Annotated in this window: 32 protein-coding genes; 14 read left to right on the top strand and 18 right to left on the bottom strand. The window is 45.8% G+C overall.

From position 1 onward, the window contains the following. Window positions 1-11: 11 nt before the first annotated feature. Together QUA80_RS12470 and QUA80_RS12465 are read right to left on the bottom strand one after the other, a co-directional pair. Entirely contained in the window at window positions 12-4,190 is a 4,179-nt protein-coding gene (locus QUA80_RS12470; protein WP_333424852.1) for a hypothetical protein, read from the bottom strand. A gap of 231 nt (window positions 4,191-4,421) precedes the next feature. Continuing rightward, window positions 4,422-4,604, bottom strand: a complete 183-nt coding sequence (locus tag QUA80_RS12465; RefSeq protein ID WP_015178025.1) for a DUF2281 domain-containing protein — start codon at window positions 4,602-4,604, stop codon at window positions 4,422-4,424. 150 nt (window positions 4,605-4,754) lie between these two features. On the opposite strand from QUA80_RS12465, the gene QUA80_RS12460 reads away from it, so the two are divergent. The 4 genes from QUA80_RS12460 to QUA80_RS12450 are packed head-to-tail and all read left to right on the top strand — an operon-like array spanning window position 4,755 to window position 5,604. After that, on the top strand, window positions 4,755-5,012 hold the full coding sequence (locus QUA80_RS12460; RefSeq protein ID WP_015178024.1) for an antitoxin ParD protein: 258 nt from the start codon (window positions 4,755-4,757) through the stop codon (window positions 5,010-5,012). Beyond that, a complete protein-coding gene (locus QUA80_RS12455; protein WP_015178023.1) occupies window positions 5,012-5,335 on the top strand; it encodes a type II toxin-antitoxin system RelE/ParE family toxin in 324 nt (107 codons plus the stop codon). Before QUA80_RS12460 ends, QUA80_RS12455 begins: the two co-directional genes overlap by 1 nt. A gap of 38 nt (window positions 5,336-5,373) precedes the next feature. After that, window positions 5,374-5,469, top strand: coding sequence for a MarR family transcriptional regulator (locus tag QUA80_RS33775; RefSeq protein WP_071884039.1), 96 nt, complete (start codon window positions 5,374-5,376; stop codon window positions 5,467-5,469). Then, window positions 5,470-5,604, top strand: a complete 135-nt coding sequence (locus QUA80_RS12450) for a hypothetical protein (RefSeq protein WP_263053543.1) — start codon at window positions 5,470-5,472, stop codon at window positions 5,602-5,604. A 142-nt stretch (window positions 5,605-5,746) separates the two neighbouring features. Here QUA80_RS12450 and QUA80_RS12445 read toward each other — a convergent pair whose 3' ends face one another. Next, window positions 5,747-7,129: a UDP-N-acetylmuramoyl-tripeptide--D-alanyl-D-alanine ligase gene (locus QUA80_RS12445; protein ID WP_333424848.1), complete on the bottom strand. Its 1,383-nt coding sequence runs from the start codon at window positions 7,127-7,129 to the stop codon at window positions 5,747-5,749. 412 nt (window positions 7,130-7,541) lie between these two features. On the opposite strand from QUA80_RS12445, the gene QUA80_RS12440 reads away from it, so the two are divergent. Then, entirely contained in the window at window positions 7,542-8,825 is a 1,284-nt protein-coding gene (locus QUA80_RS12440; RefSeq protein WP_333424846.1) for a hypothetical protein, read from the top strand. Window positions 8,826-9,111: 286 nt separating this feature from the next. Further along, complete coding sequence (locus tag QUA80_RS12435) at window positions 9,112-9,438, top strand: RNA recognition motif domain-containing protein (RefSeq protein ID WP_015178020.1); 327 nt, start codon at window positions 9,112-9,114, stop codon at window positions 9,436-9,438. A gap of 241 nt (window positions 9,439-9,679) precedes the next feature. Here the strand turns inward: QUA80_RS12435 and clpS are convergent, their stop codons facing one another. Next, window positions 9,680-9,961, bottom strand: a complete 282-nt coding sequence (gene clpS / locus QUA80_RS12430) for an ATP-dependent Clp protease adapter ClpS (RefSeq protein ID WP_333424843.1) — start codon at window positions 9,959-9,961, stop codon at window positions 9,680-9,682. A 287-nt stretch (window positions 9,962-10,248) separates the two neighbouring features. On the opposite strand from clpS, the gene QUA80_RS12425 reads away from it, so the two are divergent. Beyond that, the gene (locus QUA80_RS12425; RefSeq protein WP_333424841.1) at window positions 10,249-10,845 is read left to right on the top strand and encodes a DUF3172 domain-containing protein; all 597 of its coding nucleotides are present in this window, start codon (window positions 10,249-10,251) and stop codon (window positions 10,843-10,845) included. A gap of 188 nt (window positions 10,846-11,033) precedes the next feature. On the opposite strand, the gene QUA80_RS12420 is transcribed toward QUA80_RS12425, so the two are convergent. Then, on the bottom strand, window positions 11,034-11,846 hold the full coding sequence (locus QUA80_RS12420; protein WP_333424839.1) for an AMIN domain-containing protein: 813 nt from the start codon (window positions 11,844-11,846) through the stop codon (window positions 11,034-11,036). Window positions 11,847-11,936: 90 nt separating this feature from the next. Between QUA80_RS12420 and QUA80_RS12415 the strand changes: the two genes are divergently transcribed. Then, entirely contained in the window at window positions 11,937-12,494 is a 558-nt protein-coding gene (locus QUA80_RS12415; protein ID WP_333424837.1) for an NUDIX hydrolase, read from the top strand. A 391-nt stretch (window positions 12,495-12,885) separates the two neighbouring features. Here QUA80_RS12415 and QUA80_RS12410 read toward each other — a convergent pair whose 3' ends face one another. Next, entirely contained in the window at window positions 12,886-20,151 is a 7,266-nt protein-coding gene (locus QUA80_RS12410; RefSeq protein WP_333424836.1) for a DUF4347 domain-containing protein, read from the bottom strand. A gap of 507 nt (window positions 20,152-20,658) precedes the next feature. Between QUA80_RS12410 and QUA80_RS12405 the strand changes: the two genes are divergently transcribed. Continuing rightward, on the top strand, window positions 20,659-20,802 hold the full coding sequence (locus QUA80_RS12405; RefSeq protein WP_333424834.1) for a hypothetical protein: 144 nt from the start codon (window positions 20,659-20,661) through the stop codon (window positions 20,800-20,802). A gap of 651 nt (window positions 20,803-21,453) precedes the next feature. On the opposite strand, the gene QUA80_RS12400 is transcribed toward QUA80_RS12405, so the two are convergent. Together QUA80_RS12400 and ppsA are read right to left on the bottom strand one after the other, a co-directional pair. Then, window positions 21,454-21,774 (bottom strand): DUF6464 family protein, encoded by a 321-nt coding sequence (locus QUA80_RS12400; RefSeq protein WP_333424832.1) that lies wholly within the window; start codon window positions 21,772-21,774, stop codon window positions 21,454-21,456. Between the two features lie 448 nt (window positions 21,775-22,222). Continuing rightward, window positions 22,223-24,700, bottom strand: coding sequence for a phosphoenolpyruvate synthase (ppsA, locus tag QUA80_RS12395; RefSeq protein ID WP_333424830.1), 2,478 nt, complete (start codon window positions 24,698-24,700; stop codon window positions 22,223-22,225). A 262-nt stretch (window positions 24,701-24,962) separates the two neighbouring features. On the opposite strand from ppsA, the gene QUA80_RS12390 reads away from it, so the two are divergent. The 5 genes from QUA80_RS12390 to QUA80_RS12370 all read left to right on the top strand — a co-directional run bounded on the left by QUA80_RS12390 (window position 24,963) and on the right by QUA80_RS12370 (window position 42,842). After that, window positions 24,963-25,157 (top strand): hypothetical protein, encoded by a 195-nt coding sequence (locus tag QUA80_RS12390; RefSeq protein WP_333424828.1) that lies wholly within the window; start codon window positions 24,963-24,965, stop codon window positions 25,155-25,157. Window positions 25,158-25,459: 302 nt separating this feature from the next. Further along, window positions 25,460-31,954 carry a PAS domain S-box protein gene (locus tag QUA80_RS12385; protein ID WP_333424826.1) on the top strand — a complete coding sequence of 2,165 codons (6,495 nt, stop codon included), beginning with the start codon at window positions 25,460-25,462 and terminating at the stop codon, window positions 31,952-31,954. Window positions 31,955-32,203: 249 nt separating this feature from the next. Beyond that, window positions 32,204-33,424 (top strand): hybrid sensor histidine kinase/response regulator, encoded by a 1,221-nt coding sequence (locus tag QUA80_RS12380; protein ID WP_333424824.1) that lies wholly within the window; start codon window positions 32,204-32,206, stop codon window positions 33,422-33,424. Window positions 33,425-33,990: 566 nt separating this feature from the next. Then, window positions 33,991-39,012, top strand: a complete 5,022-nt coding sequence (locus tag QUA80_RS12375) for a PAS domain S-box protein (protein ID WP_333424822.1) — start codon at window positions 33,991-33,993, stop codon at window positions 39,010-39,012. Between the two features lie 530 nt (window positions 39,013-39,542). After that, window positions 39,543-42,842: a PAS domain S-box protein gene (locus QUA80_RS12370; RefSeq protein ID WP_333424821.1), complete on the top strand. Its 3,300-nt coding sequence runs from the start codon at window positions 39,543-39,545 to the stop codon at window positions 42,840-42,842. Window positions 42,843-42,936: 94 nt separating this feature from the next. Here the strand turns inward: QUA80_RS12370 and QUA80_RS12365 are convergent, their stop codons facing one another. The 10 genes from QUA80_RS12365 to QUA80_RS12320 all read right to left on the bottom strand — a co-directional run bounded on the left by QUA80_RS12365 (window position 42,937) and on the right by QUA80_RS12320 (window position 56,513). Further along, entirely contained in the window at window positions 42,937-44,601 is a 1,665-nt protein-coding gene (locus tag QUA80_RS12365) for a diguanylate cyclase domain-containing protein (protein ID WP_333424819.1), read from the bottom strand. Between the two features lie 129 nt (window positions 44,602-44,730). Next, the gene (locus QUA80_RS12360) at window positions 44,731-45,183 is read right to left on the bottom strand and encodes a response regulator (protein WP_333424817.1); all 453 of its coding nucleotides are present in this window, start codon (window positions 45,181-45,183) and stop codon (window positions 44,731-44,733) included. Next, window positions 45,180-45,350: a hypothetical protein gene (locus QUA80_RS12355; protein WP_333424815.1), complete on the bottom strand. Its 171-nt coding sequence runs from the start codon at window positions 45,348-45,350 to the stop codon at window positions 45,180-45,182. Before QUA80_RS12355 ends, QUA80_RS12360 begins: the two co-directional genes overlap by 4 nt. 417 nt (window positions 45,351-45,767) lie before the next feature. Continuing rightward, window positions 45,768-47,675: a PAS domain S-box protein gene (locus QUA80_RS12350; protein WP_333424813.1), complete on the bottom strand. Its 1,908-nt coding sequence runs from the start codon at window positions 47,673-47,675 to the stop codon at window positions 45,768-45,770. Further along, window positions 47,676-49,616: a response regulator gene (locus QUA80_RS12345; RefSeq protein WP_333424811.1), complete on the bottom strand. Its 1,941-nt coding sequence runs from the start codon at window positions 49,614-49,616 to the stop codon at window positions 47,676-47,678. A 77-nt stretch (window positions 49,617-49,693) separates the two neighbouring features. Further along, window positions 49,694-49,846 carry a hypothetical protein gene (locus tag QUA80_RS12340; protein ID WP_333424809.1) on the bottom strand — a complete coding sequence of 51 codons (153 nt, stop codon included), beginning with the start codon at window positions 49,844-49,846 and terminating at the stop codon, window positions 49,694-49,696. 36 nt (window positions 49,847-49,882) lie between these two features. Next, a complete protein-coding gene (locus tag QUA80_RS12335) occupies window positions 49,883-53,041 on the bottom strand; it encodes a PAS domain S-box protein (RefSeq protein ID WP_333424807.1) in 3,159 nt (1,052 codons plus the stop codon). Next, window positions 53,038-53,436, bottom strand: a complete 399-nt coding sequence (locus tag QUA80_RS12330; RefSeq protein WP_333235853.1) for a response regulator — start codon at window positions 53,434-53,436, stop codon at window positions 53,038-53,040. Before QUA80_RS12330 ends, QUA80_RS12335 begins: the two co-directional genes overlap by 4 nt. Before the next feature lie 68 nt (window positions 53,437-53,504). Further along, complete coding sequence (locus QUA80_RS12325) at window positions 53,505-56,039, bottom strand: CBS domain-containing protein (RefSeq protein ID WP_333424805.1); 2,535 nt, start codon at window positions 56,037-56,039, stop codon at window positions 53,505-53,507. 300 nt (window positions 56,040-56,339) lie between these two features. Continuing rightward, window positions 56,340-56,513: an ATP-binding protein gene (locus tag QUA80_RS12320; protein WP_333424803.1), complete on the bottom strand. Its 174-nt coding sequence runs from the start codon at window positions 56,511-56,513 to the stop codon at window positions 56,340-56,342. Between the last annotated feature and the right edge of the window lie 1,158 nt (window positions 56,514-57,671).

Genomic DNA, 57,671 nt, shown 5'->3' with positions numbered 1-57,671 from the left:
TACTTTCATCTTTAGAGTTTTATGATGATTTTATCTGATAGACCTTGAATATTGAGTTCAAGGCTGGGAGAAGCATCACTGTAGAAGACTTCACAGATGTAACCACTTTCAGGAACCTTAAAAAGTAATCTGTTGCTGCCCGATACTTCCACATCTTCAACCTTACCTTTGATGGTGCATTTCCCAGAATCCAAAGTTACTTGCAATATCTTGGATGTATCATCAGTAATAGTTAGCTGCTTAATCGTCTTGATTCTCATCAATTTAAGACGACCTATGTCACGCTGTTCGACGCCATTGCCTAAAGTTTTCCAATCAGCTTCTCTCTTGACTTCCGTGTTTGATGGCTCTGCTAGTGGAACAGTAAGCTCTGGAAGGTTAGAGACTGAATCTAGATTTATGCTCCATTTACGAGCATTCTCATCAAGTTCGTCCTGTCTTTGCTTAAATTTGCCACCATCTGTGTTTCGCTCGTAGTCTACCTGCTTTTTCTTAGTGGCAATCCAACGCTCTCGTGCAAAATTTCGTAGCTTAGAGTTGGAATCATCAAAAAATTTCTCATAAAATTCTAAGCATGGCACAAACTCACCAATTCTCTCCATTGCAGCACCAACTTCTTGTACAGTTATATGGTGCTGCCAATCGGAAAAACCTCGAACTGAAGTTATAAAGTTCTGATAACGTTGGCGTTCTGATCGAGCAGTATCTGGTGTAAGATCTGAGTAAGCAATTCCACGCACAACATTAAACTTCAAACTTTTTGCTTCATTGGGATGAGGATGCTTAGCTATTGCTTCTATGGCTTTGCTCCACAATTTTCGCTGAATTAAGTAGTCAACTAGCTCTTGATGCCGATTCAGGTTTTGAAGCGCTGGTAAAACATAGTCTAACCATTGATATTTATCTGGTTTTCTTTCTCTTTCCCACTCCTGAAAAATCCGCTGATTTTCTCCTTCTTTTTGCAGGTATTGTAAGCCTTCGGGAAAACCTTCGACTTCAGCTTTAGCTAAGTTATACTCGCGCTTTGGGGGAACTTCACACTGATCCCAGCAGCGCACAGCACCTTTATAATCTTTGGCTTGGTAGAAAGAACTTCCCGCCACTTTTATTGTTTGGTTATAACCAGCTTGTTGCAAGTCTTGTAATAGATTTCCAAATCGTTGCCATTGCTCACAGGTGAGACTCTGTTCGTTCATCAATTTTATATCATCAATTTGGCTGGCATATTGCTCGATCGCTGCTTGCCAGGGTTTGCTCGAACGAAAGTTTTTCAGTGAGTTGTTCTCATTGCGTTTTTCAAGGAACTCGGTGAATTTATTGAGAACATCGAAAGATTTCGGATCTTCCTCCATCATGAATGCCACTAAAGAAAGCTCTACTGGTTTCTGATTGGGGTTTTTTTCACACCATTGCTTCAATTCTTTCCAACAAGCTCCCTCCCAGAAGCACTTCCAAGCCTCTTCCTTCTTACCTCGATTCAAGAAAAGTTGACCAGCCTCACTAAAATGATTATCGAATTTGAGCGCCCAAGCTTCGCAGAGGTCAACTTCTTTTGTATCTCCTAACACAGAGTAATACGCTTTTGCATTTCTGAGTAACTCTGGGTTTTCCTCTGCCAATCCTTGCTTCTTCATCTGCTTTGCTTGGAGTTCTCGGTTGTCTTGATCCAGCACTTCTAGACTTTGCCCTGTGCTGATAGTTCCGAGTAAATCTGTCCAATCGTGGCGTTTATCAGCTTCCAACCGCTCAAGGAATCCATCGATCCGATCGTCACTAGCCTGCTGCCACAGCAATTCATCTCCTTCTTTTGAGTCAATGACAACCAAATCAGACATCGCTCGGCTAGCCGCAACGTAAAGCTTGTTAAAGTAGTATTCTAACTCTACTGAATCTCTTTGACTATTAGCGTCAAAGTTCCATACAAAGTTCGCATTGTTTTCTTGAGCCAACTCATGCCCAAATTTGTATAGGATGACCAGCGGGAACTCCAGGCCCTTTGCTTTGATGGCACTGTATACGTTCTCTGGCGTTTTTCCCTCGTTGGCTTGTGGAAATAATTCCAAAAGAATTTCATCACTTTTGATATAGTCAATTTCCCCGCCAGCTTCACAGGGTAGGATAAAAATCGGCTTATTGTCGATATGGCTTTTTAAATCGTCTAACGAGAGATTCTGACCAAAAATAAACTTTTGCGGTTTAGAAAAACTGTCTTTTTTTTGCCACGGAGTTTGTGGCTTAATGTCAGGTAGCTCGAAACGAACACAGCGCCACAATTGGATTAAATTGGTCACTTTAACGATAGATGAGCTAGAGCGATAATTAACTTGTAGCTCCTTAAAATTCATCTTTAGATTAAGTTTACTTGCTGGATCGAGCCTCATTACAACTTCGTTGTAAAACAATGCCCCGACGCTATCCCAACGAAATCCAGTAGGGTTTAAGGTTTGAAAAGGATCGCCAGCAAAGGTAAAGGGTAGGACAGAAACATAGTTAAATCCAAAATCATATTTAGAAAAAACAGAAAGCTTGACGATGAGTTGCAGTTCTAGTCTCGTAAAATCTTGAGATTCATCGCAAAAAATTGCAGTGTATTCAGAAGAGAAATATTTCCGTTCGAGAACTATTCTAATTAAGTCTTGATCGTCCCAGTAGCCCTTATCTTCAATTAGCCTTTCATACCATTTCCAAACCGTTTCATAAATTCCTTTGAATGTATCTTCTGGAATCTTGCGTTGTTCCTCGCGCGGTAATTCCTTATAATCGTCTTCGTTTATATATCCATCAAGAGAGTAGCCTTTAATCAAAGTTCTAATAATGTACCAGCATCGCCCTGCTGAGTAGCGTTTATTTCTTGCTTCTGGCAGTGGAGAATCTTTATAAAGCTGTCGAAACTGGTTATAAGAAATGTATTTTTCTGGTTTAAATCTGTCGTATTCTGTAGATGGTAAAAAATTTAATAAAAATTTCTGGAATGGTTGAAAAAAGGGTTCTACATCTGGTATTTCTGCTTCTGGCTTTCCTCTCTCTAATAAAAATTTATGATGAGATTTTAAAAGGCTTTGCACTGAATCTTTAGCTACCTTGAGCAAACTCTCGCTGTAAGTTAGAAAAAGAGGGTGTGGCTTTTCATAAAAATCATATCCTCCTGCTTGACAAGAGTTCCAGTGGCGATCGCAGTAATCAGCAAAAAGGTGGAATAACATTGTAGATTTACCACTCCCAGCTCGTCCATTGATAAACATCGGTAGGGAGGGTTTTTGTGGAGTTGAAATAGATTCTAAAATTTGTTCTTCTTCCACTGAGAGAGCTAGATTTGATTCGTCATCTTTTTCAATAGCTAGCCAACTTTCAAAATCTAATAGTAGGTATGCTGGATAAGAACGTCGTGCTAGGCAAGTTAGCTCATCCATACTCAATTGAGCCGGAAGATTATTAACATTTTCACCAAAGTCGGGAAGATCGATCGCCTCTACTACTTCTCTTATAGGGTCATCCGATGGTTTTTCAAGAAAAGGAGCAAGCAAAAATAAAATTTTTCTAGAGGACGTATCTTCAGTAGCAATAGTTTCGATCCTACTAAACAAAATCGATAACCCTTCCCTGTTGCTATATAACTTTACACGAGAGCAACTTGTGCTTTCATCTTCCACATCATTTTGACTAATAATCTCGAGAATAATATTTTTGAAAGTTTCCCGTCGGTCTTTGATTTTCTCTTGTCCGCACTTTTTCAACCATTGTCCGCTTTCGTAAATCACCAAGTCTTGAGAGTCTTTACTCCAGCTAGGTAGCTCTAGCCAGACTAACAGATCGTTTGGAAGAGGCTCGCGTTTGTTTGGCTGTTGACAAACCGATTCTTTTTGTTTATTTAGCCATTCCTTAATCTCATCATCATTCAGTAATGGCTCTAACTTGTCTTGACCAAATTTTTGACGTTTATTTTTGTCTGTAAATTCTTCATACTCTTGACTTTTTCGCTCCAGAATATTTAGTAAGCAGAGAATCTTCTCATTATCTACCTCTTCGATCTTTGCTAATAACCTGTATTTCCCTATTCTTCGCTTCCAGTAAGGATAAATTGGATCGAAGAGATCTAACACTTCGGAGTTATCATAAAGTTCAGTGATTTTAGGTTTAATATAATACTTTTCAGCGTTATCCTGGCACTGCTGTGTAATATAGATATACATAAGCTTTGGGAAAGTTCTTTGGTAAGTATTCAGGTAGTAGCTGACAAAATACCTATACGGCGAATCAAAGACAACTCGTAAGTTCCGCATAGCTAGTAGACATCCCCGAAAGAATACCTTCAACCCTTGCCCTGTCTGGGCTGAGAGCGAATTTCCGGAGATATCTAGTAACTATATCACATTTGCAGTATGATACCAAAGTCTGTGCAGAGGCTTTTCCTAGTTGCGCGATTACTTTGGGATTACCCTGCAACACCAGAGAAACACGATCTGTGTCGAAAATCCACGAACAACATAAGCATCCAACACTTCGTTGCGGCTGACTAAAACTAAGAATTCTATATAGTGCAGCACTTCCTGTTTCAGAGAATCTGGCAACTTGACTAGACTTTCTAGGATGGTGGTTTCTACCATTAGATAACCTCTCGATCCATAAACTTATGATAACAATTGCCAGTTAAGCTGCTCGATCGCATTGGGGACACCAGGAAGAGTCTAAAAATCACAATTGTAATTTTTTACATTTTAGGATATCTTAGAAAGGTACTCCGTCAATGTGGCGTTATGAGCAGGATAACGATCGATGTAACAGACGAACAGCACCAGCAAATTAAGGCAATGGCGGCTGTGCTGGGCAAATCTATTAAAGAGTTTGTACTCGAAAGGCTGTTTCCTTCTAACGATCGAGAGGAAGAACAGGCTTGGCAGGAACTCAAAGAACTGCTGAGGGAGCGCATAGCGGAAGCCGAACGCGGCGAAGTATCGGCTAAGACATTCAGCCAGGTTTTGGAAGAGAAGCTGGCGGCGATGGGAAAAGTGTAATGCCATCCTACGAACTCACCTCCTACGCAGAAGAGGATTTAGCAGATATTATCGAGTACACCGTTAACAATTACGGCATAGCCCAGGCGCGAGATTACGTTGCTGCGCTGGAAACCTGTGCTGAAAACCTTGCGGGTAGCCAGGGCTTCTATCGGGATCTGAAAAACATTCATCCCCGTTTGCGCGTAACCCGATGTCAGCACCATTATATTTTTGGCATCATGAGATCGGGAAGTCTGATGGTGGTTGTTGCTATTTATCACGAGCGGATGGATGTGCTGCAACGCCTGAGAACGCGCTTGAAAAACCCACAAGAAGGATAGCTGCGATCGCCCTTTAAAGAAAATCGAATTTCACTACAATAAATCCCGATCGCCTGGAAAAAGCCGGACTGCTATATCGAGAACCCTGTCCGAGCGATCGGCGGGGCACCTATGCCGTGCTGACTGAGGCATGATTGGCAATCCAACAGCAAATGTGGACGGTTTATGCTGAGGGAATTGCAGAATACTTTGGCTGTCACCTGGACGATCGAGAACTTCAGGTGATGCAGCGAGTGCTGAAGCGAATGCTTGCCGGAGTAAGTCGGTAAGGGCGAGAGTGGCGATCGAAGTAGCTGCGGAAGCAGAGCAAGTTGCTAGTATATCAATTAAGATCGATCGCCCCTATTTCTCCTCAGTCCGTGCAGGCGGACTTTGTTTGACAAGAAGCGATTTCAATCGCCGAGTTTCTGTCTATTCCCCCGCCAAATCAGCTCTAAATTTCTCAACAACTCGATTCAACTCAACCGAATGAGAAGCCTTAAATAAAATCAGATCGCCCGGTCCGACAAACTCCATTAAATGCCTTGCTAAATCTTCGTGGGAATTCTCCCTCGCAATATCTTCTACCTCCACAAGAGGCAAACCCGCCGCACCCGCAGCCATCGCCGCCGCTTCCTCAAAATCAGCAAAAACAAACAAAGCATCCAGATGCAAATCTCGCGCCGCCCTTCCCACTTGTCGGTGAAATTCGATCGCCCTGTCGCCCAATTCCTTCATCGTCCCCAACACCGCAATCCGGCGCTTTCCAGGAGTATCTGCTAACAGTCTCAGGGCCGCCAACATCGACTCCAAACCAGCATTGTAAGTCTCATCCAAAATTACAATATCCTGCGGCAAATCGTAGCGGCGCGCCCGTCCATCCGGTAACTGCACAGACAAACCTTGCTTTAAAACTTCCCAATCAATACCTAAAACTTTTCCTACCGCCAAAGCTGCCAAATAATTTACAGCATTGTGCCGTCCCGGCAGCGGCAGCGGCAATTCTACACCTTCTACTAACATGGTATCATGGTTAAGCAATTGTCCGCACAAATCCCCGCCTTCTAAACCGTAAGTTAAAGTTTTTCCCTGCCAAACTTTGGCCGCAGTTGCGATTAATCTGTCACAATCATGATTGAGAATAGCAACGCTATCAGCAGGCATTTCGGCTAACAGTTCGCACTTTGCTCGGGCGATCGCCTCTTCCGAACCCAATCGCCCGATATGCGCCGTTCCTACATTAGTAATTACCGCCACAGTAGGACGCGCCATTTGCGACAGCAGCGCAATTTCGCCACTGCCGCGCATTCCCATTTCAATCACAGCATAATTGTGTGCCGGCGAAAGCTCCAACAGAGTTTTTGGTACGCCAATTTCATTGTTGTAGTTATATTGAGTTTTAAGAACATTTCCCTTCGTTGACAAAACCGCCGCAATTAACTCTTTAACAGTAGTTTTACCTACAGAACCAGTAACAGCAACTATAGGTATACTGAATTGGTCGCGCCACCAACGGGCGATCGACTGATAAGCTTTTAAAGTATCGTCAACGCGCAACAGCGGAAAATTAGGCAATTCCTCTTGCCAATGTCGATCGACAATCGCTGCAATCGCACCCAAATCCCGAGCTTTTGCCACAAATTGATGGCCGTCAAAATTGCCTCCCCGCAGCGCCAAAAATACTTCGCCCCCCTCAAGAGTGCGCGTATCTGTGGCAATACCTGTCCCTAAAGCTGTCAAAACGCCTTCAGAGACAGCAGGCAAAGGTACAGTTAAAATTTCAGCAAGTTGGGCGATACTTACGCTACAAACCATAACCAGCACTCACATTTCAAATAATTATTTTCACAGCTAATTCTACCTCGCCAGACCTCACATTTAACTGATTGGGGGCTGCCGACCAGGATAGACCTTAACAATCCTAATATTAAATCGTCAGCCAACTAAGAAATCCTCCCGTACCCATCCACAATCTTTACGAATACTTTACAAAGTCTGAGGTGATTTTAGGCCTTGCTAATTAGCAACAATTCATGTCATGCTGGTGTTGGTAAATAGTTTAACTAAGCAAAAAATATCGATCGGCTTAAGCTGCGAGCAGCTTCTATCCCTAAGCCTCATCCGGCGAAAAACTCGCTTGACGACTCAATTGTTGCCCTTGAACTGCCAATTCATTAAGCTAATAGCGTTGAAAGCTCCTGCCCCAGCCTCGGAGGGTTAATCCACAGTGAACGACTACAACAGACAAAGCCACGAAGAAGAAGAACAGTTACTTTACAACCACTGGCTGGAGTTGGTACAAGTAGAGCCGCCGGCCGAACTCATCAGCCGTTTTCGCACTTTGTTTATCCAGGGCACCGGATATCCCGATCGCTCCGTCGCCGACGCACTCGAAAAAATAGCAGCCTCAAAACACGCCGAACAAGAATTCAAGTACATCCTCAACCGCTGCTGCCACATCCTGATCAACCGCTGGCAAACATACCCCAGCAAGCAAGCAGCCATCCCTGAATTGATCGCTCTGTTTGAAGAAGCCCCGAAAATATTATTTGGATACAGCCGATCGCGCGCGACTCCTTCCATCCCCAAATTAGTAAATCAATTTACCGAAAGCGAACAGTACCTCACCCTCCAACGCTTAGCCAAAGTCATCACTCACAGCAATGAAGACAGCAGCAACAGCAAAACCCCCGCTAGCCTTGCCCTGGGAAACTTAATTCCTCGCTATCCTTACCTCTACAAACACTGCCTCCTCAGTGACGACAGCACCTACGAACAGCAGAAAATCATTAAAAAAATCCAAGCTCAAAAGCAGCAGCAATTTGAAGTCAACCTCTCGCAATACGTCGCTCATCAAGTGAGGAAAGCCCAAATAGCACGTCGGGAAACATCAATTTCTTTTGGCAGAAATATACAGCCTATAAAAAACCCGACGCTGTTGAGCGACCCGGAACTATTCTTTGCCCTCAAGCAATTTGTGGGAAAAGTAGAAGGAGCCGATACCTACAGACAGCTAGCGAGCCGGTTCAGGACGAATGCCAGCACAACTCAGTCCTACGGCTCCTTTAAAGACGACTTGTACGAATACCTGATTTCTTCTGTCAGCGACGACCGCTACGGAAAACGTCTATTTAATGAAAAATTGTATAAGCAACTACAAAATACCCTTCCTCACAGCGAGGGTCAGAAGTTTAACGAATTTTTAATGATCAGAACTTGCAGCCAGTTATTGAACTTTCTAGTAGTAGAGAGTCCTGTGCGGCCCAACCACTTTGTTTTCATCGACCTGATCTCAAACCTCGGCCCCACTCAAACCACAGGTTTGCTGCTGAAGATCGTACTAATTTGCGGCAAAGTCAAGCCATACCTAGAAAAGCGGTTAGCAATTTTGTTCGGTCACTACGAATTCAGTACCCGAGAAGGCGTGGTTTGGTTAGTCAAAGCCCTGGAAAACCTGAATCTAGCTTTGAGTACCAATTTTGGCAAGGTAGACGTATCTTTCCTGCGGTGAGAGTCGGCACCACAACTTTCCGCGCTTCCACCTTGCCAAAACATCAAATCGAGGTACCAGCTTTCTGAATACCCCAAAAGTTTTAAGTTTAATTTGAACTACCTAATTCACTCCTGAAACCTACTCAAAACACGCTATTCTATGTTAAAGTACCAAGTGTGAATCAGATTCGGTTGCAGGCTTTGTTCATTGCTACAGAATTGTCTAAAAACTTGCCCTTCTGTATCGGCAGGGGACTCTCCGAAACTGAAATCTTCGCACTGTCTAAATTTTGGAGTTATTCCTCATGTCGATATACGTCGGTAACTTATCCTACCAAGTTACCCAAGAAGACATCACCACCGTCTTCGCCGAATACGGAACTGTTAAGCGAGTACATCTACCTACCGACAGAGAAACCAGTCGCCCCCGCGGCTTCGGTTTTGTAGAAATGTCAACAGATGCAGAAGAAGATGCAGCCATTAGTGCTCTCGACGGAGCAGAGTGGATGGGTCGCGATCTCAAAGTTAACAAAGCTAAGCCCCGCGAAGATGAAGGCGGCCGGGGCGGCAACCGGGGCGGCGGCCCTGGAAAATTTGGTCGCGCAGGAGGAGGCGGAGGAGGACGTTATTAATTTGCTCATTAATTTCATCGGATAAAGATTTGAGATTGGAGAGTTGAAATTGGCGCGAGAGCTCACCTAGCTCCGAACAACTTCCTGCTGTTCCGAAAAACCTATCCTCTTCAAGTTTCCATCTCTACCGCAGTAAATATAACAAAAAGCCAAGGGCCTAACCCTTGGCTTTTTTAGATCGGGGTATGAGCTATTTCACTCAGAAACGCGCTGGGCGAATCCCTTGCAGTACCATCAGGTTCTAATCATCAGGTTCGATGCTGCTGCTCAATCCATGATTGTTGAGCGTTTCAGAGTAAAACTCAGCGTGTTCGAGAGCGCAAACAATCACCAGTCCCAACCCGTTAGTGTGGGCTTCCATCATAATATTCACAGCCTGTGGCTGAGTCAGACTCGGTACCGTAGCCATCAAAGTCTGCACCACGTACTCCATAGGATTGAAATCATCATTGTGCAGCAGCACGCGGTAGCGCGGTGCAAGCTTGCGGACTGTGGAAGGCTTTTGAATAATTTCGACAGACACTAATCTATACCTCCTGACTTGTAAAATGTTAAAATTTGTCAACAATCTTGAGCCGGATTCCTCGGCTGTGCAAGAGTATGTCACTTTCAGTTATTTTATTGAAATCTGAAAATTCATACAAGGCAGCCCCTTGCTCGATCGCGAGCTGTGAACCCCACACCAAAGCCAGAGGAGCTGTCCTGGGCCTGTAGCAACAACCTTCCTAGCGCCATAATATTAGAAAGGCCAGATCTGTTAAAAATAACAAACTACTACCTGTTGAGTCTCCAGAACTGACGGAACCTTATATGAAACGCAAACCTAAATCCTACAACGACGATAGATTCAGCGGCGACCCATCCTGGGGAGATGAAGACTCCGGCTTATTTGGCGCACCGTCGCGCCGCCAACCTCAGTCTGGCAAACCCTCTTTCCTGAATTCCGCCACCCTTGGGATTTTAACAGCCGTCTTTATTCTGGGAATTGGGATAGGCATTGCTTTTAGCTCCACCGCTACCATTAGCCCAGAAAACGTAGCATCCCGCGAATTTATCGATCGCAGCGCCCCGAACCCAGAACTTTGCGTGCAGTTTGGAGCAAGCGCCATGGTGACAGACATGCGGCTCTACGTCACCCTCAACCCCTTCAACGTCTACATCTCGCAGCCGAGCATGCGTCCCGGATGCGTCCTGCGAACCAATAACTGGGCAATTCTGGAACAAAGAAAACTCATCAGCCAAAACCAAGTGCGTGAGTGCAAAAATCGCATGAACACCTTTGGCTTCACCGGCCCCCTGGAAGCTCAACCCGAAATTAACTGTATCTACCAAAACGACGGGGCTAAAAACCTGTTCCTCAACCAACCGGGTGCGATAGCTCCAACCACTGAAGGTCAAAGTTTCTAAATCGCCGATATAGCGGTTTTAAGTTAGGTGAAGTACAGATATGTGGTGGGGAGTTAGGCCAAGCCTAAGTCCCTACTTTATTTCATAAGCTGTCGGGCATCTTGCGCTGTATTTTTCGGGCTGGCGGGAGGCCCAACCCCTACTCGCAGAATTTCATTAAACTTGACTGTAGCCTGCTAACGGGCATTTTATCGTCCCCGAGGAAGTGGTTCACCAAAAATAAGCATCCGCTGTTGGGGTGCAGCAGTCGCCGTTCTTGGAGGAGCTAGGCCGGGTACAGCAGCAGCTTGTACCCCACGGCGTTCGTTAAGGGGAAAATTGACTACAGGCAGTGTTATCGGCCGGATTTGGTCGTTTGGAGTTGGCTGCTGCCAAGAATTTGTAGCGGGATTCGGGGAAGTAGGAGGCTCAGCTCGATCGACCTCTGTGGCAGCAGTTGAGTTGGGATCTCTCGGCGGCTGGTTTTGCGGTACTTGTATTGCAGGCTGGGGTTGAGTTTCCCGAGTTTCCATACTCGAAGTAGGTTCGATCGAAGGACGCAACACCCAGCGATTTTCTACTCCGATTCTTTGGAATTGAACTTGCCCTGCCCTGAAAGCTGCTCCCGGAGCCAAATTCACCAGAATTCTCGCCGTTCCCGGTTGAAGTTGACTCACCCCCACAGAACGCACTGTGCCTTGCGGGTATAGCTGAGTTGCATCTACTCCGATCTCAGTATTGGGCAAATTCACAGCAATCTGAGACGGGTTGAGTACAGAATATGTGGGAGTTGTTCCCTCTGGGAGAGTAATTTCTAACTGATTCGTCGCCGGATCGAACTGCCAACTTGTGACTGTAGAAGCATTTGCTGGTGGCTGTGCTGCCGACACTGCTGCAACTGCGGCGGCGACTGCTAGACTCAAACTCAGCGACTCGATCGCAAACAATCCGGGTGCTAGAGAATTAACAGTCAATTTTTGTAAGTCTTCCCAAAATCTTGGGAGTAACGTTTTGTATGGCATGGCGGCTGAGAGAAATTTTAGATTTCCAATAAATTATTGATGGGGAAATTGTGCCTTCTGATGACGCTGAAAGTTTAGCATTATGGCGATATGAAAAATTTAACTAAATGGAAATTATTGCGATCGCGCTTCGTTCTTAACAACAAGTGGTGTCAGGTTAGACAAGATGAAATAGAATTGCCAAGCGGACAAATTATCGACGACTTTTTTGTTCATGTCCGACCCAATATCGCCCTAGTATTTGCCACGACAGAGCAGCAAGAACTTGTATTTGTGCGCCAATACAGACATGGAGCAGGCGAGATTTTGCTGGAACTGCCGGCCGGAGCTTTCAATCCTGCTGAAGAAAGCGGCCAATCTGCTGCGATCAGAGAACTTGCCGAAGAAACGGGATATGTTGCTGAAGAAATTTTGGAACTAGCAACCTTATATGATAACCCCGTAAAAGACACCAATTCTATTTACCTATACTTTGCTAAAAATGTCAAGCTTGCCAGCGAAATACAATTGGACATTACAGAAGACATTGAAGTAGTTTTAGTGCCAATTGCCGAAGTTTTGTTAAAAATATCAAACCGAGAAATTTGTGTAGCAGGAAGCATCGCAGCTATTTTTTTAGGATTAGATTTTTTGAACGAACAGCAGTAAATTTTGGTTTGCATAGAGCTATATAGGATCGAATCTGTTAGCATCGGAATTATTTAGATATCTATTGTTTACCTCTGCGTTAATTAGGGTCAATTCCTTGTCATCAGCAGTTAATAAATTATCTTTTTTTACCGCAGATACAGGCAGAACGACGCAGATTAACGCAGATTAATTAGATTGACTCCGGTTGCACCATCTGCGGTTGACTGTTGACTGGATTTGACGCCAGACGATGCTACCGGATTTAATGTAACTCCTGATTATGTTCCAGAAAAAAAAAACCACAATATCAGGTTGAGAGTGAGGAATTCAGAGAGAGTTTTCGGAGGAATTGAGACCTCAATCACAACCAGATCATGGTTATTTTAGGGGACATAATATGAGTCTGCTCTTACCGAGCAAGAGTCAGAAAATCCACAGCATTCAGAGAATTGTTAGCTCCAAAAACCTGAGCCAAAATCTCACCAGTCGTAGCAACTTGCAGGACGGTGCCGTTGGCGGTGGAGTTAATTCGCAAGGAGTCGAAACTCAAGCCGTCGGCAAGGACAAACTTGTCAGTTCCTACTTCAAAATTGAGCACTGTATCGATACCGCTGTTGCTATTTAACACAAAGCGATCGCTCCCAATACCTCCAATTAAAGTATCGTCTCCCCCGTCGCCAAACAGCCAGTCATTCCCTGCACCTCCGTTGAGAATGTCGCTATCTTTCCCTCCGTAAATAGTGTCGTTACCATCGTCGCCGTTGAGGGTATCTTGGCCTTCATTGCCGTAGAGAAGGTCGTCACCGCTGCCGCCGCTGATGCAGTCTTGCTGACCGTTTGCACCCACGGCGCCTAGAGCATTTTCCCCCCGATCGCCAAAAATGGTATCGTTGCCCTCATCGCCGCACAAAATATCGCCGCCGTCATCGCCGTAAATCAAGTCGTCGCCGGCATCTCCGCGCGCGAAATCGTCATCCTTGCCACCGCGAACAGTATCATTGCCAAAACCACCGCTGAGAGAGTCGGAACTCTCACCGCCGCCCTGAAAGTCGTTACCATCTCCGCCAAATAGCAAGTCGCGGCCGTCAACATCCGACACTAACTGGTTTTGCAAGCCGCCGTAAAGCGAATCGTCTCCCTCGTCGCCGACTATCGTGTCGGAACCGATTTCGCCCCAAATCATGTCGTTATCTTTGCCGCCTACGGCTAAGTCGTTACCTTTGCCGGCAAAAATGCTGTCGTTACCGCTACCTCCGCCGATGATGTCGCCGGTGTCGTTGCCGAAAATTAAGTCGCCTTCATCGGTAGCAATTATGCTGCCAGCGGCATTGCCGTAGTCGCCGAGTATCGTGTCCGAACCTTGATTGCCGTAGAGAGTGTCTGAGTCAGTTTCGCCGAAAATGCGATCGCCCCCTTTGCCTCCAAACACCAAATCCCGGCCGTTGCCGCCCAGCAGGGTATCGTCTTGTTCCTGACCGTTAAGTAAGTCGTTGCCCTCGCCTCCAAACAGCAAATCTCGTCCGTCGGGGTCGCTGTCCTGGGAGTTGAGGACGCCGCCGAACAGAGAGTCGTCTCCGCTGTCGCCGTAGAGGGTGTCCGGGTTCTTGTCGCCCCAAATCAAGTCCTCTTCTTTGCCCCCTGTCGCGATGTCGGGGCCTTTGCCCGCGTAAACGGTGTCGCTGCCTTGATTGCCAGCAATGGCGTCCCCTGAAGAACCGCCGAAAATCAGGTCGCCGCTGTTACCGGTCAAGTCGATGTTGTTGCCGTTGTCGCCGACGATCGTGTCGGAATTGCGATCGCCGTACAATGTGTCGGAATTGCGATCGCCAAAAATGCGATCGTCTTCTTTGCCGCCAAACACCACATCGGTGTCTTTGCCCGCGTAAACGATGTCGTTGCCCCTACCGGCAGCGATGAAGTCTCGCTGTTGGTCGCCGAAGACGATATCGGCGCCGCCTTCACCTAAAACTGTGTCGTCGCCGCGAAAGGAGACAAACAGTTCGCTAGCATCGTTCCCTGTTAAGGAATCGTTTCCGGGAGTGCCTAGAATCGCGTTTTGGATGTCGGTGAGTTGTCCGGCGTTTGAGTCGAAGTTAAGTATTTGCGAAGGCTGGGGTTGGATAAATGCGATCGTCGGCAGCAGGGGCAAGGGGTCGCAACCGCAACCGGTATCCGGTTCGGGAACTCGACCGAAAATAGGCGTCGGTGTCGGCGCGGGTTCCGGTGTTGGAGTCGGAGTCGGTATCGGTTCCGGTGTCGGAGTCGGTATCGGTTCCGGTGTTGGCGTCGGTATCGGTTCCGGTGCCGGCGCGGGTGTTGGAGTCGGCGCGGGTTCCGGTGTTGGAGTCGGCGCGGGTTCCGGTGTTGGAGTCGGCGCGGGTTCCGGTGTTGGAGTCGGTGCGGGTTCCGGTGTTGGAGTCGGTATTGGTACGGGTTCCGGTGTTGGAGTCGGTGCGGGTGTTGGAGTCGGTATTGGTACGGGTTCCGGTGTTGGAGTCGGTGCGGGTGTTGGAGTCGGTGTCGGTGTCGGTTCGTTAAGGGGAATGACAGAGACAGTGGCAACTGCCACACTCGTGGCACCGAGGTTGTCTGTAGCGCTGTATGTGAAGTTTGCCCCTGTGAAATTGTCGGACGCCTGGAAGAACAACTGGGTAATTTCCTCGGGTGTCAGGACTTGACCTGCAGTGACCCGCACTCCCTGGCTGGGGTCGCCCAAGAACAGCGTGCTTTCATTGGCCGGCGGCAAGGTGTTTACGGTAAAAGAAACCACCGTCCCGTCGGGGTCGGTTCCTCCGAGTCCGGGGATGTTCGCGCTTGTTCCCGGCAACAAAGCGACGCTGGAGTTGTTGGCGACGGGCGGCTGGTCGGCGGGAGGTAATAGTGCTAGCAGGGAGGCTGTAGCGGGGGCTGGACTGATGGCGCCGCGGCTGTCTGTGGCGCTGTAGGTAAAGTTGGCGGCTGCGAATTCGCTGGTTGCTTGAAAGAATAACTGGCTGATTTGAGTTGTGTTCAGTCTTTGATTGGGTGTCACCCGGATTCCCAGGCTGGGGTCGCCCAAGAACAGGACGCCTTGATTTGCCGGCGGCAGGGTGTTGATGGTGAAGAATTCGATCGAGTCGTCGGGGTCTGTGGTCGTCAGTCCTGTGATGTTTAAGGTGCTGTTTGGCGGTAGCGTCTTGCTGATATTTGTCGGTATCGGCGGGTCGTTGAACGCCACCGACACCAGAGAAACTACAGCAGCAGGACTGCTGTCACCGAGATTGTCCCTGCTGCTGTAGGTAAAGTTAGCCCCTGTAAAATTGTCTGCCGATTGGAAGAATAACTGCGTGATTTGCTCGGCTGTCAGGGTTAGATCGGGCGTGACGGCTACTCCCCCGGTTGCGGGGTCGCCCAAGAACAGGACGCCTTGATTTGCCGGTGGCAGGGTGTTGATGGTGAAGGCAACCACTGTGCCGTCTGAGTCTGTGCCTCCGAGTCCGCTGATTTTGACCGCGCTGTTGGGTGTTAGCCCAGCATTGCTGCTGTAGGCTGATGGAATTTGGTTGGGGGGTGTGGGCTGCCCGAGTAAAATGGCGGTGGTGACAGTGGCTCTGGGTTCGGAACCGTTGTTATTGCTGGGTTCGGGGTCAAAAGTGGTCGATCGGCTCTGGGAAGTATTGCTAATGGTGCCCGTCGCTGGAACGACTACTGTTACCTCGCGGTTGGTGTTGCTGCCGCTAGTCAAGCTGGGAATTGTTGGGAAGGTGACAACCCCTGTCACTGGGTCGTAAGTGCCGTTATCGGATGCGCTGACTCCCGTTAAACCGGGAATGATGCTGTCTGTAATCACTACGTTTTCAGCAGCATTCGGTCCGTTGTTTGCGGTAGTTATAGTATAAGTGACAGAACTGCCGGCAGGAGCAGATGTGAGACCGGTCTTGGACGTAACCAGGTCGGCGCGGGCAGCACCGATCGAGGTAGTGACTCGACCCCCAGGCTGACCGGGCGCTGCGACTGTCGAGCCGTTGTTGTTCGTCAAGTCCGGGTCAGCAGTGTCCGATCGGCTCGATACAATGTTGGTGATGCTCGTCAGGGTAGTCGGCGGTACAAAGATCAGGCTGCGGGTGACGCTGCTGCCGCTGGCTAAATTCGCGATCGCTGGGAACTCGATCGCCCCTGTGGTCGGGTTGTAGGTGCCGCCGTCGGACACGGTGACTCCAGTTAAGCCGGGAATCAAGCTGTCGGTGATGACTACGTTGGCCGCTGGACTCGGGCCGTTGTTGGTAGTAGTAATTGTATAAGTGAGAGTCCCGCCCGCGTCGATGCTGGCCGGAGCTGTTTTTTGGGTGACAACATCGGCCACAGCACCGATCGAGGTAGTGACTCGACCCCCAGGCTGACCGGGCGCTGCGACTGTCGAGCCGTTGTTGTTCGTCAAGTCCGGGTCAGCAGTGTCCGATCGGCTCGATACAATGTTGGTGATGCTCGTCAGGGTAGGCGGCGGTACAAAGATCAGGCTGCGGGTGACGCTGCTGCCGCTGGCTAAATTCGCGATCGCTGGGAACTCGATCGCCCCTGTGGTCGGGTTGTAGGTGCCGCCGTCGGACACGGTGACTCCAGTTAAGCCGGGAATCAAGCTGTCGGTGATGACTACGTTGGCCGCTGGACTCGGGCCGTTGTTGGTAGTAGTAATTGTATAAGTGAGAGTCCCGCCCGCGTTGATGGCGGCCGGAGCCGTTTTTTGGGTAACAACGTCGGCCCTGGGACTGACGGTGGTGGTGACGGTGGCGTTGGGGTTTGTACCGTTGTTGTTGGCCGGAGTGGAGTCGGGAGTGATCGAGCTACTTCTGGCCGTGTTGCTGACGGAAGTTAGGGTGGGCGGTACTGTGAAGCCGATCGTCCGGGTGACTGTCTCCGCGTTGGCAATTGCCACGGGCGCGAAGGTGACAATGCCCGTCGCTGGATCGTAAACGCCGCCGTTAGATGCCGTGACTCCGGTTAGCCCGGGAACTATGCTGTCAGTGATGGTTACAGCTTCTGCCGGACTCGGGCCTAAGTTGACTGTGGCGATCGTGTAGCTGACGGAACTACCGGGGGTAGCACTGGTAGATCCGGTTTTGGTGGTTGCAAGATCGGCGTTGGGCCCAATACTTGTGGTAACGCTAGAGTTAGTGGGAGTGCCGTCTTTGTTGGTTGCCGAACCGTTGTTGTTAGTGGCGATCGGATCGACAGTCGCGGCGCTACTGCGGGCAGTGTTGCTGATGGAACTTAGGGTGGCTGGGGCAATGAAACTGATAGTGCGGGTCGCAGCAGCCGCATTTGCCAGCGCCGTCAGTGCTGGGAAGGTGACAATGCCCGAAACTGGGTCGTAAGTGCCGCCGTCCGATACGCTGACTCCTGTCAAACCCGGAACAATGCTGTCAGTGACAGTCACGTTGGCAGCGGGGTCTGGCCCCCTGTTAGTCGTGGTCAGCGTGTAGGTGACGCTTGACCCGGCCGAGGTAGTCAAAGGCCCGCTTTTGGTAGTTACTAAATCCGCTACTGTATCGACAACTGTAGTAGAGACTACACCTGGCCCCTCGACTTGTCCCGGCGGAAGCACACCGCTGTTGTTGCTGAGGTCTGGGTCGAAAGTCGAGCTAGTGCTGAATGCAACGTTGGCAAAACTGCTACCGCTGGTTAAACCGGGCGACAGATTAATTGTCAGGGTGTAAGTGAGAGTCTCGCCGGCATTGAGAACGGGAATTAACGGCCAGGTGACGGCCTTGGTTTGGTTCACGTAAGTGCCGTTGTTGGAGGCAGTGAGAACCGGTGGCAATCCTCCCGGAAGCAGCATTTCTGACGGTATTTCGTCTTGAATCAGGACGTTTCTAGCGGGCGCTGGCCCCCTGTTGACAGTAGTAATCGTGTAGGTAATGCTGCCCCCGGGCTTGACGAACTGCGGGCCGGTCTTGATAGTGGCAACGTCGGCCGAGATACTGGGAGGATTGATAGTTTCTACTACCAGGTTTTGAAGTTCGTGAGCGTTGTTGGCGCTTCCTGTCGAACTGCCAAAACCAAACTTGAAAATTGGCGGTACTGGACCGTTTATGGTTGCCAAGTTGGGGATGTCGATCGCTGTCGTTTCGTAGATGCCGTCGAATTCTTCATCGAAGGCTACGGTGAGGCGAGAGGGATTATCTGGATCGTTAGATGGATTCAGCGTAATTTGAACGGATCTTTTGGCTAAATCGCGATCGCTCGTGAACGTATTGCTGAAGTTAAAACTGCTGCCGGGAGGGCCGATAAAGTTAATGCTCGTAGGAATGTTATCGATGCCGAAGGGAACGATCGCATTTGTTAAAAACTGATAACCGTCTGCTTCATTGCCTCTGAGAGTTACTGAATCAGGTCTGAAAGAACCAATAGAGGAGCCGGGAATCGGACGCGGATTGGGGCCGGATCGCCCTTCTGTGGATGTTGAAAAATTGCCAAACTCGTCAAATCCAATGCCTAAATAACCTCCTTGAATACCGGGTACACCCGTTCGTTGAGCGTAGCCCAGAGAACCGCCAAAACCCCCAGTCCTAGTTGGGCTGGCAGTGCCGTCAATGAAGAAGAAACCCAGGCCGTCTGCTGGCTGAGGATCGATAGATGAGCCTGCAGGAGCGGGAGATTGCTGGCTTGAACCGTAGGAATAAAAATCAAACTGGATTCTGAGACCGTCGGTTGAAGAAATGGGGTTGTTGTAGATGACGAAGGCTTCCCGAAGGTTTGTTGCTGGAGTTAATCGCAGAGCGCCATTGCCCGTACTATCCCCGCCCAAAGCCGGAAGTACGCCGGATACTGTGCCTCCGGTAATGCCGGGGATAGGTTGATTCGCTGCTGGAGGCCCGCCCGGATCGAACAGCGCACCGTCTTTTCCCCCGTAAATCCAAGGCCCCCTAACTGTCGAGTTCTTGAAAGTCTCGTTAACTAATATGCTGAGGACGTAACTGTATGCCTCCCGCACTTCTTTTTCAATGGCGATACTCGCGTTGATTTGCCCTGTGGCGAATTTTAATTCCCAGTCGCCGCCGAGTGCGGCACTCCCCGTCAAGCCTTCGTTCGCTGCAATGTCTGCACCGGCAATCAAGCTCAGCCTCCGCACGAAGGCCGCGCCGCTTTCCCCTGCTGCGACGCTGCACCCGAATAACAAGATATCTCCTCTGTCGCTGAGGGTTTTTCCCCACTGTTGCAACAATGGGCTGTAGGTTTCTAAGTTGTCGCTGCAAAGTTCGATCGACCCTAGTTGCACCCCCGCTTCTCGACCGTGAGAAACGATCTGAATGCTGTCTAAATCGCTGCAATTAGCCAGAATTCTAGTAATTTGCTCGACTCCATCCCGCGTCGAGTCGAGTACAAATACCTGTGTACCCGCTGTTGCTCCCCTTGCCAAGCTATCGCAGTTCTCTACTCTCGAATCGACGAACAGTACATTTTTTACAGTCCGGGCGTCCACCGATTCCGTCAAAAGCAAAAATTCTCTGTGGGGTTGCCGAATTCCCGCGCGGCTACTGGTTTTTTCAGACAGGAAACACTCCTCTGTTTTTGCTGGTTTTATTGTTTTTTGCTGAGTATAACTTGCTGTTTTTCGGAAAATTTCTCCAGCAATATTTGCCGTGAATTTTCCTGCATTTTTGTGGTAAAAGATTTGGTTTTGGTAGATGCTTGGCATGGTAGAATGACCTTATGTATTGTATGTAAGATGCCCACTTCAAGATGATAGTTATCACCTCTTGAAAAGGTTTAATTGCAGAGTTAGATGTTCTCCTGCTTGACTGCAATTGAGAGCAACAGGCGGATTTTATTCATCGCAAAGCGGTGCTATCTTGCTATTTGATAGCATTACAAATATCGCCTACGCAAGCGCTGAGGATTGGAAGTTTAATTTCCAATAATCTATCTAGCGAATGATATTTTGTTTGCGGTTTTCTGTTAGGGAGTGTATCTGTTAAATGCAGATATTTATATCCCGCAGTAGACAATAACAGGACTTATCAAAAAAAGGACTTACTAGGGAATCCGAAACCTGGTTTTTTAACAAAAGATTTCGTTTCCGCCCGCAGATTCGGTAAAAAAACCGATTTCTAGGCATCGGAATGCGTAAGTCCTAAAAAATTTACTTCATGAGGTTTTCTGTCATCGTCTAATGCACTTTATTTTGAGAGAAATTTCACCACTTATGGACACACAAACCTGGTTTTATGGACGCAAAGACTTCGTGGCAGCCCTCGCTTCCGGTAAAAAACCCGGTTTATGCGGTTTTGGTGTGCAAGCCCTGTTTGCATCGGGCAACCAGACATTAATTACGAACTGCTGGGCGTGACATAATTAGGTCGGCAGTGCCCAAGGCGTGCGATTAAATTAAAATATACATACCCTATATAGACGAGGCGTCTTAAAAATTCATGACTTGCAGTCGGGAGACCACAATTCTGGTTTGAGACTGCTTTGCTGCGATCGCAAAAACAGATTAGTCCCGCCCACAACCAACTTCTCAAACTGTCAACTTAGAGTCTGCGAGCGGGTTTATATTTAAGGTAATTGCTCGTGACAATCGTTGGTGCAGAATTTTTCACGATCTCTTGGAGAAATCGGCTTGCAGATTTGCGCGTCTACTTCGACTGCGATCTGTACAAGAGCTGCTTGCGATTTTTATTCGCTAATTTTTTTAACTGCAGGAGTTAGGCCCAGGAGACTAGAAACCAGATTTATTCCTAAATTTCTCGCGGCGCAACCAAGATTTACGGTCTAAACCTGGTTTCTGAGCGCAAGTCCTCAACTAGAAAAACACCGATCGCCATGCGCCAGTTATGGCAACTTTAACCGAGCAATACTGCTTGATTGGGTTTTAATTGCTGAGTTTTAGCGAGACTCATCCAGAATAAGCTCCTATCAGAATCCTTATACCTAAGTACATATTAACTCATGGATTATTACATCCGCAAATAGGCGTACCTAGAAGCCCCAATATAAGCTATATCTTTTCACCCCTAACGTCAAGAGTTTTGGCTTGGTAGTACCGACAATCTTGACAGGGCCCAGAAGGATTGACAGCGCAGCGAATGTAATTAGAGCGGGCGTTGTACTCGCAAGTGATATCCCCGATCGGATAACCGAGACCTTCTATGTAGGTGCGATCGCCCGTTGGTAGTTGAGTTCGCAGGCGTCTATTCGCTACCGCCAGCCTAGCGGCTGCAATTCTATCGCGGGCCTGGCTCTGGGCAGAGCGCATCACCCACAAAGACACCAGCGACGGAACTAAACCTATGAAAATAATCAGGAGAGCAGTTAGCACTTTTTCAGAGCTTATGTGGAGAATATTTGTTTTAATTTAGGCGATCGGCAACAGAAAATTATCTCCAAAACGACCGTTTTAAATCAGAAAAGTTCCCGAGCAAGTCTCAAACTAGGCCGCCCGTGTTTTAACCGTTAGTTGGCGGGTGAGGATGGCGATCGTTGTTGGTGCCGCTTTCTTCCTAAAGCGCATCGCCAGGGCCCAACCAAGCCAGAGACGCAGCTATGGTGTGATATTATGTCTGCTCAATTACCGCACTAAAATAGGTTTGTAGTGACGAGATCAGTCCTCATAAAACTCCCTCGGAGTTCCGCCGTCACTACAAACGCGAGATCGGTTATTTTGCCATACTAGACATGAGAAACCGAGTCGAGTTCAAAAACAACGAAGCCAGAAAATGCCGCAGCTATTGTTTGAGAAACCCGGTTTCTATCAAAAAGCAAAACGCTTAAACCTTAGCAACATCCTCCGCTAAATCCATCAACGAACCCGCACCTTCCACCTTAGCAACATCTAACAAAGTCTTCAAAACCGAATCGGGATTCAAACTAATCGAATCAATTCCCAACTCAACCAAGAAGCGAGCAAACTCAGGATAATCGCTGGGCGCTTGACCGCAAATCCCAATCTTGCGATCGTACTTCTTGGCGGCTTTAATGGCAATTGCTACCATTCGCTTGACAGCTTCATTCCGTTCGTCAAAGATGTGTGCGACTAAAGCAGAATCCCGGTCTAATCCTAATGTTAGCTGAGTTAGATCGTTAGAGCCGATCGAGAATCCGTCAAAAACTTGCGCGAATTCGTCAGCAAATATCACATTGCTAGGCAATTCGCACATCACGTACACTTGCAAGCCGTTCTCGCCCTTGACTAAACCGTGTTTTGCCATCTCGGCCAACACTTTTCGCCCTTCATCCGGCGTGCGGCAAAATGGAATCATCGGAATCACATTTGTCAAGCCCATTTCGTCGCGAACTCGCTTCAGGGCTTTGCATTCCAAAGCGTAAGCTTCGCGGTAATTCGGGTCGTAATAGCGAGAAGCGCCGCGCCACCCGATCATCGGGTTTTCTTCCTTGGGTTCAAACTGCCGCCCTCCCAAAAGATTAGCGTATTCGTTGCTCTTGAAATCGCTCATCCGCACGATGACTGGATTTGGATAAAATGCGGCGGCAATTGTGGCAATTCCGTGGGCTAGTTTGTCGGTGAAAAAATCAGGTTTGTGCGGGTAAAGTGCTGTCAGTTCTGCAATCTCTTCCTTGACCGATAGATCTGCCAATTCGTCAAAGTGAATCAGTGCCAGCGGGTGTGCTTTAATGTGATTGGCAATGATGAATTCCAGCCGCGCCAACCCTACGCCGTCGCAGGGAATTGCTGATAAACCAAAGGCTTCTTCTGGATTCCCGACATTCATTAAAATTTGAGTCCGGGTGCGGGGTAAATTCTCGATCGCAGTTTCTTGAATTTCAAAAGGAAGCAAACCGGCATAAACTTTGCCTTCGTCTCCTTCCGAACAAGAAACCGTGATTTCTTGCCCGTTTTGCAAGATTTGGGTTGCCTCGCCGGTGCCGACAATGGCGGGAATTCCCATTTCTCGGGCGATAATCGCGGCGTGACAAGTGCGGCCGCCCGAATTGGTGACGATCGCGCTAGCTTTTTTCATAATCGGTTCCCAATCCGGGTCGGTTTTGTTGGTAACTAAAACTTCTCCTGATTGAAATTCAGCGATTCTGTGAACGTCTAAAATCACGCGGGCTTTGCCTTGTCCGATTGATTCGCCAACGGCGCGTCCTTTTGCTAAAACTGTACTGGTACCTTGCAATTTGTAGTTTCGCAAAACTTTAGCAGACTTTTGAGATTGTACTGTTTCGGGTCGCGCTTGGACGATAAACAATTCGCCAGTATTGCCGTCTTTTGCCCACTCAATGTCCATCGGGGTATAAGTTCCGCGCACTTTAGAGTAGTGTTCTTCGATGACTGCGGCCCATTGTGCTAGTTGCAGAATTTCATCATCTTGTATGGCAAATTTATTCTTTTCTGCTGCTATCACGGAGACATTTTTGGTATATTTAGAACCGCCGATATCGTAGACCATTTTGAGGGTTTTGCTGCCGAGGCGTTTGTCTAAAATCGGGCGAAAACCTTGTTTTAATGTTGGTTTAAAAACGAAGTATTCGTCGGGGTTGACGGTGCCTTGGACGACGTTTTCGCCTAATCCGTAGGCGGCGGTGACTAATACGGCGTTTTTGAATCCGGTTTCGGTGTCGATGCTGAACATGACGCCGGAGGATGCTAAGTCCGATCGCACCATTTTTTGGACGCCGACTGATAGCGCGACTTCAAAGTGGTCGAATCCCCGCTGTTGGCGGTAGGAAATCGCGCGATCGGTGAATATGGAAGCAAAGCATTTGTGACAGCATTCGAGGACGCCAGCGCAAGCTTGGACGTTGAGGTAGGTTTCTTGCTGTCCCGCGAAACTGGCGTCTGGTAAGTCTTCGGCGGTGGCGGAGGAACGCACTGCTACGTCTGTACTGTCGCCGTAGCGATCGCACAATTTCTCGTAAGCATCTGCGATCGCCGCTTGTAGTTCTCGCGGAAACGGTGTATCGAGAATTAGTGCCCGCGCTTGCTTGCCTTTTTGTCGCAGGTTGTGCAGATCTTCTACGTCTAAATCAGCAAATATTTCGCGCAATTTAGCTTCTAAACCCGCCGACTGGATGAAGTAGCGGTAAGCGTATGCTGTAGTTGCAAATCCGCTGGGAACTCTGACTCCTTGCGCGGTTAACTGCTGAATCATTTCGCCTAAAGAAGCATTTTTCCCGCCTACTAATGGGATGTCGGCGAGACCCACTTCATCAAACCACAATACTAAAGATTTTTCTTTGGAAATTAAAACTTGTTTTTCGGGAATTGCTAATTTTTCTAGCATGGCTTTTTTCCTCTCTACTTCAGAGCAGTTAGATATTTAAACACTCACTAAATTACTGGAGGTTTTTAAATCTTGTTTTATTGCGAAAAACATCTAATTTTTTCCGATGCTGTCTCCAGCAGACTTTTGTTCTCCTCTATTTAAAGAGTATCACTTTTTGGGTAAATAGCAAGAGCTGTGGATAAATTTTATTTGATTGCAAAAAGTAAAGAAATCGTACTAAGGAGTTTCTGTGAGCTATCATAAAAGAAGTGCTAAAAATATGAATAGCGAAGATAGTTCCCACCGCTTTTTTGGCGCTGAGCGCGCAGTCGTCGTGCGGGGATATGGCTCGGATGGTGTTGGTAGCGGAACTCAAGGGCAACAAAGAATGGGTTGCGATCGGGTTTTCGGTAGACCCCGCCCAAAAACCGATACTTGCTTTCCGACAGGAGTCGCGGGCCGACCAAAATTTTGAACCCTAGTTCAAGCTGCCACATTCATCTGTGGAGTAAATCTAAAATCTACTCAAAGGGGCGATCGCCAAAAAAACACAACGCCCAGCACCTTTGTTTTCTCAAGCAACGGAGCTTCTCAAAACCGTAAAAGTTTTATTTCCGAATTGGGTTAACCTACTTAGAGCAAAAACACAGTCGCAGAGAGTGCATTGTAGTTGTTAAACCCGAGACTTTTAACTTTTTTCTGCGGTATTTTGGGGGATTCAATTATTTATATGCTATAATACCTAACTCGACTGCCTTATGACAAATAGCAAGGTATATGATATCAGTTTTGAGCCCAACCGTAAAGCGAAACGGCTTTAAAGTTCTCCTTGTAGAAGATAATCAAGCCGAAGCCGATTTGATCGAAGAACTATTATTAGAAAAAAATGTCAGTCGAGCCGAACCCCATAAACTGTCAGTACGCTGTACTGACCGTCTCAGCAAAGCGCAGCAACTTTTGAGCGACGAACATTTTGATGTGATTTTACTAGACCTTTCGCTGCCCGACAGCCAAGACTTAAGTACAATTGTCAAAATACAAGAATACAGCCTAAATACTCCGATAGTTGTACTGACGGGCCGCAACGATGAAGAACTCGCCCTGCAGTCAATCCAAGTAGGAGCTCAGGATTATCTAGTCAAGCGAAAAATCGACAGCGAAGTGTTAATGCGATCGCTCCGCTACGCAGTCGAGCGGCAGCACAACCAAGAAGCTTTGCGCACAAGCGAAGAAAAATATCGCTCAGTTGTCGAGAATTCCCTCGTCGGAATTGCCATTATTGCCCCTCCAATTTCCCCATCACAAGCCGAAAACTGCGAGTGGTTGGAAGTTAACGATGCTTTGTGCGATTTGCTGGGATACGAGCGCAAAGAACTTTTGCACGGAAAGTGGGATCAGTGGGTTTTTCCTGATGACTTGCCGGCCAGTTTAGAACAGTTAAATAAAATTTTGGCAGGGGAGAGCGAAGGCTATGTTTTAGACCAAAGGTGGCGCAAAAAAGACGGAGAAATAGTTTACACTCGAGTTTCGCTGCGCTGTATTCGCCGCCTGGACGGCTCGATCGAGCGGATGATTAAAGTAATCTTGGACGTTAGCGATCGCTACCATTACGAACACAAATTAAAAACATCAGAAGAATTTTTCAAGCACACGATTAATGCTAGTCCCGACCCAATTTTTGTCAAAGACGAGCAGCATCGCTGGCTCGTATTAAACGACGCTTTCTGCGAGTTAATGGGAAAACCGCGACAAGAACTGATTGGCAAGTCGGGATACGAATTTTTGTCACCAGCAAAAGCGCAAAGATTTTGGCAAAAAGACGAAGAGGTATTCAGAACTGGCATTGCTGAAGAAACGGAAGAAAAATTTACAGATTGTGCCGGGGGAAAACGCATTATTTCGATTAAGAAAAGTGTATTTCAAGCCACTGACAGCAGTAAAATGTTAGTCGGGACAATTCGAGATGTCACCGAGTACAAACGGCAACAATTAGCTTTGAAAGAGAGCGAAACTAGATTTCAAAAAATGGCAGCCAACGTGCCGGGAATGATTTATCAATTCCGCGTCGAGCCGGGAGGTAGAAAGTATTTTACTTACGTTTCTTCTGGCAGCAAGAATCTTTACCAATTAGAAGCGAAAGATATAGAAAGCAAGAAAAATTTTGCTTATGAAACAATTCATCCAGATGACCTCACAGGATTTGAAAAATCGATAAAAAATTCAGCAACGACTCTGCAACCTTGGCAGCACCAGTGGCGGCAAATTATCCAGGGCAAAGTGAAGTGGCTGCAAGGTGCCTCGAAGCCAGAAAAGCAAGCCAACGGCGATATAGTTTGGGACGGTTTGGTGATGGATATCACCGAATTAAAACAAACCCAGCAAGATCGCGATAGATTTTTTAATATCTCGCTCGATTTACTTTGCATTGCAGGTTTTGACGGCTATTTCAAACGCTTAAACCCGGCTTGGTCTAATGTATTAGGTTACAGCAGCGATGAAATATTAGCCCAACCTTTGGTCGAATTAGTACATCCAGAAGACCGAAAAACCTGTTTAAACCAATTAGAATACCTCAAAAACGGCAGTTCAATTGTCAACGTAAAACTCCGCTATCTTTGCCGAGATGGCAATTATAAATGGCTGTCGTGGACGGCCTCGCCGTTTGCAGAAGAAGGTTTGATTTATGCAGTTGCTCGCGACGTTACATTGAACAAGCAAGCTGAAGCTGAATTGCGGAAGAGTGAAGCCACCAATCGCGCTCTTTTAAATGCGATACCAGACATGATATTTCGGTGTCTGGCAGATGGCACTTTGGTAGACTTCAAACCAGCAAAAGATTTCCAGAATATCCTAGATCAAAAAAGAGTAATTGGCAAAAAAGCACAAGACATATTGCCGGCTGCTTTTGTGGAAAAAATCTTATCTGGCAGTCAACAAGCGATCGACACGGCAGAAATTCAAGTTGTAGAATATCAAATGCCAGTTAATGGTGAACTTTACGATTTTGAAGCGAGAATTGTTTTCTGCCCCGATGACGAAATTATCGCGATCGTCCGCGACATCACTCAACGCAAACGATCCGAGTCCGCACTCCAGAGGCAAGCAGCAGCAATGGCAGCCGCTTCCGAAGGTATAGCCATAATCGATGCCGGCGGAGAGGTGATTTATTGCAACGCAGCCCGACTAAAAATCTACGGTTACGACTCTCTCGAAGAAATCTTAGGCAAAAGTTGGAAAATCTTCTATGAAGGTGCAGAAGTGCAAAGATTTGAGCGAGAAATTGTGCCAGCTTTAATGGAGAAAGGTTGTTACAGCACCGAAGCAGTCGGATGCCGCCGCGACGGCTCGAAAGTCCCTATAGATGTTTCCTTGACAATCCTGCCCGACGGGGAAACCATTTGCATTGTTCGCGATATTTCCCAAAGAAAAAAAACAGAAGCAGCACTGCGAGACAGCCAGCGGTTAACTCAACAAATTGCTGAGGCAAGTCCTAATATGTTGTATGTTTACGACTTAATAGAACAAAAAAATATCTATGCAAACGCTTCTCTATACCACATTCTCGGCTATACAGTAGAGGAGATTCAGGCAATCGGGCCGTGGATGATGTCAACTTTAATCCACCCGGAAGATGCAATCAAAATACCTGATTATTTACAGCAAGTCGAAACAGGAATCGAAGGGGATATATTTGAAATTGAATACCGAATTAGGCACAAGGATGGTTCTTGGCGCTGGATTGTGAGCCGAGATACTGTATTTGCGAAAACAGCAGACGGGAAGTTAAAACAAATTCTCGGCACGGGAACTGATATTACAGAAAGCAAGCAAGCAGAAGATGAAATTAAGCTGTTGCTGGCAGCAACTCAAGCAATTAGTAAGTCAGCCGATTTTCACAGCGCCCTCCCAGATATCCTGCAGTTGCTGTGCAATGCGATCGGCTGGAATTTTGCGGAAGCTTGGATACCGACTGCTAACGGTACTTTTTTGGAACACAGCGAAACTTGGTACGCTACCGATCGCGATTTAGATAGGTTCGGCCGCGAAAGTAAAAAAATTAGATTCGCCGCCGGAGTGGGAGTACCGGGACGGATTTGGTCAACCCGAAATGTAGAGTGGATTGAAGATATTTCTATAGCCAATAATTATCTTTTTGCTCGATCGCAAATGGCGTCCGCAGTGGGACTCAAAGGTTGTTTCGGAGTGCCAATTCGCGCTACATCAAAGGTGCTGGCAGTTTTAGTATTCTGCAAGCGCGACCGATCGATTATCGAACGGCGTATAGTGGAGTTGGTGAAGGCGGTAGCGACTCAGTTGGGCGCTCAGATTCAGCGCAAACAAGCCGAAGAAAAATTGCGCAAAAGCGAAGAACGCTGGCAGTTAGTTCTCAAAGGTAATCAAGACGGAATTTGGGATCTGAATCTTCAAACAAATGAAGCTTTTCGGTCGGCCCGCTGGCACGAAATTATCGGTTATGCAGAGGGCGAAATTGATCGCAGGAACAGCGAATGGATCGATCGCATCCATCCAGACGATCGCTTGCGAGTGCAATCAGCAATTCAAAATTATCTCGACCGCGAAACCTCCAATTACGCCGCCGAGTACCGCTTGCGGTGCAAAGACGGCGGCTACAAGTGGGTGCTCGCCCGCGCCCAAGCAGTGTGGGACGAAGCCGGAAACCCACTGCGGATGGTGGGTTCGATGACGGATATCAGCGATCGCAAAGCAGCAGAATTAGCTTTGTGGCGGGTCACTCAAGCCGTCGAAAGTACCAGCGACGCGATCGCGATCGCCGACTTGAAAGGGCGGTCTATTTACCACAATCAAGCCTTCATTCAGCGTTACGGCTACACGGTGCAAGAACTCAACGAACTCGGCGATAGCACCCTGCTTTACGTCCGGCCTAAAAATTACAAACAAATCTATAAAAACCTTCGCCACGGTCGCTCTTGGTGCGGCGAAATTGCCCTGCAAAATAAGCTCGGCGAAGCTGTTACCGCTCTGGTGCGAGCCGACAGTATTAAAGATATAAATGGCAATTCAATAGGGTTAATTGCAGTGATTACAGACATCACAAAACGCAAAGAATCAGAAGCCACTTTGCGCCAGCAATTAAAACGCGAACAGTTGGCAGTAGCCATGCTGGAACGTATTCGCTCTTCTCTAAATTTAGAAGAAATTCTCACCAAAACAGTCGAAGAAGTGCGGCATTTTTTGCAAGTAGACCGCACTGTTATCTACCAATTCAATCCGGATTGGAGCGGGTTTATCGCTGTCGAGTCGGTGGACGCAAATACCAAACCAATTGTCGGAATGGAAATTTACGACCCCTGTTTTGGGGAAACCTATGTTAATCTTTACCAAGACGGCAGAATTACAGCTATAGATAATGTTTACAATGCCGGCCTCACCGACTGCCACTTGAGCTTGTTGACTCGGTTGGATGTGAAAGCGAATCTGGTAGTGCCGATTTTGCAAGGCAAAAACTTGTGGGGGCTGTTAATTGCCCACCACTGCACGGGCCCGCGTCCCTGGCACAAATTGGAGGCAGAGTGCCTCAAACAATTGGGGGTGCAGTTGGCGATCGCCATTCAGCAATCTACGCTATTTGAACAAGCACAAACCGAAATTGCCGAGCGAAAACTTGCAGAAGCCGCCCTGCAATTAGCCGCATTAGCCGCCGAATCCGCCAGCCGGGCTAAAAGCGACTTTCTCGCCAACATGAGCCACGAATTGCGGACGCCTTTGAACGGAATTTTAGGATACATTCAATTGTTAAAACTAGATAAGAATTTAACCGCAGATCAGCAGGAAAGTCTCAACAACGTTCACCAGTGCGCCAACCACCTCCTGATGCTAATTAATGACGTTTTAGACCTTTCTAAAATCGAAGCTAGTAAAATGGAACTCTCACCGGCAAACCTGCATTTTCCCAGCTTTGTTAAAAGTATTGTTGATTTGTTCCAGATGCGATCGGCTCAAAAAGGAATTGCCTTTAATTACGAGCAGGTGTCTGGGCTGCCAGACGCAGTTTTTGCTGACGAAAAAAGGTTGCGCCAAGTTTTGATTAATTTGCTCAGCAATGCCGTTAAGTTTACTAACAACGGCAGCGTGACATTTAAAGTCGATTATGTAGAAAATTTACCAGAAAATAATCCTGAAACCAACAGCGCCAATTCGAGTTTAACAGCGGAAGTTGCTACTCAAACAATCAATTTGACCGCGAATTTAGACGCGCAGCAAATGTCGATCCCGCCGCTGGGAACAAAAGAAGCGCGCGAGGTGATAACAGCAGCAAATACTGGCGATCGCGCCCCTACCGCTAAAATTCGCTTTCAAATCGAAGATACTGGCATTGGCATCGGGCAGAATAAATTAGAAGAAATATTTTTGCCTTTTCATCAAGTCGGCGATCATAACAATTTCGTCGAAGGTACCGGACTGGGACTTTCCATCAGCCAAAAATTAGTCACAATGATGGGCAGCCAAATTCGCGTCCAAAGTACCTGCGGCAAAGGCAGCTTATTTTGGTTCGATCTAGACTTGCCCGCAGTCGCCCAGTGTTCTGAACTCCCCTCGACGCAAGAAAAACCCCGGCTTGTCGGTTTTAGGGGCAGCCAGCGCAAAGTGCTAATCGTGGACGATCGCGAAGTAAATCGCGCCATGCTGCACAGGCTGCTTTCTCATTTGGGGTTTGAAATTGCACAGGCCACAGACGGCGCAGACTGCTTGCACAAAGCACAGAAATTTCTACCGGATCTAATTTTAATGGACTTGCTGATGCCCGTAATGGACGGTTGGGAAGCTACTAAGCGGCTGCGACAGTTGCCGCAATTAAAAGATGCGGTTATCCTTGCTTTGTCGGCTCGCGTTTACGAGACTACTAGGCAAGAGAGCATACTTGCAGGTTGCGATAATTTTCTCACCAAGCCGATTCAAACTAACGAGCTGTTAGAATTGTTGCGCCTGCATTTGAGACTAGAATGGATTTACGAAGACGGATCGGAAACCACAAAACTGAAAGCTCAAACTCTCAAAGCATCATCTGAGCTCGCTGCTGCTGACTCAACAATGGTGTCTCCTGCGTCAGAGTCACTCTTGGGCTTGTTAAGATTGGCTGCAATGGGGGATATTGAAGCTATTTTGGAGGAAACTACTAAACTCGAACATTCTGACTCGACATTAGTGCCTTTCGTTCATCACGTGCGCCAACTTGCTAAAGGATTTCAGCTCAAGCAAATTCGAGATTTTTTGAAGCAACATTTGTCGTAAAATTGACGGTAGTTAACAGACTACTCAAAATCAGTTAAATTTCACATATTCCACCATTTTCAATAACGGGTTTTTCGACCCGTGAAGCGACAACTTAATTTGCTTGTGGGGCGATCGCTCGCAGCGAGATCCTAAAAGGGTTACTCCAAATAGAAACATCTACGAAGCAACTGGGTTTCTAGATATGCAAAAAATGCCTTGAATCCGATTGTAAAGTGACAGCCCACAACTCAACACTCAAGAAAGTGAATGTTTCCCTTGAATATGAACGATAAGAATTCCGAAAGAAGCATCATACTAATTGTTGATGACAACCAAACAAATCTCGACGTACTTTTTGAGTTGTTAAGGAATTACGGGTTTAAAGTATTAGTGGCTCTAGACGGCGAAAGTGCGATCGAGCAAATTGAATACATTCATCCAGACTTGATTCTTTTGGATATCATGATGCCGGGAATTGACGGTTTTGAAACTTGCCTCCGTTTGAAAGCAGACCCCTCAACGCAAGACATTCCCATCATATTCATGAGCGCCCTTTCCGATACGCTTGATAAAGTAAAAGGCTTTCAGACAGGAGCCGTTGACTACATCACTAAGCCTTTCCAGCACGAAGAAGTGTTGAGCCGCATTCAAACTCATTTGACAATCCGCAGCTTACAAAAAAAACTCGAAGAAAAAAACCTCGAACTTGCCCACCTCAACCAAAACCTAGAAAGACTTGTCGAACAAAAAACCAAACAATTGATCGACCAGGAAAAGACAGCCATCATCGGACGTTTGACCCAGGGAATGGTTCACAACCTCAAAAGTCCGCTGCAAGTGATCCAGACTAGCGTCGATTTGATTGAAACAAAAGCCACAAAAATTCAAGAAGACTCTCTATTTAATTATACCAAGTATATTTTTCAAGCGGTTGCAAAAATCAATCAGATCATGGATACTCTGATGATGAAAAGCAGAAAAGAGCAAAAGCAAGATTTGCACCTTGTGAATATCAACGATTTAGTCCAGCGAGAAATTCAGCTATTGGAAGGCAATCTGTATTTTAAAAATAAAATCAGAAAAAAATACTTTTATGACGAAGAAATTCCCAGCATTCCATTAATTTATTCTTATATTTCTCAAGTATTTTATAATTTAATTAACAATGCAATGGATGCTATGTGGGCAAAGAAAAGCAGGGAACTAACAATCGTGACTCGCCAAGACGAATCGAATATATACATGGATATTGCAGATACGGGATGCGGTATATCACCTGAAGATTTGTCAAAACTTTTTGACCCTTTTTACACATCAAAGCCGCCTAAAGGCGAGGAAAAAACCGACGGCGAACCGACAGGAACTGGACTCGGACTTTATACCTGTATTGAACTTTTAAAACCTTTTAACGGTGAGATTGCTATTAGCAGCAAAGTCGGTCAAGGCAGCGTGTTTACAGTGGTACTGCCCAAAATGCAGACAATTTGAGCGAATAAACTCAGCAAAATGGTGTCCGGTTAAACAACCGTAATTAAGTTCGCAATTAGGTTTTTAGTAAGGAATACAAGTCTTGATGCCTCCCGAAAGAGAGGACGAGAGTCCTCACTACAAACCGATTAATCAACAGTAATGATTCTAGGTTTCTAGTAAGGACTTTCGTCCGGATTCGTCCTTACTATTTTGCTTTTCCCCTTGCTATTTCCCTGCCCAAGGTTGTAAATTAAAACAGAGTGGAGTTGCAATATCGGTAAGAGTATGATAATTTTGGGCCACTAGGTTGGGCCCAGGCGGACAACTTGCAGCGAACAACTCAATTCTACAAATAAATCTGGGCGGTCTGCAAGCACCCAGCCCGCCCTAAAGCCTGCGCTTTAATTTCCCCAATAATGAGCTAGGTAACTCCCTCCGCTGATGATTTTTTTATTACTAAAAAATAGCATAAGGATACCAGTAAAAAAATGCTACTTTATGCAACCGCCAAACCGCGATAGTCATCAGTCATTCCCAATCTAAAATCTAAAATCTAAAATCTAAAATCTAAAATCTAAAATGGTATGACATCTGTTTTTGAGTCAACTTTAACGCCTGCTTGCTTAAAAGTTCTTTTAGTAGAGGACTGTCCAGAAGATGCAGAACTCATTCAAGAACTGCTGTCAGAGGGCCGACTAGGACAATCAATTGAGTTGACGAATGTAGTTTGCCTGCAGGAAGCGAGAGAAATTTTATGTGGCGAAATTTTTGATGTAATTTTATTAGACATTTCACTTCCTGACAGCCCAAAATTTAATACTCTTTTCCGGCTGCAAGATTGGGGAATAAATATTCCGATCGTCATTCTGACAGCCGCCGATGACGAAGAACTGGCCGTCCAGTTAATTGCGGCAGGTGCTCAAGATTATCTGGTGAAAAGACAAGTAGACAGCCGGCTGCTGTTGCGGACGCTCAGGTGCGCGATCGTCCGCCATAAACGGCAAGCAGAATGGCAAAAAAGTCAAGAAAAATACCAGCAGGTTGTTGACAATATCAAAGCAGTAGTTTTTGAAACAAATATTACTGGTAATTGGACATTTCTCAATCCGGCTTGGACGGAAATTACCGGATTTACCGTTGATGAAGGCTTAGGAACTTCTTGTTTGAGTTACATTCATTCTGAGGATCGATACCAATACTTAAATTTGTTTAGAGGTCGGGGAAAACATCAAGAAACATCCTGCTGCTATCAAATTCGATATCTTACCAAAAATGGCGAAGTTCGCTGGGTGGAAGTGCAAGAATTTTTGATGTTTGGCGGGAACGGCGCGGTGCAGGGGACGACAGGAACTATCAACGATATTACAGATAAAATTTTAGCACTTTCAGAACTAGAAGCTAGTAAAAAGTTTTTGAATTATACGATCGATGCAGTTGCCGACCCAATTTTTGTCAAGGACGAACAGCACCGATCGATACTGTTAAATAATGCTTTTTGCAAGCTAATCGGCAAGCAGCGCGAGGAACTGCTGGGCAAATCGGATTACGACTTTTTCCCTAAACAAGAAGCTGAAATTTTTTGGCAGAATGACCAACAAGTGTTTAGGACGGGGGAAGAAAACGCGAGCGAGGAAATATTTACGGACGCCAGCGGTGCAAAGCACATTCTGTCTACAAAAAAAACCGTCTTTGAAAATACCGACGGCCGTAAAATTCTCGTGGGTATAATTAGAGATATCACTCTGGATAGGCGCAAACAGTTAGCCCTGCAAGAAAGCGAAGCTAGACTGGGACAACTTGCTGCCAATTTGCCTGGAATATTTTATCAATTTAGGCTCTCAACGGACGGTAAAAAATCTTTTCCTTACATTTCTTCTGGCAGTCGGGATTTATATGAATTAGAACCAGAAAAAATTCAGCAGAATCCCGAACTTATTTTTAGTTGTATTCATCCAGACGACCGCCGAAAATTTGAAGAATCCCTGGCTGTTTCTGCGGCAAATATGCAGCCCTGGCAGCAGGAATGGCGCGCGATTGTGCCGTCGGGAAAATTTAAGTGGATGCAAGGAGTTGCGAGACCGGAACGAGCTGATTGTCCTACTGAAATAGGGCAGGAAGGGGATATAGTTTGGGAAGGTATGGTGCTGGATATTACTAATTTAAAACAGACAGAGGCAGCTTTGCGGGAGAGCGAAGCAAGATTTCGATCGCTGGTTGAGAATATCCCCGGCGCTATCTATCGTTGCCTGTGTGACGCTGAGTGGACGATGGTATTTATTAGCGATGAAATTGAGGCAATTAGCGGCTATCCTGCTGAGGATTTTATTCGCAACAACCGCTTGAGTTTTGCCAGCATCATCCATGAGGCAGATACTGAAATGGTCTATCGAGAAGTCAACGCAGCAGTAGAGTCGAAACAGCCGTACCATCTAGAATACCGGATTGTTCGCGCTGACGGCGCGGTGCGGTGGATGTCGGAAAGAGGTAGGCCGACTTACAATCTAGAAGGGTTGGTTCTGTGGCTCGACGGAGCGATTTTTGATATTACCGATCGCAAACAAGCCGAACTGACTGTGTGCCTGGTAACTCAAGCTGTAAACAGCGCTAGCGATGCGATCGCGATCGCAGATTTGGACGGCTGTTCAATTTATCACAATCAAGCATTTATTCAGCGCTACGGCTATACAGTTGATGAACTAAATAATGCCGGCGGCCCAGCAGTAATGTACGCCAAATCTCAAGATTTGAGAAAGTTATTTAGGGTGCTGCGGAAAGGTTTATCCTGGAGCAGTGAAATTGAACTCAAGGCTAAAAATGGCAAAATTCAAGAAACTCAATTGCGAGCTGACTGCATTAAAGATAGCGCCAATCAACCAATAGGAATGATGGCGATAATTGCCGACCTCACAGAACTAAAACGCGCCGAATCGGCATTGAAACTCAGTCAAGAGCGTTTGCTGTTGGCGGTTTCAGGCAGCTCTTTGGGGCTGTGGGATTGGAATATAGCTACGGGCGAAACTTATTTTGACCCGCATTGGAAATCAATGCTAGGTTACGCAGAAACTGAAATTGAAAATCACCTCCAAGGTTTGGAAAGTTTGCTGCATCCCGAAGACCGACCGAAGGTAATCGAATCTTTAAATTCCTATTGGGAAGGTAGCGCCGATATCTATGAAGTTGAATTTCGGCTGCTCAACAAAGCGGGAAATTGGCAGTGGATTATGGCGATGGGCAAGGTAGTCGAATACGACGAATGGGGTGGGCCGTTGCGGATGACAGGCACTCACAAAGATATCAGCGCCCGCGTTGCAGCAGAAGCCGAAAAAACTCAGTTGATCGCATCTCTGCAACAACTTGCCGACCAGTTGCAAGAAGCGCAAAAAATTGCCCGCATCGGCAATTGGGAATTCGATATTGAGGCAGAAATTATTACTTGGTCTGAGGAAATGTTTCGAGTTTACGGTCGAAAATTGAACCGACCGCCGACAATGGAAGAACTGTTTGAGCAAATTCATCCCGATGACAAAGAAAGATTTAGAGAAGTTGTGCAACAGGTAGTGACTGAAGGGACAGCTTACGATATCGACCACCGCATCTATTTTCCATCAGGAGAAATCAGGCACGTTAACGGTAAAGGACAAGCTGTTAAAAATGAGTTGGGTCAGGTGGTGCGGCTGTTTGGCACGGCAATGGACATTACCACTCGCAAAAAAGCAGAAATTGCTTTGCAAGAAAGCGAACATCGATTTCGAGCTGTATTTGAACAAGCGGCGATCGGCATTGTTAAAGTGTGGCGCGACGGTCAATTTTTGAATGCAAATCAAGGCTTTTGCAATATTGTCGGATACTCACAATTGGAACTAAAAACGCGAAATATTGGGGATATTTCTCACCCGGAAGATGTCGCAGCAGATGTCGAGTCGCGCGACAGGCTGTTAGCTGGGGAAATTTTGAATTATTCAATTGAGAAACGCTTTATTCGCAAAGACGGTTCATTTGTTTGGACTAATATGACTGTATCTTTAGTGCGGGATGCGTTTGGGGAAGCGAACTATGTAATTGCTGTGATTGAAGATATTAGCGCTCGCAAACTTGCCGAGGCTATCTTGCGCCAGCAATTAAAGCGAGAACGTCTGGTGGTAGGGATGCTGGAACGTATTCGCTCTTCTCTCAACTTAAAAGAAATCTTGACCAAAGCTGTTGCTGAAGTACGGCAATTTTTGCAAACAGACCGGACAATTATTTATCGATTTAATCCCGATTGGAGCGGTTTTGTAACTGTCGAGTCGGTGGGCAAAAATTTGCTGTCAGTTGGGGGAATAACTATTAATGATTCCTGGTTTGAAAACCGCTATGCTTCTGCTTGCGAACAGGGTCGCACTGTAGCTGTAGATGATATTTACAAAGCCGGTCTTTCCCAGTGCTACATTAATTTATTAAGTCAATTTCAGGTACGAGCTAATTTGGTAGTGCCGATTTTGCAAGGGGAGAAGTTGTGGGGGTTATTGATTGCCCACGAGTGCGCGGGCCCCCGTCGCTGGCTAGAAATTGAGGTCGAGTGTCTCAAACAAATTAGCGTGCAGTTGGCGATCGCGATCCAGCAATCGATGCTGTTTGAGCAAGCACAAATTGAAATTGCCGATCGCAAACAAGCCGAGTCAGCTTTGCAGGAATCGGAAGCCCGAGAACGTTCAAAAGCGCTAGAGTTAGAAGCAGCTATTAACAAACTCAGAACCACTCAAGCTCAGCTTGTTCAGAATGAAAAAATGGTGAGTTTGGGTCACTTAGTTGCTGGTGTCGCTCACGAAATTAATAACCCCGTCAGCTTTATTCACGGCAATCTCAGTCCGGCTCGCAATTACACTTTAGATTTGCTGGAATTGATTAAAGTTTACCAGCATTACTGCCCTCATCCTCCGGCCCAAGTCTTGGATAAAATTAATGAAATAGACTTGGATTATATTGCTGAGGATTTCCCGAAATTGTTTAATTCGATGCAAGTCGGAACCGAGCGAATTGTCGAGATAGTGAAATCATTGCGCAACTTTTCCCGCTTGGACGAGTCCGCTGGCAAATCGGTCAACATTCACGAGGGAATTGATAGCACTTTGATGATTTTGCAAAATCGGTTAAAATCTCACAGCAGCCATCCGGGGATTAAGATAGTTAAAGATTACCAACTATTACCTCAAATTGAATGTTTTCCCGGCGAGTTGAATCAGGTATTTATGAATATTTTGATTAATGCGATCGATGCTTTGGAAGAACGGGACAAGCAGCGTCCGATCGAGGAGTGCGCTCGACATCCCAGCACGATAGTTATTCGCAGTTATCAGGCTGCTGCGGGTTTCGTAACGGTATCTATTGCGGACAACGGGCGGGGGATACCGGAGCAGGTGCTATCGAGGCTGTTTGACCCGTTTTTCACGACTAAACCTGTGGGCAAGGGCACGGGTTTGGGACTGTCGATTTCTCACTCGATTATAGTCGATCGGCACGGCGGACGATTGAGCTGTATTTCGACACCCGGAGAGGGAGCGGAGTTTTTGATTGAAATTCCAGTGCGGTCCAATTTAACTGGTACGAACTCAAATTTGGGGGGATAATACCGTTTTCGATTTTCGATTGTCGATTCGGAATGACTGATGATGATCGTGATTTGGAACACGGACCGCCAGTTCTATTATTTTTTTATGCTATAGCAATCCTCGCATCATTTGTGAATTTCTTGCGGTTGGGGTGGGGTAAAAAAATTACGACTCCTGCAAGGATTGCTATATAAATTAGCACTTGGTAAGGGGTAATTGGTAATTGGCAAGAAAGTTAAGAGCAATCCATGACCCCTAGGGTGCGCCGCAACCACCAGATAAAATCAGAGATTTTTATCAATATTCATCGGCGTTTCATGTACTCATCGCGCACTCTATATTGAGCCATTGCAAACAAGTTTTGTGGTGCTTGCACGAGGCTATTTATGTGCGCGGTGCTGCGTTTATTCTGCGCGATTTATGTCACGCTTGCATAAATCAATCTCACCTTGATATATTAGTTGGGAAAAGCTGAGATTTTTTGATAGTTAAGTGCGACGTATAATAACAATAAAAATAGCAACTGTCAACTTACGATTTGTAAATTTATGACCCGTTCTACAAGTGAAACTCAAGAGCCCAAACAAGCGCCGATCGCCACTTTCTCCGGTGCGACCGAAAATTGCTGGCGCGACTGGGCAGATCGCATCCCAGTAATGCTGTGGATTGCAGATGCAGAGAGCGGTTGCACTTACTTTAATTTTCAGTGGGCAGAATTTACTGGGCTGACTGAAGAACAAATTTCTGCTGAGGGTTGGACGGCAAACATTCATCCTGACGATTTAGACTCTTGGGAACAAATGTATCGGAATGCTTGGAATTTAAACTCTAAATTTAAGCGAGAATATCGGCTAAAAAGAGCTGACGGGGAGTATCGGTGGATCGAGGAGACAGCAGTTCCTAAATTGACGCCAGCAGGTGAATTTCAAGGATTTATCGGCACGGCGACAGATATCAGCGATCGCAAAACAGCCGAAATCGCCCTGCAACAATCACATAAACTTCTAGAAGCGAACTTAAATCGATTTGACTTAGCAGTCAGGGCTTCTTTTGACGGCATTTGGGATGCGCTGATTGTTTCAGAGGACGTGTTTAACCCGCAAAATCCGGTGTATTGGTCGCCCCGGTTTAAAGAATTGCTCGGTTATGAAAGCAGCGAGTTTGAAAATGTTTTAGCTAGCTGGATAGCGCGAACTCATCCAGAAGATATCGAGCGGGTATTTGCAGCAATATCCGCTCACTTAGAACAAAGAATCCCTTTCAAAGATATAGAATATCGGATGCAAAAAAAAAGTGGCGAATACATTTGGGTAGCAGCTCGCGGACAAGCAATTTGGGACGAGAGTGGCGCGCCGCTGAGATTTGCCGGTTCTATTCGAGACATTAGCGATCGCAAAAAAGTACAAGAACAACTCCGCTCTCAAGAACAATTTTTGCGGAGTATTTATGACGGTATTGACCAAATAATTTTTGCGATCGATGCAGACACTGACGGCGAATTTCGATATGCCGGTTTGAACCCTCTAGGCAAGCGAATTCTGGGCATCGGGGACGATAGCGAGTGGTGTGGCAAAACTCCCGAAGCTGTATTTGGCGAGGAAGTCGGAACCATGCTGCGACAAACTTATATCAGTTGCGCCCGATCGCAAAATTCCGTTACTTCCGAACAATGCTTGCAGTTCCAAGGAGCAGAGACTTGGTGGCTAGTTACCCTAACTCCGCTGCGGGACGAAGCAGGCAGAATCTATCGAATTATCGGCAACTCCAAAGAAGTTACCGAGCGCAAAAAAGCCGCAGACCAACTATTAGAATACCAGCGAAAACTCGAAGAAAATCAAAGAATTGCTCATATCGGTAACTGGGAATTCGACCTCATTACTGGCGAGATTACTTGGTCGGATGAATTGAAAAGAATTTTTGCTTTACAACCAGAAGAGCCAACACCAAGTTATGCAGATTTTTTGCAAAAACTTCATCCCAACGATAGAAAACGCTTTCAAAAAACTATAAAGCAAGCGATCGCGTGCCGCCAACCCTACGAAGTTGACCACCGCATTTACCGTTCCAACGGAGAAATGAGATATCTGATCGGTTGGGGGCAAGTCTTGCAAAACCAGCAAGGCAAAGTCGTAAAATTATTCGGAGCTGCGATCGATATTACCGAGCGCAAACAAGCAGAATTGGAACTGCAAGTCAGCCAAAAACGCCTCCGCGCCGTTGTCAACAATGCACCCATAGTTTTATACTGCATTGACCGCTACGGCATATTTACGCTTTCTGAAGGAAAAGGCTTAGAACCTTTAGGACTTAAGCCCGGACAATTAGTTGGCTTATCAGTGTACGAATGCTACAAAGATTATCCCGAAATTATTGAAAATATTAACTTTATCTTAGCAGGCGAGGAAAAAATTTGGTCTTCTGAACTCAAAGGTCACATTCATGAAAATCGCGCGACACCAATATTAGATGAAAAAGGAAAAGTTGCAGGATTAATTGCTGTTTCCATTGACATTACAGAGAGGGCGCGGGTTGAAGAAGCTCTGAGACAAAGCGAAGCAAAGCTGCGCCTAATTCTCGAAAATATGCCAGTAATGCTGAGCGCTGTTGATGCCGATCGCAATATCATAGTCTGGAACCGAGAATCTGAACGAGTCCTGGGTTACAGCACCGAAGAACTTGTCGGCAACCAGCAAGCAATACAACTGCTTATGCCTGATGTTAACTACCGTCAAAAAATCTTTAGAAAAGTTGTAGAGTTCGGTCATAACTTTCGAGATTTAGAAGTAGAAATTCAGGCGGCTGACGGCAGCATCAAAACAATTGCTTGGTCGAATGTTTCTGCTGATTTTTCCGTTCCAGGGTGGGATTTTTGGGGAATCGGTGTCGATGTTACGGAACGAACCGCAGCAGAATTAGCCCTGCGAGAATCGGAAGCGCAACTCAGAGAACAAGCAGCGCAATTAGAAATAGCTTATCACGCACTTACCCATACTCAAGCGCAGCTCGTGCAAAGCGAAAAAATGTCTTCTTTGGGTCAATTAGTTGCGGGAGTTGCTCACGAAATTAACAATCCTGTCAGCTTTATCTTTGGCAATATCAGCTATGCCAAAGATTACACAAATGATTTGTTGAGCCTTCTCGAACTTTACCGCGCAGCGTACCCAGAACCCACGGCAGAAATTCAGGCAGAACTTGAGGACATAGAGTTAGAGTTTATCGAAGAAGATTTGCCGAACCTGCTGGATTCAATGGCAGTTGGAGCCGATCGCATTCAGGAGATTGTCAAGTGTTTGCGGACTTTTTCGCGTCTGGACGAAGCAGCTTTTAAGGCTGTGAATTTGCACGAAGGAATTGACAGCACTTTGATGATTATTGCTCACCGTTTGAAGCCGCAAGGAAATAAACCCGCTATTTCACTAATTAAAGAGTACGGCAATTTACCGCAAGTTGAATGTTACTCGGGTCAATTGAACCAGGTGTTTATGAATTTGTTGATTAATGCGATCGATGCTGTAGAAGAAAAGGAAAGAAGTTTCCAAGCTGCCGGCGATAGCTCCCCAGTTCCTACAATTAAGATTCGCACGGAAGTTGTGGAAGGCGAACGGGTGAAAATTGCGATCGCCGACAGCGGTACCGGCATTCCCGAGTCCATGCAGCAGCGCTTGTTCGACCCGTTTTTTACCACGAAGCCCGTCGGCAAAGGAACGGGATTGGGATTGGCTATTAGTTACGAAATTGTCGTTAAAAAACATCAAGGAAAATTGCTGTGCAATTCAGAATTAGGCATCGGTACGGAGTTTGTCATCGAAATACCAATCCGCCAATTGCAAGCAGAAGAAAACTTGTGAGTTATCAGTCGATCTCGTGTCTGGCAAAATAAGTATTATAACGTTTGTAGTGACCGCAGACATGATATTATTAATTACCAATTACTTTCAAAGTTTAGATAAAAAGCGGGGAAGATTCCGATTTGCTGCTGGCGTGACAAATGCGATTTTTGCCTTCGGTTTTGGCTTGATAAAGGGCGCTGTCAGCATTCCGAATTAGGGTGTTGCGAGATTCGCCGCCAGAAGGAATCGCCGTAGCAATGCCGCAACTGAGGGTAACGTAGGGGCAGATCGACGATCGCGCGTGGGGCAGTTTTAAGCTGGCGATACCGTCGCAAATTTTCTGGGCGACAGCGTTTGCCCCTTCGGCGTTAGTGTTGGGCAGCACTACGGCAAATTCTTCGCCGCCGTAGCGGGCTGCCAGATCCCCAGCCCCCTTGACAGCTTTGGCGATCGCCGCGGCAACTTGGCGCAAACAATCGTCGCCGCCGAGGTGACCGTAAAACTCGTTGTAAAGTTTAAAACAGTCGATGTCAAAGATCATTAAAGACAGCGGCAGTTCCTCTCTTGCCAACCGCCGCCACTCTAACATCAAAACCCGATCGAAGTGGCGGCGGTTGGCAATGCCCGTCAGTCCGTCTGTAGTTGCCAGTTGCTGCAATTTTTGATTGGCTATTGCTAGCTGGCGGTAAAGTTGAGATTGCGCGATCGCGATCGCCACTTGATTTGCTAAGTCCTGTAAAAAATCTATTTCCCACTGCTGCCATTCCCTGACACCGCTGCAATTGTATGCTGTCAGCATTCCCCACAAACTATTGCCATTTTCTGCGATCGAATCCGGCGCACTTGAAACCTGCACCTGCGGTTTACCGATCGCCGCCGACTGCCAGATATAACTTTCGGCTGCATCTTCTGTTGTTTCTTCTTCCCAAACAGTGTTTTCTAATCTTTGGTTTACCGTTTCCCAGTCGCCAGATTGCCAAATTGGAACGCTTACAACTGCTGTCATTTCACAATCTGCCAGCAATTCTTTGCAACTGCCAGCCAAGTCCACAGCGCTGACATCTGCTATTGCTTGTACCGACTGGGATTCGACCAAAACAAAGCATGACACCGCCAAAGCAGCACTAATATTTTGGTTTTCAACATAACCCAATGGCAAACCGTCACCTGCGACGATCGCACCTTTTTGCTCTTCCCCGTCGAATTGAGACGCCCCATCCTGACAGCAATAAATTAAAACGCGGTCTGTTTTGAGAAATTGGCGCACTTCTGCGACTGTACTTTGGAGAATGCTTGCCGTGTCTATTGAGGATCGAATATGTTCGATCATTTTGCCCAACAGCCGCTCTCGGAGGGCCTGCTGCCGCAATTGTTCTTCGATTTGCTGGCGTTCGATCGCGTAATGGATTGCCCGCACCAGCAGAGTTCTGTGAAATCTTCCCTTTACCAAACAATCTTGAGCGCCCGATCGCAATACCGACAGGGCCGTATTTTCATCGTTGATATCTGTCAGCACCACAATTGGCACTGTGGGCGATCGGGCTTTCAAGACGGAGATCGCCTCCCTTCCCTCCAAGCTGTCTGACACTGACAAATCTAATAGTATGGCGTCAAAGTTTTCTGCTTCCAGACACCCGAGTCCTGTCTCCACAGATTTAACAGTTTGGAGGCGAAACAGAGATTCGCAGAATGAGCCTAAAAGGTCTTGGATCAGCATCGAATCTGCGAGGTCTTCCTCAATCAACAAAATCTTCAGAGATTGGTTACGTGTTAACACAACTATAGCGTTGGAAGCGGGTTGAAGGAAACTTTTTAGTTTTGAGATCGATACTTGCGATCGGGCCAATATGTTGGTTTATCAAATTCGCTCTACACTCAAACTATCGATCTAGCCCAGAATTAAAGCTTACTGCTCCGGCGGGAGAGAAACTATTTCAAACCAATACTGACATAAAGTCTTCATTACTTCCACCAATCCTTCAAAAGTGACTGGTTTGGATATGAAAGAATTAGCACCCAAGCGGTAGCAAAGCAATATATCTCCGCTGCGGTGCGAAGTTGTTAAAATCACAACCGGAATTTGTTGTAAGTCGGGGTCAGATCTGATCGAAATTAGTGTTTCTCGCCCGTCAAGCCGCGGCATATTCAGATCCAAAAGTATCAAGTCGGGCCGATGCCAATTTCTCCTACCAGTATATTGACCGCGACGATACAAATAGTCTAGCACTTGTTCTCCATTTTCCACAAATTCGCTCCTGATGGCTAATCGAACTTCTCGCATTGCTTCCTTCACCAAAAATCGCGTGTCCTCGTCATCGTTGGCTATTAAAAGAGTAAAATTTTTCTTTTTATAATTCACGGCTTTGCCTCACGACCAACAGATTTTCTGAGGTGGCGGGACTTGGATCGGTGTCTGAGCGCCTGCAAATCATAGGTTGCCATCATCCGGCAAATATGGCTGAGAACAATAAATTTGTGTTGCAGCAATTTCCCGTTTTGCTTGATTCGCAAAAGTTTTGCACTCATGCTTGTTTCAATTAGCAGTCTGTCCGAGAACCTGCCAACTGCAAAGACATCACAAATTATTGTCCGCGAACTACTAGGGAAACTACTGAATCCCAAAGCAAGATGCTCTGGATAAAGTTGAAAGAAACTGACAAGTCTTACGGGCACCGCTGATTTTTAAGTTGTATGAGGATCGAGCTAATAGATTTATAGTGATAGATTTTTAGATGTATGTCATCAGTGAATATGCTACAGTTTCTGCACCGTTGTGTAAAGAAAAGATAAAGATATTTAAAGCTTAAGTAAAACATTTTCAAAAAAGAATGCAACTTTAGGCAAGCTTCAAACCCTAGTAGTCATCAATCATTCCCAGTTCTTCAATTCTTTAATCTCAAATGGTATAAATGACTGCTGACTTCTGCAGGCGGACTGCTGACTTCACTTTTGTTCGAGAATAGAAAAATAAAAAGTCGAGCCTCGATGGGGTTGTGATTCTACCCAAAGGCGACCGCCGTGCCGATCGACAATTTTTTGACAAATCGCTAAACCGATACCGGTTCCCGAATACTCTTTTTGGGTGTGCAAGCGCTGAAAAAGCTGAAAAATTCGCGGATGGTACTGTTCGGCAATGCCAATACCGTTGTCCTGCACCGAAAACACCCAGTTATCGCCCTGACGCGAAGCGCCCACCTGCACCACCGGCGCATCGCTGCTGCGGTACTTAATGGCATTGCCAATTAAATTTTGAAACAGTTGCAGCAGTTGAAAACTATCACCTCTTACCCTTGGCAAATCCCCCCTAGTAACAGAAGCTTGATTTTCCCGGATAGCCAACTGTAAATTAGCACAAGCATCCTCAAAAACCCGATTGCAATCTATCAGCTCAAAAGGTTTCTGACTGCGGCCGACCCGCGAATACTCCAGCAAGTCATCAATCAGTGCCTGCATCCGCCCGCAAGAATTAACAATATTGCGGATAAAATTATTCCCTTGGGCATCAAGTTGGTTGTGATAGCGTTTTTCTAATATTTGAGCGTAGCTGGAAATCGTGAGCAAAGGCGCTTGCAAATCGTGAGAAGCCACGTAGGCAAACTGTTCTAGTTCGGCATTAGAACGAGTTAATTCTTGAGCGTAACGGGTTTGAGTGTCTAAACTCGCTTGCAGCAGTTCTTGTACCAGCTTGCGTTCGGAAATATCCTGGATCGCACAAATCAAATACTGCGGCGTCCCCTCGGCATCGCGCATTGCCGAAACAGTAACATTTGCCCAGCGCACTTCCCCATCTTTGCAGATCAAACGTTTTTCCCTAGAAAAAGTTTGAATCTCCCCGGATAACAGCAAGCGCAGGTTTTCTCTGTCAGCTTCGATGTCATCCGGCTGAGTAATTGCCTGGAAATTTTGCTGTAACAATTCCGATTCTGCATAGCGGACTATTTGACAAAAGCCGGGATTTACACGCATAAATTGACCGCCAAGCCCGGTTTTAGCTATGCCGACTGCCGCTTGCTCGAATATCGCGCGGAAGCGTTCTTCGCTTTCTCGCAGGGCAATTTCTGCTAGTTTGCGATCGGTGATGTTGCGAAAAGTTACTGCCACACCATCGTTTAATTTGACCGCAACAATGTGCAGCCAACCACTTGTATCTCCATCGTGTTCGTAATAAAATTCTTGGTCTACAGTTGCTCCTGTTTCTACTACAGAAACATACAAATCAAATAACCCGTTTTTGCGAAGTTCTGAAATTTCAGCCAATAAATTCTTGCCAACTATCTCTTTTAATGGCAGACCCGAAATTTTTTCGGCGGCAGGGTTGATCAACAGCCACTGAAAATTCACAATCTTTCCCTGACTGTTGCGGACGGCAGAATAAGCCACCACACCGTCTAAGGAACTATTTAATATGCTAGCAAGCAGCGACTGCGACTGTTGCAGTTGAGCGTTTTGCTCTTTTAGTTGCTGTTGCAGTTTTTGCAAGCCGACTTGCTTGTCGATGCGCGCTAAAACTTCTTCTACTTGAAATGGTTTAGAAATATAGTCAGCACCGCCAACTCTAAAAGCTTGTAATTTATCGTTAATGTCATCTAAGACGCTTAAAAATATCACTGGAATTTGTTCAGTTTCCGCTGTCGATTTCAGTCTCCGACAAACTTCATAACCGTTCATTTCCGGCATTCTAATGTCGAGCAAAATTAAATCGGGGCAATGGGTAATCGCAGCATTCAACGCCAGTTGACCGCAAATAGCTCGGTAAACTTGATACCCCTGGGCTGTTAGCAGTTTGGATAAGAACCGCAGATTCCTCGGTTGGTCATCAACCACCAATACTTTAATTTCGCTATTATCCATTTATTTTAAACTCGCTTGAGTTAAATCCATTATCTTGTCGAGTCGGTAATCAGCAAGCAAATCTTTTAAAGCCTCAGCTAAAGTTGGATGACTTTCCCAGATGCGATCGACAATTTGAATCGCCAGCTCTTCATTAACATCACTAACTGCTTCGTAGAGTTCCTGCACCCAATTGTGAGGCATCTCGGCCAGCAGCCTCCGGAAAAATGAATCTGGTTTTTCGCTAACAAAATAACGGCGTAAAGTCCCCGCTCCCTGTGGGGGGAACTCTTGATAAATATAGCGCACTCCCAAGTAGCAAGCCATCTTATCAAAGAGGATGAGTTCTTGAAAAGGTTTCCGCACAAAATCGTCGCAACCTGCAGCGATAATTTCGGCTTTTGTTTCCTCAAAAGTGCTAGCAGTCAGAGCAATAATTACAGTTCGTGGCTGAGTTTTTTTCTCTTTAGCTCTAATTTGTCTGACAGCTTCAAAAGCGTCCATTAGTGGCATTCGCGTATCCAGCCAAATTAAATGAGGCTGCCAACTTTCCCACAGTTCAACAGCTTGGCAGCCGTTTTCCGCTTCTTGGACTTCAAAACCAATTGGTTTCAACATTTTAACCAGCAGCAGCCGATTTTCTTGATTGTCGTCAACTACTAAAATCCGATAAATAGGTTGGTTTGCTTCTAGTCCGATCGCCCGCTGCAATGTCGGGACTGTTATTTCAGACGAAATAGCGGGACATACTCTGATATTAAATTGAAAACAGGTTCCCTCACCTAAAACACTTTTTACCTCAATATCCCCGCCCATTATCTGCACATATTTTTTAGTGATTGTCAAACCCAATCCCGTACCCTCTGCAACTTTTTTCCCCGCTTCTGTTTGCACGAAAGCATCAAATAAAGTATCTATTTCTGGTGCTGCTATGCCAACTCCTGTGTCTTCAACTTCAAACAACATTAAACATTCATCGGCAGAGGTAGAGTTAAGATAAATCTCCGATTCTGCCGGTTCCGGCTGCTTGTCTGCCAGGCTCACGCGCAGCCAAATGCTGCCGCCGTCGAAAGTAAACTTTATGGCATTTCCCAGCAGGTTGATTAAGCAGACGCGGAGCTTTTTTTCATCTGTTTTTATATATTGAGGAACATTCGCCTGCACGGAAAATCTCAGTTGCACTTTTTGGGTTTCAGCTTTGATCTGAAACATTTCTTCGAGAGTGTCGAGGAGTTGATAAAGGTCAAAGCTGCGTTCATCTAAGCCAATGATCCCTGCTTCTATTTTTGACAAGTCTAAAACATCGTTAATTAGTTCCAGCAAATGTTGACCGCTGCGGTTAATAATTCGGAGATTTTGGAGATTTTCGTGGCCCAGGAAACAGTCGCGGCTCATGACTTCGCTAAAACCCAGAATAGCGTTCAGGGGAGTTCGCAATTCGTGGCTCATGTTGGCAACGAATTGACTTTTGGCAAGGGATGCAGCGGCTGCTGCTTCTTCGGCTTTTTTGCGTTCTATTATTTCTTGTTGGAGTTCTGTATTGCGATCGATCAATTGTTTTTTGAGTCTTTGGATAGTCAGTTGGTGTTCGATTCGCGCTAAAACTTCTGCTACATGAAACGGTTTTGTAATATAGTCCACACCTCCAACTTTAAAGGCGGTTACTTTGTCCAATACTTCATCTAAAGCGCTGATAAAAATAACTGGAATTTCTGATGTTTTTGGCTCTCTTTTGAGCTGAGTGCAGACTTCATAGCCGTCCATTTCCGGCATTTTGATGTCGAGCAAAATCAAATCTGGAGAACCAGAACGGGCGGCTCTGATTGCCATTTTGCCGTTAATTACGCCCCGGACTTTGTAGCCCCGATCGGAGAGCGTTGCTGATAAAACTTGCAAATTTTCTGGAGTGTCGTCAACAATTAATATGTTGCCTTTATTATCTTCTGTTTGATTGCCGGTCATCGAGCGCTATTTTTTGTTAAATTAAGAATTTCTGAGATTAGGAAAACCAGTTAACTTCTGATTATAGCACTACTTCGTCAATCAACTAATTTGAGATTTACATAAATTATATCATTTGAGATTTGGGAAAGACTGATGATTACCAAGGTTGGGAGTTTGGCTACAGGTAAATTAGCCGATCGCCCGCCGGCGAGTTTACAAATAGTCGATCGACCTAAACCATCAATCATCCCAAACCCGCCCCCTCTTGCTTCTTGCTTCTTCCTTCAATAATTTCTATATTCCTCTATCAAATCAATAATCCGATCGCACCGGAAGTTATTCGCCAAATCGGCGAGCGCGCTGCGAAAACTAGCATTAATAGGAGGAATCGACAACAGCAGCCGAAAAATCCGCTCGTTATCAACCGCATCCGCCGCAGAATACAATTCATCAACCCATTCTGCAGGCATAGCTTCAAAAAATGAAGCATTGAGCGTACAAGCCAAATCAGCCGTTTCAGTTGCCCTGGAAACCTCGCCGGACGCCACAGCATCAGAACTTAGCGAAGCTTCTCGATCGTAAACATAGCGAACTCCCAAATACTTAGCCATCTTTTCCAGAATCACTTGCTCTCGAAAAGGCTTCGCTACAAAATCATCGCAACCTGCAGACAAAATCACCGATCGCTCCTCATCAAAAGCACTTGCCGTCAGAGCAATAATCACCGTTGCTTGACCTTTCAAATGCGCTTTAATCCGTTTAGTAGCTTCGTAACCGTCCATCACCGGCATCCGCATATCCATCCAAATCAAATGAGGTTCCCAACTCGACCACATTTCCAAAGCTTTAACACCATTTTCAGCGTCCTGCACAGCAAAGCCGAGGGATTTCAGTATTCTGACTAACAGCAAGCGACTTTCCAGGCGATCGTCAACAGCTAAAATTCGGTATTCCGGCTGTCCTGGTTCGAGACCCACAACGCGGCGAGCTGTTTGAGCTACCTGAATGTCCACTGCATTAGGGAGCGAAACTTTAACATCAAATCTAAACACGCTGCCGCGACCGACACGGCTTGCCACTGTCATTTTTCCTCCCATTAACTCGACGAACTGTTTGCTGATCGGCAAGCCTAAACCGGTTCCTTCTTGAGTTTTTTTTCCGCTTTCTGTTTGTGCAAAAGGTTTAAACAAATTTTCCATTTCTTCCGCATAAATTCCCGAACCCGTGTCTTCCACTTCAAATAGCAAACAGCAATTATCACTTAGCTGAATCTCTGTGCATTCTTGCTTTTTGAACAGCTCATGTTTAATTCTTAAATTAACACCACCTTCAGCAGTAAATTTAATAGCATTTCCCAGTATATTAATTAATATTTGGCGCAACTTGCTTTCGTCTGTTTCTACATATTGAGGTAGGTCGGGTGTGGAATCAACAATTAACTGCAACCCTTTTTTTTCTGCTTGCAGCTTCAGCATATCTTCAGTATTTTTTAACATTTTGTGCAAGTCAAAGGTGTTTTTATTAAGTGTCACCAGCCCCACCTCAATTTTTGACATTTGAAGAATATTGTTGATCAGATCGAGCAAATGTTCCCCGCTACGGGTAATAATTCCTAAGTATTGCTGTTGGTCTACACTGAGAGCTGGGTCACGGGTCAGCAGTTGGCTGAAACCGAGAATTGCATTGAGGGGAGTTCGCAATTCGTGGCTCATATTCGAGAGGAATTCGCTTTTGGCTCTGTTGGCTCTGTCGGCTTCTTCTTTAGCTTTTTTCAGAGCTATTTCTGCTTGTTTGCGCTCGGTAATATCGCTAGCTGTACCTGTTGTGCCGATGATGTTTCCTTCAGCGTCCAAGCGCGCGATCGCCTTGGTATTTACATCAATCGGTCTGCCGTCTTTTCCCAATACTATACTTTCGTACTGAAATATAGAATCTCCCGTCAGCAAGCGGTGCTGAATTTCCCAGTTCCGGTCTATTTGTGCTGGCGCTAAAAAATCGCTAAAAGAACAGCCGATCATTTCTTCAGGGTCGTAACCGTAGATTTGTTTGACTGCTTGGTTCACAAAAGTAATGTGTCCTTCAGCATCACAAGACCAGATAATATCTTGAGAAGTTTCAACTAAATGACGGTATTTTTCTTCGCTCTCTGCTAGGGCTATTTCTGCCAGCTTGCGTGGGGTAATGTCCATCAACGTTGTGAAGAGTTTTGTCACTTGCCCGTGTTGGTTGACAATTGCTTCTCCTCTGGCTTCGATGTAGCGGATGAAACCGCATTCACTTGTTTGTAACGGGCAATTATCCGCAGCAATTGTCACTTCAGGTCGCAGGATTCGATATTCTAAACTGTAGGATTTCCCACTAGCAATAGCAGCATCGATCGTTGTTTGCCACTTTTGTCGATCGTCCGGATGCACGTATTGCGGAAACTCAGTTAGTGTGGGCGCAGCCTGGTTTGAATCGAGACCGAAAATCCGAGATAATTCTTCCGACCAAGTACTTGTGTTGGCAGAGAAATCGTATTCCCAATTGCCGACCCGGGCAATTCTTTGCGCTGCTGCTAAAGAAGCTGCTACAGCTCGGAGTTTTTCTTCGGCTAATTTGCGATCGCTAATATCTTGAATCACAGAAATCACGCAGGTTTCACCATGAATGTCAATGATTTCTGCTGACAGCAGCCCGGTTCTTAGTGCCCCACTTTTAGTGCGCAAATTAAATTCGTAGTTACAAACAATTTTTTTTTGTTCTAACATTTTAAACAGCTCGGCGCGGGCTTGTATACTTTCCCAAAGATTCAATTCAAGCGCCGTGCGATCGATAATTTCTGCAGCCGAATAACCGATTGTCTGGCAAAATGCCTCATTAATTTCTAAATAACGACTGTCTTTAAGTCTGGTAATACTAATGGGGTTGGGAGAAGAACGAAAAGCTTTAGCAAACTTTTCCTCAGACAAGCGTAGTTGTGCAGTCCGCTCCTCTACTAAAGTTTCCAATTCTTGATTCAGCTTTTGGAGTTGAACATTTTGTTCCGTTAATTGCTTCTCCATAAAATAGCTGTTAACCGCTTCTTTTACCGTCAACTTCAAATCTTCTGACTGCCAAGGCTTCGATATGTAGCGGTACAATTTAGCATATTTAATAGTATTTGCGACTGCTTCGAGGTCTGCTTGCCCCGTTAGCATAATTTTGATAGTTTTTGGCAAAATTATGTGTATCTGCTTCAGCAATTCGTCCCCTTTGATATTGGGCATTAGATAGTCAGAAATCACTGCCACAATTTCGCAGCCCTCTGCCAGTAATTCCTCAATTAACTCTAAAGCATCTTCGCCCCCTTCAGCGGTTTCTAATAAGTGTTCTTCTCCCAGGGCTTTTTTTAACTCTATTTTCAAACTTTCAAGAATTATCGGTTCGTCATCCACGCAAATAATCACAGGTTTATTGTTCATATTTTTGCCAAACCACTTTTTATAGTTTCTACTAATTCTTTGCGATCCCACGGCTTGTACAAACAGCGGTGCAAATTTGCTTGCTCTTTCACCCGTGCTATTGCTACTTCGTCGGCTTGCCCGGTCAGCATGACTTTCACAATCTTGGGATATTTTTGGTGAACCCGAATTAAAAATTCATCTCCTTTAATACCTGGCATTAACCAGTCAGATACTATGACCAAAATATCACTTTCATCTTCTTCTTGAATTTCCTCGATAATTTCCATAGCTTCATCGGCATTTTCTGCTACTTCATACAGGTAAGCATCCCCAAATTCTTTTTTAAGTTGAATTTTTAAACTGTTTAAGACGACAACTTCATCGTCAACGCACAAAATTACTGGTTTTGGCATAAAATTTTACTGTTTTTAAATTTTAAATTTCGGAGGTTGTGCCTCATTTTTTAAGGGTAACTAGGGATTTAGATGGGCAAAGAGACAGTAAATTTGGTTTTACCGGGCACGCTTTCTACTTGCAGTTCACCTTGGTGTTTTTCAATAATTTTATGAACTATATCCAATCCCAAACCGCTGCCTTCTCCGGGAGGTTTAGTTGTGAAAAATGGCTCAAAAATTCTCGGCATAATCTCTGGGGGAATGCCGGGGCCACTGTCGGTAATACTGACTGATATTGCGTTCGCTTGGTGTTTGACATCAATTTTTAACACTCCTTTGTTGCCCATCGCTTGTAAAGCATTGTGAAGCAAATTTGTCCAAACTTGATTTAGTTCATCAGGATAGCATAGCACAGAAGGCAAATCAGTACCATAGTTTCTGACTACTTCCACACCGTGTTTGATTTGGTAGTGGTAAAGCATTAAAACAGTATCAATGCCGTCAGTAATATTAGCGCTAGTCTTGGAACCCGACTGGTCGTAACGAGAGTAGCTTTTCAAAGCAAAGACGATTTTGGCTGCCCTATCTGTAGCATTAGCAATATTTTTAGTGCTTTTTTGTACGGTTGCAAATTGGTAGGCAATTTGTAAAATATTTCGATTTTTTCTGTCTTTTAGCAAAGGTAAAAAAGGTTGTACATTATTGCCAATGCCAATATCTAATAAGGTACAGGCAAGGCTGTCGGCGTCGTCAATTTGTTCTGATTCTAATTGACGCTGCAAATTTTTTTTAAAGTGACGTTTTTCTTTACTAGATAAGCTGTCTGTTTCTTGGCTTGACTGGTGCAACAAAGCAAAGAAATCCTGCCGCCGTTCCGGGGATAGTTGTTGGAAAAATATCGGCAACTGCTGCAATTGTTCGGTCCAGAAGTCGGCGATGTTCTGCACCGAAGAGCGAATCGCCCCTAAAGGAGAATTGATTTCGTGAGCAACTCCGGCAATTAACTGTCCGAGGGCTGCCATTTTTTCTGACTGAATCAGTTCTTTTTGAGTGCGTTTCAGTTCTTGCAGGGTATGAGCTAATTCTGCATTTTTTTGGGACAGCGCTGACTCTGCTAGTTTTCGGGCGCTGATGTTGCGGGCAACCCAAATTACTGCATCTTTTGAGAAGAAAGAAATGCAAGCGGAAAACCAAATTTCGCGACCGCTAACTGTTAAGCTGTAGTCAAAATTGAGAGTTTGTTGCGTCTCTAATACTTGCTGAACTAACACCCACCAATCATCCGGGTTGTCGTCGTCAAAAAAATGTTCGATGGTCAAGCTGACTATATCGCAATCCGGGTCAGAAAACGCTGCCACATTTGTAGGTAAAACTTCTATGTTGCCATGAATATCTAGCACTAAAACGATGTCTGTCATCGCTTCAAAAACTGCGCGAAGTTTGCTTTCAGAAAACTGCAATTTTTCTTCAATCAATTTGCGGTCGCTAATTTCTTGCTGCAATTCTTCGTTACTGGCTTCTAGTTGAATCGTGCGGTCTAAAACTCGCTGTTCGAGTTCGGTGTTGAGGCGACGGACTTCAGCTTCAGCGGTGGCGCGGTCTTGTATTTCCTTTTTTAACTTACTGTTAGCATTAATTAATTCTAAAGTTCGCTGTTTAATTTTTTCTTCTAAATTTTCATTTAAAATCCGCAACTTTTCCTCTACTTCTGTTCTCCGAAACGCTTCTTTTTGCAAGTGTTCGTTCATTTGTTTTAACTCCTGAATTTTTTCGGCAACTGTTTCCTGCAAAAGCTCGACATTCGCGTGCATTTCTACTGGATCTAAGGCCTGCAGCAGGGTAATTTCGGTCACAATACCGGCTAAATATCCTTCCTCATCCACCACCACCAAGCGCCGGATGCGGTGCTGCTGCATTAATTGGTGAGCCTGCCACAATGTGGCTTTTACGTGCAACGGTATCAGGGGAAAACTCATCGCGGCGGTGACAGGAGTGCCGGCGAAATCGAGTCCAGAAGCTTGGAATTTAACAATGTCGCGTTCTGTAATTATGCCGACAGGTTTCTGATTTTTGTTGTCGCTGTCACTGCAAATGACTATGCAGCTTTTGCGCTGGGTTGTCATCTGTTTTGCGACTTCTAAAACTGAGGCGCTGGTTGAGGTAACTATTACTTCTGCGGTCATAATTTCTTCGGCGCGCCACATTTTCAGCAAGTCGCCCGGTTTCAGGATTTGACGGATACTTTCGCAGGTGATAGCGCCTAGCAAGTTGCCACTTTCGTCTGTGAGGGGCAAATGACGGGTTTTTGCCGATCGCAATATGCTCAATACCTTGAAGATATTCCCCGCTCTATCGAGGTTCAGGGCGATCGGGTTTTCAGTCATTACCTCAGAAATTGCCACCCCTGCTAGCGAAATACCCCTAGCAGTTATTTCCACAACATCGCGCTCTGTAAAAATTCCGAGTAGTTGCTGCTCAAACGCGATTAAAATGCAACTGGCCTTCGCCTGAGTCATGGCAGCGATTGCGACTTTCAAAGGTGTGTCTGGAGGCAGCACAGGCAGTTTGGGGTCGATCGCCTGTTCTAGCAAGCTGTGGGTATCAGAAACTGTTGTTGACATGGGCAAATCAAGGGGATAGATGCAGGCGGAACCAGCTATTAATATTATTTTAGATTTCAGATTTTACAGTCGCGCTACGCTGACCAAGAATTTCAAAGGTGGTACCCGCCACGCGATCGATCCGTGGAATCAATCGAAAATCGAAAATCGAAAATCCTCAAGAAAGAGCATTTATCTCGCGCAAGTCAATCTAAAATCTAAAATCTAAAATTTAAAATCGATTGACCGCAATCGAGGTTTGACATCGGTCTAGAGTTGGATTTTTAGTCGCGGATCTGTAGCATTTTTAGTGCGATAGCGTTAAACGGCTATCGAAATTGACACAATAAAGGTTCTTTGACCGAGAACTGATGTTACTTCTATTTTACCCGAAGGTTTTTCCACAATTTTTTTAACAATATCCAGTCTCAACCCGCTGCCTTCGCCGCCGGGTTTTGCGGTCAAGAACGGCTCAAATATTCGCAGCCAAATCAAATCCCCGGGGAATTCCTTTGCCGCTGACGAGCAGGCTCTGATTTTATGCTCTTGCCTCTACGTTTAAAACTCGGCAATTGTCCGCCGCCGATCAAGCATTGTGAATCATATTTTGCCAAACTTGATTTAGTTCGGCTGGACAACACAGCAATTGAAGCCGTAGAGCTTGATAATGCCGGACAATTTGTCATCTGTCTTTTTGTTGAAATAAAGAGTTAATATAGTTTCAATACTCTCACTAATATTGGCAATTACTTTTCTCCCGTACAGTGAGAGCGAGAATATTTTTTTCAAGCGAAAACTACTTGGGCTGCTCTATCTGTAGCAGCAGATGCTCTGCTTGGCAAGGTGTCGAGAAAGTGCAGGGAATATCGGCCTGAGTCAGGCAGTTAAGCACCGCTCGATCAAATATAGCGATCGCACTGCAAGTTTATTGATTTTTGAGTTCAGCTAGCAGGTTGCTAGACGCGGCAATTTCATGTTAGAGGTCTGTAAGGTGTTGCCAGAAAAAAATAGGAATATTGATATTTGGGTTTGTCACCATAACCGACAAGTTCAAAATCTCCCTTTTTGAGAGCGCTTGGATAGCTTTATAGGAACATTGCTAGGGTTTCCACAACACGATATTTGCTGTGAGCGATACAAGCTGATACTATATATAATATCTTGCCTCACAAGCTTTTGGCATTGAACATCAATACTAAGTTGAAAGCCAAATTTACTAACTTATTTGCCGGTTGAATGTCTTGAGATTGGGGGTTTAAAACGACCCCCCAAGCCGCGTTGAAAAAAGCAGAAATCGGTGACTTTTGCTACAGCAACACTTCGGACAGTTTTTGATGGCCAACCGTAGAATAAAGGTTTCAGGGCGATCGGTAAGATGGGTTCTCTTGCCGAGGCACACTATAAGCTTTCTGGTAAATCAAGGTTTCAGACTACGACCTCAAAACTTAGTTCGCTTACGCAAGCAGACCGAATAAACCCGGTTTATTCGTATATTTGTCGTTCCTGGTCGTCAACTTTTTCGTAGGGGAATAAGCGTCCCCATGCTTAAGCCTTGAAATTGTCCAAAGTTTTGCAGTAATACCATTTTTCTAAAGTTATGCTAGAGTTACCTGAAAAGTAAAGGAGAATATTAAAATGTCTGGGCGTCCTCAT

This window comes from Microcoleus sp. F4-D5 (assembly GCF_036704885.1).
In the GTDB taxonomy this organism is placed as follows: Bacteria; Cyanobacteriota; Cyanobacteriia; order Cyanobacteriales; family Microcoleaceae; genus Microcoleus.
This window is presented reverse-complemented; position numbering and strand designations above follow the sequence as displayed.

Bases quoted from the DNA above. Each gene is read 5' to 3' on its own strand.
- QUA80_RS12470 (WP_333424852.1), bottom strand. From the start codon at position 4,190: ATGTATATCTATATTACACAGCAGTGCCAGGATAACGCTGAAAAGTAT.
- QUA80_RS12465 (WP_015178025.1), bottom strand. From the start codon at position 4,604: ATGGTAGAAACCACCATCCTAGAAAGTCTAGTCAAGTTGCCAGATTCT.
- QUA80_RS12460 (WP_015178024.1), top strand. From the start codon at position 4,755: ATGAGCAGGATAACGATCGATGTAACAGACGAACAGCACCAGCAAATT.
- QUA80_RS12455 (WP_015178023.1), top strand. From the start codon at position 5,012: ATGCCATCCTACGAACTCACCTCCTACGCAGAAGAGGATTTAGCAGAT.
- QUA80_RS12445 (WP_333424848.1), bottom strand. From the start codon at position 7,129: ATGGTTTGTAGCGTAAGTATCGCCCAACTTGCTGAAATTTTAACTGTA.
- QUA80_RS12435 (WP_015178020.1), top strand. From the start codon at position 9,112: ATGTCGATATACGTCGGTAACTTATCCTACCAAGTTACCCAAGAAGAC.
- QUA80_RS12425 (WP_333424841.1), top strand. From the start codon at position 10,249: ATGAAACGCAAACCTAAATCCTACAACGACGATAGATTCAGCGGCGAC.
- QUA80_RS12420 (WP_333424839.1), bottom strand. From the start codon at position 11,846: ATGCCATACAAAACGTTACTCCCAAGATTTTGGGAAGACTTACAAAAA.
- QUA80_RS12415 (WP_333424837.1), top strand. From the start codon at position 11,937: ATGAAAAATTTAACTAAATGGAAATTATTGCGATCGCGCTTCGTTCTT.
- QUA80_RS12410 (WP_333424836.1), bottom strand. From the start codon at position 20,151: ATGCCAAGCATCTACCAAAACCAAATCTTTTACCACAAAAATGCAGGA.
- QUA80_RS12405 (WP_333424834.1), top strand. From the start codon at position 20,659: ATGGACACACAAACCTGGTTTTATGGACGCAAAGACTTCGTGGCAGCC.
- ppsA (WP_333424830.1), bottom strand. From the start codon at position 24,700: ATGCTAGAAAAATTAGCAATTCCCGAAAAACAAGTTTTAATTTCCAAA.
- QUA80_RS12390 (WP_333424828.1), top strand. From the start codon at position 24,963: ATGAATAGCGAAGATAGTTCCCACCGCTTTTTTGGCGCTGAGCGCGCA.
- QUA80_RS12385 (WP_333424826.1), top strand. From the start codon at position 25,460: ATGATATCAGTTTTGAGCCCAACCGTAAAGCGAAACGGCTTTAAAGTT.
- QUA80_RS12380 (WP_333424824.1), top strand. From the start codon at position 32,204: ATGTTTCCCTTGAATATGAACGATAAGAATTCCGAAAGAAGCATCATA.
- QUA80_RS12375 (WP_333424822.1), top strand. From the start codon at position 33,991: ATGACATCTGTTTTTGAGTCAACTTTAACGCCTGCTTGCTTAAAAGTT.
- QUA80_RS12370 (WP_333424821.1), top strand. From the start codon at position 39,543: ATGACCCGTTCTACAAGTGAAACTCAAGAGCCCAAACAAGCGCCGATC.
- QUA80_RS12355 (WP_333424815.1), bottom strand. From the start codon at position 45,350: ATGAGTGCAAAACTTTTGCGAATCAAGCAAAACGGGAAATTGCTGCAA.
- QUA80_RS12350 (WP_333424813.1), bottom strand. From the start codon at position 47,675: ATGGATAATAGCGAAATTAAAGTATTGGTGGTTGATGACCAACCGAGG.
- QUA80_RS12345 (WP_333424811.1), bottom strand. From the start codon at position 49,616: ATGACCGGCAATCAAACAGAAGATAATAAAGGCAACATATTAATTGTT.
- QUA80_RS12340 (WP_333424809.1), bottom strand. From the start codon at position 49,846: ATGATTGATGGTTTAGGTCGATCGACTATTTGTAAACTCGCCGGCGGG.
- QUA80_RS12335 (WP_333424807.1), bottom strand. From the start codon at position 53,041: ATGAACAATAAACCTGTGATTATTTGCGTGGATGACGAACCGATAATT.
- QUA80_RS12330 (WP_333235853.1), bottom strand. From the start codon at position 53,436: ATGCCAAAACCAGTAATTTTGTGCGTTGACGATGAAGTTGTCGTCTTA.
- QUA80_RS12325 (WP_333424805.1), bottom strand. From the start codon at position 56,039: ATGTCAACAACAGTTTCTGATACCCACAGCTTGCTAGAACAGGCGATC.